Origin of the sequence: Butyricimonas synergistica DSM 23225 (assembly GCF_000379665.1) — a bacterium.
In the GTDB taxonomy this organism is placed as follows: Bacteria; Bacteroidota; Bacteroidia; order Bacteroidales; family Marinifilaceae; genus Butyricimonas; species Butyricimonas synergistica.
This window is the reverse complement of sequence record NZ_KB903372.1, coordinates 115,343-173,013: the sequence shown is the minus strand read 5'-3', so window position 1 is coordinate 173,013 and position 57,671 is coordinate 115,343. Positions and strand designations below refer to the sequence as shown.

Here is a 57,671-nt window from a genome sequence, read left to right as displayed (position 1 = left end):
GATGACAACTTCGAGTTGCAGGTCTGCTGATGTAGTGCTAGTTACAGCTCGAACGGGAATTTTGTATGTTCCTGCCTCCACGTTGGCGGGAGGGGTAATGTCTATCGTGATGTTTTGGGTTGCGTTAGGTTCCACTTGCGCGGAAGTTGCTTGCTTGTAATTAGCTTTGAAGACCGCATTCCACCCCCGGGGGGCTTGAGCCATAAGAGCGTAGAGTTGTTGGTCGGCGGTTTGGTTTTTCAACGTGGCGTTGAACGTGAAAGTCGATTTCGAGTTCCCTTGCATATTGGGTTGGTTCGTCGTGAAATCCGTTTGGTAAGTACCCTGTTTTGAAACGGTTATCGATAAGGGAAGTTCGCCCAACCCCTCTGCCGCGACGGTGAATCGGTAGGTGCCTTTGTTTACTTTCAACGGGATGTCTACCTTCAGGGAGAAGTTCTTTTTTTCTTTCGGGAGTACGGAGAGCTGGTTCACGATCCACGTTCCGGCTTTGATCTCGTACTTCCATCCCCGGGGCATTCCCTTGATGGTAATGTCGGCGTTTTTTACTTCGTCGCTGTTGTTGATGACGTCAATACTGTAATTAATAGATTCTCCCGGCGGCACGGCTATTTTCGTGTAGGGAGTGTACAGAATCACCTTTTTTTCGGGTTCTGATGCCTGCATTTTGAAGGGAAGAACTCCCGTGAGCAGGATGAGTAACAGACTTAAATAATTTGCACGCATTGTTGTAAAAATTACGTTAGATATTTAATTTATTATTCTCACTACATCGCTTACAAATTTAATTACTATGAGTATTATATAATTTTAAAAGATCGGAAAAAAGTTTATGGAAAAGCTATGGTAGCCCCGGGGTGGCAGGAAATAAAAAGAGCCTGTTATGACAGGCTCTTTATGTATGAATGAAAAAAATGAACAGAATAATCAGAGAAGTAAGATCACGCTGGCAGACAAGGTGCTGATACAAATCCATAGGACAATACCGAGCAGGATTGGTTTGAATCCGACTTGTTTGATTGTATCTTTAGAAAGTCCTGCGCCGATCAGGAACAGTGTAAACAACATTCCTACCTTGGCGAAGCTGACGATCTCCGTGTAGAGATGGTTCCATTGCGGGGTATAGGTTGCGACGATCATGGCAATGACGTACAGGAATATGAAATAAGGTATCGAAATTTTTGATTTCTTGTTTGTTCCTTTGTTGTAAAAGAATGCGGCGATAAGCGATATCGGGATAATCCATAAAGCTCGTATCAGTTTGGTCGTGGTAGCAATGACCAACGCTTCGTTGCTGTATGTTTTGGCGGCTCCAACCACGGAACTCGTGTCGTGGATGGCAATGGCACACCAGTATCCGAATTGATGGTCGTTCATTTCCAACCAACGCCCGAGGGGGGGGAATATGAATAGAGCTACGGCGTTTAACATGAAGATGGTTCCCATGGCAACCGTGATGTCTTTGTCTTTAGCCCCGATTACTGGTGCCAAAGCTGCAATAGCACTTCCGCCGCAGATGGCTGTACCCCCGGAAACGAGAAACCCCGTATCCCGTGGGACACGCAGTTTGCGTGTAAAGAAGAGTCCCAGTCCGATGGTGACCACGATGGAAACGATGGTGAACAGAATTCCGGTTTTCCCGGCTTCGATGGCTTGTCCCACGTTCATGCCGAATCCCAAGCCGACAACTGATATTTGTAGAAGAATATGGGTGACCCGGCTATTGATAGCCAAGAACGGGTGACCGATAGTCAGAGATAATATTAAACCTAATAAAAGGGCAAAGCCCGGATCAAGAAAAGGTACAAGAAACATCGCAACGATGAAGAGTACTTCTTTTTGGTTTGTGTTCAGATGAATTTTGTTCATGATCTATTTTAAATTTTGTTCGGTACAAAATTCTTCTAAATCTATGAATTTTGGAAATAAGAAATATTCAGAGGGTATTACTTAAAGATATAGGGTTAGCGTTACTTTTTTTATCCCGGTAATCGACCGGGCTTTTACCCGTGTGTCTTTTGAAATAGCGTGCCAGGTAAGACTGGTTGGGAAAATTCAGTCGGTTGGAAATTTCCTGGATAGTCATTTCCGTTGATTGTAACAACACCTTTATTTCCAGTGTGATATGTTTGTCAATAATCTCTTTTGCCGATTCGTTCGTGACTTTCCGTGTGATAACCGACAGGTAACGGGGTGAAATACATAATTCGTCGGCGTAGAAAGATACATCCTTTTGTTGTATGCAATGCTTTTGCACGAGGGAAATGAATGCGTGGAAAAGTTCCTCACTTCGATCATGTCCTTTCTTTTGTTGCCGGGTGAAGAATCTTTGTGTCTTGTCGTACATATTCAGAAAGAAGCATTGCAACAGGTTCTTGAGGATGGGGGTGCGGAACATATTTCGGGAGTCCCGGTACACGAGGGTAATCATGTTTATCAGTTCATTCACGAGTTCTATTCTCATCCTGTCGTCGTGGGTACACACGGGGTGATCTTTCAGGAAACCGAAAAAGGGGGCTTCCAGGCGAAAGGAGACTTCGTCCATTAATGCCTTAGAGAACGCGATATAGGTTACTTGAAAATCTTTTGACAAGTGGTTTATTGACAGTATTGTAGCCGGGAGAATCACAACCTCTGCATTGGGGCTAACCTTATGTTTTTTTAAATCAATCTCAATTTCTGCCGAACCGTTCCGGCAGAACAGGATCAACCCGTTGTCCAGCCTGAATGGACGGTCGAGGAACATATCCAAGTTGGATGTTCCGGTTACGAGTGGTTCTTGGGTGGTGATGTAAAATGGCTCCATGTATTCTTGTTTTTGTACAAAAATAATGGAAAAAGATCATTTATCGAATGATTGGTTCTCAAAATGGACAACGACGAGCGGATAATGGAAATAACTGGTTGGGAACATCTCGGTATCTTTGTCTTCGAAAAAAGATGGATATATTGTATAACATGAAGAAATAATTAACGATTATGGTAAAAAATAGAAATTCAAAACTTTTCTTGCTACTTTTCACGGGTTCGCTGACAGCTTTCGGACCTGTTATGACGGATTTGTATTTGCCGGCATTCCCGCAGATACAGGAATATTTCGGGACATCGGTTTCGCTGGTGCAGTTGAGCCTGACATTTGGGATGCTGGGACTTGCCCTTGGGCAATTGTTCCTGGGTCCGATCAGTGATAAGTACGGGCGGGTTCGTCCGTTGGCATTCTCGCTGGGGGTGTTTTCGTTGGCGACTGTAGCTTGTATTTTTTCTCCCACGATTTATTTTTTTCTGTTCTTTCGCCTCGTGCAGGGTATATTCGGTGCGGGGTGCGTGGTGATCGCCCGCTCCGTTATCGTGGATTTGTACACGGGACGGGAGTTGTCCACGTTCTTTTCCCTGCTTGCAGGGATACAAGGCATTGCGCCTATCGCTGCGCCGATTCTGGGGGGAGTACTCATGAGCGTGACGGATTGGAGAGGTATTTTTGCCGTGTTGTTTGCCTTCGGTATGATTTTGTTTTTCACGACTTTTGCTTTTCGGGAATCACATACCAGGGAGAAACGTGTTCAGGGTAGCACGTTTTCTGCTTTGAAAGGTTTTGTTCCAATTTTAAAGAATCAGCGTTTTATGCGCTACGTGCTTACGCAATCTTTGGCTTTCGGGGTGTTCTTTGCTTATATCGCTGCTTCGCCTTTTATCTTTCAAACACATTATCAACTGTCCCCTGCGCTTTATAGTTTATGTTTCGGGGCAAATGCATTCTGTATTGTGATCGGGAGCGTGCTGGTTTCTTTCTTGAAAAATGAGCAGAAGGTTTTGTCACGGATGACTAAATTATTCTTGTTACTTAGCGTCTTCACCGCGGGAGCGTTGATAATGGAGATGGCTTTTTTCGTGGTGGAGGGAATGTTTGTTTTGCTCGCTTTCTGTTTCGGGACGATTATGCCGCCAACGACTTCTCTCGCATTGGATTTGGAAAGGACTAATTCGGGCTGTGCCTCGGCAATACTTGGTTTCTTCCAGTTTCTGTTCGGGAGTATTGTTTCCCCGTTGGTCGGAATCGGTAATATGTTCGTGACCACGGGTATTATTATATTCGTGTGTAGTTTGTTCGCCTTTCTTTTTTGCCCGAGGGCGGAAAAGAAAGAACAATATGTCTGATTTACTTTTGAATCATTTTCTTGCGAGCCTCGCAGAATCTTAACAGTAATTCGGCATAAGAGTCTATCTGTCCTTGTTTGTGGATGGCGTAAAGGGTTCGGGTGATCTCAAGGTCGTCCATGTCGACGATTTTGAGTATTCCACAAGCCAATTGATCCCGGATGGAGAAGATGGAAACCAGAGCGTAGCAATCCGAGTATTTCAAGTATTGTTTGATGCCTTCCGTACTCCCGATCACCATTTGTTGGTTTAGTTCGTTGACAGAAATCCCGGCGTTGGAGAGATGGCGTTGGATGATGTTGTAGGTTCCTGAACCTTTCTCCCGAACCACGAATTTTAATTCTTTTAGTTGTTCTTTGGTAATTGAGTCATGTGTCGTGTTTTTAGACGAGGTGACCAGTACAATCTCGTCTTTCAGGAAGGGGATGTAATGGATGTCCGATTGTGAAGGAGTACCCTCGATGAATGCGAGTTGAATGTTGCGGTTCAGGAGTTCCTGCTCTATCTGGGCTGTATTACCGCTAATCAAGTTGATCTTTATCTGGGGATAACGTTCCCGGAATTGTGCTAAAAGTTCGGGTAGAATGTATTGTGAGAGTGTGGTACTCGCCCCGATGTGGAGGGTACCGGAAAACTCTTCTTTCATGTGTTGCAGGTTGAACGTAATTGCACGCTCCCGCTCGATAAGGTCTTCGCTTTGTTCCAGCAGGTATTTTCCGGCAGGGGAGAGTGCCAGTCTTCCTTTTTCCCGCTCGAAGAGGGTTAGCCCCATTTCCCGTTCCAGTTCTTTGATGCTCTTGGACACGGCGGGTTGGGAAATCCGTAATATTTCCGCCGCTTTCGTGGTATTTAGGTTCTTTGCGGCGTGGTAGAATATGGTAAGTTTGTGGTCTAGCATCTTTATACTTGTTGAAATTCTTGTCAAAGGTAGTAATAATTTGTTGGGTTGAACGAGTATTTATTCCGGGTATTGTTTTATCGGGAGGTGGTGATATAGAATAATCCGACCCCGAAGGTGTAATCGGTCCGGTTTGGGTGGCATGGTGCAAACATCGATGAGATAAGCGTCGACGAGGGGAATAATGAAAAGTTAAACAAGGGAAGAGCCGCATCTAAATGGTGCGGCTTTTCGTTATACTAAATTCCTTACGTGTACTTTTTGCAGACCGTTGGAATATGAGAAAATATTTGTTTTTGTGAAGGTTTTTTAATATCTTGACGCCGTTTTTCTGGAACACTGGCACATTTATTGAATTCTAATTATCTGGATGAAAGAAGAATAAATTAATATATATAATACGTTTTTTTACTATGGAGAATAAATTAGATATTTTGACCAAGAAGCTTTATGATGAGGGGGTTGATAAAGCTCGCCAAGAGGCAGAGAATATCATCAACCAAGCGAAGCAAGAGGCCGAAAAGATCGTTGCCGAGGCGAAGGCGAAGGCTGATCAGATGAATGCCGATGCGGAGGCAGATGTCGCTAACCTGAAGAAGAAGGCCGAGTCCGAGATGACGTTGAGTGCCCGCCAGGCAATCACGGCATTGAAGCAAGCGATCGCCAATCTCGTTGCCGGGAATGTTGCCGGAGAGATTGCCAAGGTCGGATTCGAGGAGAAGGCTTTCATCCAGGAACTGTTGATGACGATCGTCAAGAAATGGGATGTTGCCGGGGGAAACCTGGATATGGAAATACTTCTTTCTGCTGACGAGAAAAATAAGTTCGAATCATTCGTGACGGCAAAATACAAAGATTTGCTGGATAAAGGACTCGCGGTGAACGTGGGTAATCTGGAAGAAGGATTCGTGATTCAACCGAAAGACGGAGGGTTCCAGATAGCATTTTCGGAGAAATTGTTCGAGGCTTTCTTTAACCAGTACATCAAGGGCTTTACAAAGAAACTATTATTTAATGATTGAGTGATTGAATGATTTCGGATTAGGCGATTGTTATATATCACAGAATCATGGAATCGTTGAATCATAAAATCACAGAATGAATAATATGGTATTTAAGAATAACTATTACTGTTTGATTGCGGGTTTACCGGAGGTCTTTCTGGACGATCGGAAATTATCGTTGTCCGTGAACGGATTCCGGGAGTTGGCGCAAGGGGCTTTGAAGAAGGAGGACATGAAGCTGATGAATCTTTTTTTCCTTCCTGCCGATAATAAGCAAGTCCTTCGATTACTGAATAAAATGGAACCCGATACCGCTCTTGAAACAGTATACCCGTTACAACAACTGGAAGACGAAATCGCCGAACCGAAAAATTCTTTATCTGCTTACCTGAATCAATTTATCGCGGATTTCAAAGGAGAACACCTCAAATACGAGGTTTCGCCCGAGAACGTGTTGAGTTGGATGTATTACGATTACCTGATGAGTTGTGGAAACAAGTTTGTCAGGAAATATGCGGAATTCTCGATGAATATCAAGAATCTGACGAATGCATTGACTTGTCGGAAGTATGGTAAGGAAATAGCCCCGGAGATTATTGGCGATAACGCTTTTTCTAAGGCTTTGCGGACTTCAAACTCGAAAGATTTCGGTTTGGGGATGGAGTACCCTTATGCGGAGAAAGTGTTTTCGTTGATGAATAACCCGAATCTAGTGGAACGGGAACGGGGAATGGATTTGTTCCTTTGGGATTACATCGAGGAGGCTGTCGTTTACGAGTATTTTTCCATGGAAAAGGTGTTGAGTTTTATGCTTGAGCTGATGATCGTCGAGAGGTGGAGTAAGATGAACTCCGAATCGGGACGAAAAGTATTCATGGAAGTCGTCGATAAGTTTAGGCGGAGTTTCGAGTTTGCGGAAGAATTTAAATAAATTGGGAGATTAAGGGATTTTCGATTAAGAGATTTAAGAATCAGAATAATTTACAAATTGAAATATGAGTAAAACACAAGGAAAAGTTCATAGTATTATTTCCAACCTTGTACTTGTGCGTATCGAGGGACCGGTATCTCAGAACGAGATCTGTTTTATCCAGCTCGGTGCCGAACGATTGATGGCGGAGGTCATCAAGGTGGTTGGGGACATTGCTTATGTGCAGGTTTTTGAAAGTACCCGGGGATTGAAGCCCGGTTCTTTGGTGGAGTTCGAGGATCATATGTTGGAGGTAACGTTGGGTCCGGGCTTGTTGTCAAAGAATTTTGATGGTCTTCAGAACGATTTGGATAAGATGACCGGGGTGTTCCTAAAACGTGGAGAGTACACGAACCCGCTGGAAAATGATAAAAAATGGAGTTTTACTCCGTTGGCAAAGGTCGGCGACAAGGTGAAGGCTGCCGATTGGTTGGGTAACGTGAAGGAAAACTGGTTGGACCACAAAATAATGGTGCCTTTTAAATTAAAAGGCGAGTATACCGTGGCTTCTATCGTGGGAGCCGGGGAATACACGATTATGGACACGATTGCTGTATTGAAAGATGAGGCAGGGAAGGACGTGCCCGTGACTATGACGCAGAAGTGGCCGGTGAAAGTGGCTATCCGTAATTACGTGGATAAACCGCGTCCGTCTCGTCAGATGGAAACAGGAGTGCGTGTTATTGACACGATGAACCCGATCCTCGAGGGGGGTACCGGATTTATCCCGGGACCGTTCGGAACGGGAAAGACGGTGTTGCAGCACGCTTTGTCGCGTTTTGCCGATGCCGATATTATTATTATGGCTGCCTGTGGTGAGCGTGCGAACGAGGTGGTGGAAATCTTTACCGAGTTCCCCGAGTTGGAAGACCCTCGTTCCGGTCGCAAGCTGTACGAGAGAACGACAATCATCGCTAATACCTCGAATATGCCTGTTGCCGCCCGTGAGGCTTCTGTTTACACTGCAATGACGATCGGGGAATACTATCGTTCCATGGGTATGAAGGTATTGTTGCTTGCCGACTCTACTTCCCGTTGGGCTCAGGCGTTGCGCGAGATGTCGAACCGTATGGAGGAGTTGCCGGGGCAGGATGCTTTCCCGATGGACTTGTCTGCAATTATTTCTAACTTCTACGCTCGTGCCGGGATGGTGTACCTGAATAACGGTAAGACGGGTTCCGTGACCTTTATCGGAACGGTATCGCCTGCCGGAGGTAACTTGAAGGAACCGGTGACGGAGTCCACGAAAAAGGTAGCTCGTTGTTTTTACGCTTTGTCACAGGCTCGTGCCGATGCGAAACGCTATCCGGCTATCGACACGTTGGAGTCTTATTCCAAGTATCTGGAATACCCGGAATTCGTGGAGTTTGCCAAGAAGAATATTTCCGACACGTGGATTGACGGTGTGAACGAGGCTCGTAATATATTGGTACGAGGACGGGAAACTGCCGAGCAGATCGATATTTTAGGAGATGACGGTGTTCCATTGGAATATCACGTGGTATACTGGAAGTCGGAGTTGATCGACTTCGTGATCTTGCAACAGGATGCTTTTGACAATATTGATGGTTCTACCTCGATGGAGCGCCAGAAGTATATGTTGGAAATGGTGTTGGGTGTAGTTCGTTCCGAATTCAATTTTGACACGTTCGAGGAAGTAAATCCTTACTTTAAACGGATCATCAATGGATTCAAGCAGATGAACTATTCCGAATTCCAATCTGATGCTTTCAAGAAATACGAAGCAGAGGTGAACGAGATTATTAACGAGAGAAAAAAGTAATAAATTTATGATTTATGATTTACGATTTATGATTCGTTGCTTTGACAAGAATATTAAATCAAAAATCTGAAATCAAAAATCTAAAATAGGTATGACGACTGCTTTTCAAAAAGTTTATACAAAGATTACCCAGATCACGAAGGCAACGTGTACGTTGAATGCTCAGGGCGTCGGGAATGACGAGCTGGCGATTGTTGACGGACGGTTGGCACAGGTCGTGAAGATTTGGGGTAATGATATAACCCTTCAGGTGTTTTCCGGAACAGAGGGTATCCCGACGAATGCAGAAGTGACATTCTTGGGTAAGGCTCCGACCTTGAGGGTGGGTGATGATTTGTGCGGGCGTTTCTTTAACGCTTTCGGTGAGCCGATAGACGGGGGACCGGCAGTTGACGGTGAAGAAAGAGAGATTGGTGGTCCTTCTGTGAATCCGGTTCGACGTAAACAACCGTCTGAATTGATCGCAACGGGTATTGCCGGTATCGACTTGAACAACACGTTGGTGTCCGGGCAAAAGATTCCGTTCTTTGCCGATCCCGACCAACCATATAACCAGGTTATGGCGAACGTGGCGTTGAGAGCGCAAACGGATCGTATTATTTTGGGAGGTATGGGTTTGACGAACGACGACTACCTGTATTTCAAGAATCTGTTCGATAATGCCGGGGTGCTCGACCGTATTGTCAGCTTCGTGAACACGACGGAGGCTCCTCCCGTGGAACGTTTGTTGGTTCCGGATATGGCGTTGACGGCAGCCGAGTATTTTGCGGTGGAGAAGAACGAGAAGGTACTGGTGTTGCTGACAGATATGACGTTGTATGCCGATGCTTTGAGTATAGTGTCCAACCGTATGGACCAGATCCCGTCGAAGGATTCCATGCCGGGTTCTTTGTACTCGGATTTGGCGAAGATTTACGAGAAAGCGGTGCAATTCCCTGCCGGAGGTTCTATCACGATTATCGCTGTGACCACGTTGTCCGGAGGTGATATTACTCACGCAATCCCGGATAACACGGGGTATATTACCGAAGGACAGTTGTTCTTGCGTAAAGATACGGAAATTGGTAAGGTTATCGTAGACCCGTTCCGAAGCCTGTCTCGTTTGAAGCAGCTCGTGATCGGTAAGAAAACCCGGAAGGATCACCCGCAAGTGATGAATGCCGCTATCCGTCTGTACGCCGATGCAGCTAATGCCCGCACGAAGATGGAAAACGGTTTCGACTTGACGGATTACGATCGCCGTACCCTGGATTTTGCGAAAGAGTATTCCAACAGCTTGCTTGCTATCGACGTAAACATCAGTGTCGAACAAATGTTGGATACTGCGTGGGAGCTGTTCCGCAAATACTTTAATAAAGCGGAATTGGGTATCAAGCAGGAAATCGTGGAAGAGTTTGGAAAATTTAGTGATTAAGTGATTGCCGATTAAGTGATTATTTGATTAGTAGAATGTAATGTTATGAACCAGATAGAGTTTAAACGTAGAACAAAACAATTTGGACTGGCGGTTATTCGGATGACAGAGAAGTTTCCGGAAACACGGTTGGCTTGGGTTGTGAAAGATCAGATTTTGCGTTCAGCTTTGTCTGTCGGTGCTAATTATAGAGCTGTTTGTCGTGCTAAATCGGACAAGGATTTTATCAATAAAATGAGAATAGTGGAAGAGGAAGCAGATGAAACGGCTTACTGGCTTGAGATTATCGAGGAATCTGAATTGTTGAAGGCAGATGAGTTGAGTGTGCTCAAGAAAGAGATAAATGAATTAGTGGCTATGATTGTTGCTTCAATTAGGACTAAAAGTATAAGTCTTAACAAAGAGCGTGAATCACAGAATCACTAAATCGCAAATCACAGAATAAATTAAAAATTGGTAAGGTGATAAGGTTTCAATATAATAAAACTTCGCTTCAGGGGCTGGATAAGCAATTGAAGATGCGAGTACGGGCATTGCCTACCATCAAAAACAAGGAGTCGGCTTTGCGGTCGGAGGTGAAGAAAGCGAAACAGGTGGCGGATGAGTTTAGTGTGAAGTTGGAGGAAACGCTGAATTCGCTGAACGATATGCTGCAACTTTACGACGAGTACAAGGAAGATATACTTGTCGTGAAGGATGTGAGGATGTCGGTGAAGAAGATCGCCGGGGTGAAGACGCCCGTTCTGGATGGGGTGGACTACGAGGTGAAGGATTTCAGCTTGTTCAACCAACCGGGATGGCTCCTTGACGGAGTGGAGTACATCAAGAAAGTGGTGAGTATCGCTTTGGAGAGAGAGTTTTTCGCTAGAAAAATGGAGTTGCTCGATAAAGCGAGAAAAAAGACCACGCAGAAGGTGAACTTGTACGAGAAGGTGCAGATACCGGGTTACCAGGAGGCTATTCGTAAGATTAAGCGTTTCCTGGAGGACGAGGAAAATCTGTCCAAGTCGTCGCAGAAGATCGTGAAAAACCGTAAATTGATGGAGGAATAGCCAATGATAGTACCAATGATGAAATTATCCCTGTTGATATTTTACAAGGAATATCAAACGTTTCTCGGAGAACTCCGGGAAAAGGGAATGGTTCATATTCATGAGAATACGGAACGATCGGCAGAGGATACGGATCTGCAGGCTAAGTTGATGTTAATCAAACGTGCCGGGGAGATGATCACGCATATGCAGAGTCGGAATGACGTGGAGCGGATAGAAAAAGTGAAAGCGGACGACGAGCATTTGCTGGATTACCTGGAAAGTTTATATAGCAGACAAGAACAGATCGAGCAACAATTGGTCGGTTTGGAGAAAGATTATGCCGCTTATCGCCCGTGGGGTCAGTTCTCCCGGGAAACAATCCAAAAGCTGGAAGCCGCGGGATGGGAATTCCATTTCTTTTCGGTGCCGGAACAAAAGTACCAGGAGGAATGGGAGGCAATGTATGATGCCATTATTATTAGTGAAATGATGGGGCAGAAGTATTTTGTCACGGTTACTCCCGCGGGAATGAAGCTGGAATTAGAGGCTGATCCTTATGTATTTCCCCTGGCTACACTGGACGAGTTGAAAAAACAAATCAAGGGTTTGCGGGAGGAATTAGTGAAAATCGGCGAAGAGTTGGATGCGATTTCTCAAGATGCGATAGATCGGTTGAAGACTTATCGTTTGCGTATTACGGAGGTGGCGGATAAACTGAAAGTGGAAGATGCCGTACAGGCATTCGTGGACGAAAAGGTTATTGCGCTCGAGGGATGGATTCCCATGGAACGGGAAGCTGAGATGAGAAGCTTCCTCGAAACGAGGGATGTGTACTTCGAGTTTACGAGACCGACACCTGAGGATGATGTGCCCGTGCAATTGAAGAATAACGCTTATTCGAGGTTGTTTGAGCCGGTGACGAAGATGTTTGCCTTGCCGCAGTACAAGGAGTTGGATTTGACGCCTTTCCTAGCACCCTTCTTTATGTTGTTCTTCGGAATGTGTATGGGTGACGGCGGGTATGGATTGATTATCTGGCTGGTTTGTTTTATTCTCGAGCGGAAGGCTTCTCCCTCGATAAAAGGATATCTCGTGCTGGGGCAATACTTGGGTATCATGACCGTGGTAGTCGGGTTGCTGACAGGTTCATTCTTCGGTATCGCTTTGGATAGCGTGGAATGGTCTTGGTTGGCAGGCGTGAAGTCATTGTTCCTGACGGAAGCGAATTATGGAAAATACTTGGGTGGTTATAATCCGATGATGATTATTGCCGTAGCCGTGGGTATTATTCAAATCCTTTACGGTATGTGCTTGAGTGCGGCGAGGATCACGAAACAGTTCGGTTTTAAATATGCGGTTTCGACTCTAGGTTGGGTCGGTGCGATTATTTTGTTGGGAGTATTGATCGGTTTGCCGATGTTGCAGGTGGCGATCCCGGAGGTCTTGAAATACGTGCTTTACGTGCTTCTTGGACTCTGTGCGCTCACGATCTACTTCTACAATTCTCCGGGAAAAGGAATTTTCACGAATTTCGGTTCCGGGTTGTGGGGTACTTACAACATGGCTACCGGATTGCTGGGGGATACGCTTTCATATATCCGTTTGTTCGCTATCGGGTTGACGGGTAGTATTTTGGGAGGAGTATTCAATACGCTGGCTTTCCAACTCACGGACGGGTTGCCTTTCGTGGTGAAGTTTATCGCTGTGTTCTTGATCTTGATTATCGGTCATTCGATTAACTTCGGTTTGTGTATGATCAGTTCGTTCGTACACCCGATGCGTTTGACTTTCGTGGAATTCTACAAGAATGCCGGATTTGAAGGGGGCGGTAAGCAATACGAGCCGTTCAGGAAAAAAGTAAATGATTAAAAAATAAAGACAATAAAAATAACAAATTAAATAGATTAGAATTATGGAACCAATTTTATTAGCTTATTTAGGTGTTGCGTTTATGGTTGCGTTATCAGGTATTGGTAGTGCTTATGGAGTTACTATTTGCGGTAATGCTGCCGTGGGTGCATTGAAGAAAAATCCGACTGCTTCTGGTCAATATATCGGTTTGTCTGCGTTGCCTTCTTCACAGGGGTTGTACGGTTTCGTGGGATACTTCCTGTTGAGTAGCTTCTTGACGAATGTGGATATGGGTTGGGGACCCGCTTCTGCTATCTTCGGGGCAGGGTTAGGTCTTGGTTTGGTAGCGTTTTTCTCTGCAATTCGTCAGGCTCAGGTATGTGCTAACGGTATCGTGGCTATCGGTAGCGGTTACAACGTGTTCGGAACGACCATGGTATTAGCCGTGTTCCCAGAGTTGTACGCTATCTTGGGATTGTTGGTATTGATTTTGATCACTGGATTGATTCCGGCATAAGTTAGGATATTTAGTTAATATGATATGCGCCGCCTTCTCCTGTTTAAGGAGAAGGCGGCATTTGTTTTGTCATTAAAAATTGTAGGTGAAACTGAGTCTGGCATACTTGGAACCAATAGAGGGAGTCATGACATACTTGGACTTATTTTTATTCAAATCAATCCCGAATACACTGTGAAAAACGGGTAAAAGCATATAGCCAACTTCTGCACTTAGTATACCCATGCCGGCACCCGTGACCACATCGCTTACCCAATGTTTCTTGTTGATAACACGCATGATGCCCGTTGTGGCTGCGGCGGTATAGCCTGCTATGCCGATCCAGATAGATTCATCTTTATATTCCCGGAATAATATATGGGCTCCGGTAAATGCGGTTGCCGTATGCCCGGAAGGAAAAGAGGAATAGGAGCCTCCATCTGGTCTTAAACGTTTTGTGGCTTTTTTCATTTTGCTTACGCTAATATCCATGAACGCATAAGACACGAACATGACAAACGCTCTGTCTCGAAAATTGTGCTTGGATTTTACGCCACATATATTCAGACTATACACTGCAGCCGCGGGGGTGAATTGTAAGTAATCATCGATCGAAAAAGTTCTGTTCGTATGTTCTTTAATTTCATTCGTTGTGCTATGATCCAATTTCAATAATGCTTTATTCTCACGGGCAATGAATCCGTAAGAGATAAGTGCAGCCGGAATGAATAACCGTTTGTAGGGGAATTTGAATTGCTTGGGGGATGATGTCTGAAAAGAAGGGTAGTTGAATGTATCGAAAGTCGGTTTCCCTTTCAGATAATTTTTATTCGTTATCGGGAAACTATCGAATGATTTCAATTCTTTCGTTCGCTTCTTTTCCTGTTTGGAAACTGGGTTTGAATTCTTTTCCATGTGAATGGAGTCTTCTTGTGCTTTCATTTCGGTGAAAGACAAAATAAGGATAAAGAGGAAAAAGTATGTCTTCATGATCGTGGGATTAATAGTGAACCTAAGATGATCGGTAGCCAGATTTTCCAATTTGTCTTGTAAACTAACATGAAAAGGGAAAAGACAATCAAAGGTAGCCACACGGGCATACCGGAATATAGCCACATGATAGCGTTGGAATAAGTGTTATGTGTTCCATTTATGAGAAAAAAGAGATCTTTTTCAACAGGTAATAATCGTTCAAGCATTTTTTTCAGGAAAACTACAGGCAGATTTTGCAGAAATTTTGAATATGGATAAAATATCTTGTTTTGGCGGGAATTCAAATTTTATACAGAATCATTTGTGATATTTGTTTATATATTTGAGATATAATCCTGAAGAGTACAGGTGTTTAAAAACAAGTTTTCTAAATTCAGAATCATGTGGAAATATTACGCTTTATTATCCGCTCTTTTTGCCGCTCTGACCGCAATATTCGCGAAAATCGGGGTGAAAAATATAAATTCCGATTTGGCTACAGCCATACGTACATGTGTTATATTGTTGATTACATGGGGAATCGTTTTTGCCGGTAACCAGATAAATGGCATAAAGGAACTGACCCGGGGAAATTGGTTGTTTCTTGTGTTATCGGGAGTTGCGACAGGTTTGTCATGGTTGTTTTATTTTAAGGCATTGCAGTTGGGAGAAGCCTCGAAAGTGGTTCCTATCGATAAATTGAGCGTGGTATTTACCGTTATTCTTTCTTTTATTATTTTGAAAGAACCTTTTAGCTGGAAAGTTTTGCTTGGAGTGGGACTTATTGCGAGTGGTTCAATTGTTTTATTGATTGGTAAATGATATTATACGCGGGTAATGAAAATACTAGTTATCGAGGATGAACGTGAATTGTCCGGAAATATAAAGAAATACTTGGAAGCGGATAACTATCTCTGCGAACAGGTATTTAATTATAATGACGCGACAGAAAAGCTCATGTTATACCAGTATGATTGCATATTGCTTGACTTGAATCTTCCGGATGGAGATGGCATGAAGCTTTTGGATGAAATAAAGCGAAAAGATATTAGGAGTGGAGTCATTATTATTTCTGCACGTGATTCTCTGGATGATAAAATAAAAGGGCTGAAAGAGGGGGCGGATGATTATCTCGCGAAACCTTTTTCTCTGTCAGAACTTAGTATCCGTGTTTACGCCTTGTTGCGAAGACAGAGTTTTTCCAGCAACAATATATTGAAATCAAATGAGGTGGAGATCGATCTTTTGTCAAAAGCGGTAAAGGTGAGAGATACAATCATTGTTCTCACCAAATCCGAATATGATCTTCTTTTATTTTTAATTGGCAACTGCAATCGGGTAGTATCCAAGAATGCCATTGCCGAACATTTGTCTGGGGATATGGCGGATATGTTCGATAATCACAATTTTGTTTATGCGCATATTAAAAACCTGAAGTCTAAATTGGGTGATGCAGGTTGCTTGAATTGTATACGTACAATGTATGGAACAGGGTATCAATGGGTAGAATGAAAAAACTTTTAAACAAAAGCTTGGTACAGTTTTTTGTTTACGCTACGATCGTATTGGGATGCTCGGCTCCTTTGTTTTATTATGTCATGGAGTTTTTTTACATGAAAGATCTGGATGAATTGATCTTGTTCAGGAGTGATGAGTTTATTGAGGACAGATTATTGTCTTTTTTTCCGGATGGAATCGAGTTGTGGAATCAGTATAATGAAGACTTGCAAATTATTCTTTATTCGGCAAACTGCCCCTTGGATAAGTGTGTGCAAGTTCCTTTTTACAACAAGGCGGAAGGGCATGATGTGGATTATCGTGTATTGTACCGGAAAATAGAACTGGAAGGAGAGCCCTACCTGCTTGTATCCCGTATCCCGATGATTGAACCGAAGGATTTGACAAGGACTCTTGTCTCGATATATAGTCTATTCTTTTTCTTGTTGTTAATTTCCTTCACAATCTTTCAGAAGTTTGTTTCTAAAAGGTTGTGGCGTCCGTTTTACGATTCACTTCAAAAAATAGAATCATTTCATTTGGATGAAGGGAATGTTCCCGTGTTCAAAAAGAATGATATAGCCGAGTTCACGAGACTGAATCGGCTACTTGCCAATTTGATCGCTAACAACGTGCAAGTGTACACGCGGCAAAAGCAGTTTATAGAAAATGCCTCGCACGAGCTACAAACCCCGTTGGCTGTTTTTCAATCCCAGTTGGATATGCTTTTACAACAACCGGATATAACAGAGAACCAGATGAATATTATTCAATCATTGTATTCGGTTTCTTTCCGGCTGACCCGGTTAAATAAGAATCTTTTATTGCTGGCTAAAATTGATAATTCGCAATTCCGGGAAATGGAAGAAATTGATTTTACCGGGATGTTGAAAGCTTTGATCGATGGTGTCGGATTTTTAGCGGAAAGCAATAAGATAACGATCTCGCTTACCCTTGAGGCGGGGATGTTATTCATCGCAAATAAAACATTACTGGAAAGTTTAGTCACCAACCTGCTGGTGAATGCTATCCGCCATAATTATCGAGATGGCGATGTATGGATAACGGGCACGAAAGATTATCTTTTAATCCGGAATACGGGCAAGAAGATGGAACTTGACAGGCAGAAAATATTCCAACGATTTAACCGGAACACGGAAGAGAGAAAAGGAAATGGGTTGGGATTATCTATCGTGTACCAGATATGCAAATTCCATGGTTGGAAGATAGAATATGACTATGTAGAGGAAATGCATCAGTTTACCTGCTTTTTTCACGTTTCGGGTTCATAATAGGGTTAGCCGCTCGTAAAACAAAACGTATTTTTTGACGTATTATCATTTGAATGTTAATGTTGAAAGAATATGACTTGGATGATACGTTACGGTTTGGTTCTACTTTTTACGTGGTTGGGGGTAGAAGGGAATGCCGAGGGGATAAAGAAGAAGTTGTTGTATGACCAACATACCTTGGCGGATACGTACAAGTACGGGAAACAGAAACGACGTTTCCAATGGGATAAGATTACGGTATTTTTGGATTCCCTTGAGGCTTTTCAAGAACGAAATGACGGGTACGGGGTGTTGATGAATTATAAAAACAGGAATGGGGAGGCTCCCTTGACGGAAAAGTATGTAACCGATAAATATGGGCAGATCCGAGATACTTTCGGGGTGAACCGTTATCAAGGAATACCCTTGTATCGCTTGGATGACGTGAAGATGCCGTTCCGTTACGGGCAGGATGGGGCATACGTTTCCGTGATCAGTGATAGCGCCGATTATTTCCAGATTATCCCGGCTACTTTCGGGGGCGTGTGGCACGTGCCTAAAAAATACATGAAGCTGATAGGACCTCTTTCAATTAAAAAAGTTATATTTGTTGACCGAACGAACCAGAATATTGCAACTTTGGAACAAGATGGAGACACGTGGTTGGTGAGAAGTATGAACCCAATTACAACGGGAGCTAACAGACCGCCTTATCAGCAACCGACACCTCCGGGGATTTATTTCATTCAACGGAAATTGACGGAAATGTTATTCTTGAAGGACGGATCGGATGAAAAAGGTGGATTTGCACCATACGCTATCCGTTTTACTGGAGGAGCTTATTTACATGGTGTTCCGGTGAACTATCCGCACCACGAGCTGGTGGAGTTCAGTTGGACGCTCGGGACAACGCCTCGGTCACATATGTGCGTGAGAAATGCCACGTCGCATGCCAAGTTCATGTATGATTGGGCGGAGGTGGAAAATACTTTGGTAATCGTGTTTGATTGATGTAAATGATGTTTTTTATGCGTGCATTGTTCATGCTTCTTGTTATCGGTTTTATTTGTGGGGGGACACTGTCCGGTGTTGCGTCAGAGAAGCACGTGCCTATGAATAGCCGGACTCTTTATCATGAAATTGGGTTGGAGGGGATCGTGGATTACGTCGTTTTTGAACGGGCTGTTGCCGGATTCAATCAAACGGATTCTTTGGCAAAAGATATTCTTACGCTGATAGATTTCTCGAAACCTTCAACCGAAAAACGTTTGTACGTGATTAATTTGACACTGAAGAAGCTGATGTATGTGTCTTACGTATCGCACGGGCGTAATAGCGGGGGCAAGTACGCTACTTCATTTTCCAACCGAGAGGGTTCTTACAAGAGCTCGCTTGGGTTTTACCGGACGGAGAACACGTATTACGGAAAGAACGGGTACTCGCTGGTGCTTGACGGGTTGGAGAAAGGCATAAATGATAAGGCAAAGGAAAGAGCGATCGTGATGCATGGGGCTGCTTATGCCGACCCTTCCACGATCCGGTCATGCGGGCGTTTGGGGCGTAGCTTGGGATGTCCGGCATTGCCTCTGGCAGTGAGCAAACAAATTATAGATACGATAAAGGGAGGAACACTTTTATATATTCACGGGGACGATAAGACGTATGCCGACCGGACTGTTTTTGCAGGAGAATCGGATCGTAAAAGTGATCTCGTGAATAGGATGTGATTTAATTTTAAATATTGGATATGATAACTTATGCTATACTTATAGCCACGGTGGTGGTATCGATAGCTTGTTTTAACAACGGTTCGTTGTTTAACAAGTTGTCTTATTCGCCTTATCGGATGGTACACGCTAACGAGTGGTACCGTATTATTTCTCACGGTTTTGTGCATGCGGATTGGGTGCATTTGTTCGTGAATATGTTCACGTTTCTTTCTTTCGGGCAATACGTGGAAAAGGCTTTCTCGTACATGGGATTTAGCGGGGGCAGTTTTATACTTCTCTATTTCGGGGGAATGATAGCGGCTTCGCTCTATGACTTGTGGAAATACCGGGATAATCGTTATTACACTTCTATCGGGGCTTCGGGAGCCGTGTCCGCCGTGTTGTTTACCGCTATATTTTTGAATCCTTGGGATAAAATTTATTTATTTGCGGCAATTCCTATTCCTGGCATCGTGTTCGGTTTCGTTTATTTATGGTATTGCCAGTATATGGCGAAACGAGGAGGGGATAACATCAATCATAACGCTCACTTTTACGGGGCTGTATACGGGTTTGTTTTCCCGATATTATTGGAACCCGGATTGTTACAAGTATTTATTCAGCAACTTTTGCGACATTAGGCGACGATAGAGAGTAAAAATCCTCTATATTTGTAATTCCAAGTGCAAGAAATAGATATGCGAGCGATAGACCAAGAGATTTGCGCATTGTTGAAGGTGCGGAAGATAGGCGGGATGGAACTTCTCTTCAAGGAATACTACAAGCCGTTGGTGGTTTGGGGGGCTACTTTTTTACATGATACGCAGCGTGCGGAGGATGTGGTGCAAGATTTTTTCGTGAAGTTGTGGGAGAAGTCGCTTGCGGATAATTTGTTGCCTGATACTTTGAAATCTTACTTGTTTACTTCCGTACGGAATTTGTCCTTGAATCAGTTGGATAAAATTGATCCATTGGCACGAGCTTGTGACGTGGCTCGTTACGAGAGTCCGTGGGAAGAATATGATAGTTTTGAGGATGAGGTATTTAGGCGGATAGAGGCAGAGATCGAGAAATTACCTCCCCGCACGCAGGAAATTATTCGGTGCGTGTATTTAAAAGGCATGAAATACAAGGAAGTTGCCGAAGAATTGGGTATTTCGGTCGCCACTGTTAATTCTCTTCTGGTAAAAGCGTTAAAAACATTGCGGCAACAAGCTGAAAATAAGGATGAAATTGCCGTGTATTTATTTTTTCTTGAAAAAAGTTTACTTTCGAGTCAATGATTTTTGCTTTTGAACTGTATTATAGTTGTAAGAAAATTCAAGACTATGATGGGTCAAAACGAAATCGATAATAAATTACTCTTGTACCTTCTTGACGAAGCGGATGACACTGGACGCAAGGAGGTCGAGGTGTGGTTAGAAGAGAATGAGCACAATAGAGCGTATTTCCGGGAGTTCCAACGAGTGCATTTGGAATTGCGATGGGGGGTATATGCCCGGGAGGTACAACCGGATTTCAATTCTTTCCGGCGGAAGTTGAAGAAGCGTTTGGGTATGCGGATTTGGTACAGCGTGGCGGCTGTGCTGGTATTGGCACTGAGTGTGGGTGGAGCTCTTTTGTGGCACACGGGAGAGCAGCCGGTGCAAGTGGCACTGGAGCAAACCATCCAACCGGGAAAGCCTCAGGCGGTTTTGGTGTTGTCTTCAGGGGAGAAGGTCGAGATGGGAGAGATAGCCCGGCAGTTGGAAGAACAAGACGGAACTTCGGTACGAGTGAGCGAGGCTGGTAGTGTTTCTTACCAGTCTACACAAGAGAAAGAGGGTACGGAAAAAGATTTGGGGAAGATGATGAACCGTTTGTTGGTTCCGAGAGGGGGAGAATTTAATTTGACCTTGTCCGATGGTACACGGGTATGGTTGAATGCCGAGACAGAACTTCTTTATCCGGTGCGGTTTAATGGAAAACAACGAGTGGTTTATTTGAAAGGCGAGGCTTATTTCGATGTGGCAAAGAATGAGGAGATTCCTTTTATTGTACAAGTAGAAGATGTGTCCGTCAAGGTGTATGGAACGGAGTTCAACGTGAATACTTACGAGGGAGTTGAAACGGTACTCGTGACAGGGGCAGTGGGAATGAAACAAGGAGGGAAAGAAGTGTTGTTAAAACCGAATCAAAAAGGTATATTTGATAAGTCAAAGGATGGGATAAGGGTAGAAGACGTGGATGTATTGCCGTATGTGGCATGGAAAGACGGAGATTTTATTTTCCGGAACGAATCTTTAGGTTCGATCATGGATAAATTGAGTAGATGGTATGGTTTGGAAGTGTTTTATCAAAACGGAGAATTGTGTGATGTGCATTTATCCGGTAATTTGAAACGATATAAGGATGTACAAGAGTTGTTCCGTTCTTTCGAGAAGATATCGGACGCTCGCTTTAATGTGAAAGGAAATACTGTATTTATAAGTAAGTTGTAATAAAAAAAGATGAAGATGTTCCCCCATCTTCACCTTTTGAAAGATAAATGAATAGGTCCATTGGCAAGCGGATCCCTATTCACTATGTGTAATCTTTAACTACAAATTTATGAAATCTAATTGGAAATACGCTGTTTTTAGCGTGAAAAAATCAAAGACTTTGAAAATTATGCGACTGTTGATGATTTTTTGTTTCTTTTTTGCTTCCGGGGTAATGGCAAACAGTTACTCGCAGGAGCAGGTCGTTTCCCTTGACTTGCATAAGTGTGATGTGAACACGTTATGTCAGGAAATTTGGAAACAGACAGGGTTGCGTTTCATTTACAATGAAGAGCATGTTAAGAACTTGAAGGCTTTCGACGTGAAAGCAAGTGGAAAAACAGTTCGGGAGGTATTGGATGAGGTATTCAAGAATACTTCATTGCGTTATTTTTTCGAACAGGACATCATCTATATCACGAATAAAGATGATGATAAGAAAAAGGAGAGTAAATCCGTGTCTGGGACGGTAAAAGACAAGAAGGGCGAACCGCTTCCGGGGGTGACCGTGTTGATCAAGGGAACAAGTGTCGGAGTCGTGTCTGACATCGAGGGTAAGTTTAAGATTGCCATCCCGAAAGATACGGTGACTTTCGTGTTCTCTTTCGTGGGAATGAAAAGACAGGAGGTGAAATATACCCCGGGCAAGAAGTTGAATGTCGTGATGGAAGAGGATGTGGAAGAAATGGAAGAGGTGGTTATCACGGGTTACCAAAGAATAGACAAACGTCATCTGACGAGTGCCGTGACGACGATAAAAGCTGATGATATCAATGTTGCCGGTATTTCAACCATTGATAAGATGCTGGAAGGGCATGTGCCGGGAATGATCTTCATGCAGAATTCCGGTCAGGTCGGTGCAGCTCCGAAATTGCGTATCCGGGGTTCTTCCACCGTGTTGGGTTCCCGTGAACCGCTTTGGGTGTTGGACGGGATTATTTTGCAAGATCCGGTGAATGTTGATCCCTCGCAAATTAATGACTTGGATTTCGTGAATTTATTGGGTAATGCTATTTCTGGTTTGAATCCGGATGATATCGAGCAGATAGACGTGTTGAAGGATGCTTCTGCCACGGCGTTGTACGGTACGCGTGCCGCTAACGGTGTGATCGTGATTACCACGAAGAAAGGTAAAGTGGGACCACCTTCGGTTTCTTATTCATTCACGGGGTCTCTTTCTCTTCGCCCCCGTTATACGGATCGGGAAGTAAACGTGATGAATTCAAAAGAACGTATGGCTTTTTCACGGGAGTTAGTCGAGAAAGGAATTAAATATTTGACATTGGATTCTTGGGTTGGATATGAAGCCGCTATCTATGATTACTGGCGTGGGACAAAATCTTATGATGAATTTCAGCGAGAAGTGGATCGTTATGAAACGGTAAATACCAATTGGTTTGATTTGTTGACACATGATGCATTTTCCCATACACATACATTGAGTCTTTCCGGAGGATCCGATAATGTGAGATATTATGCTTCCATTGGTTACAATGACGAGCATGGGGTGACAAATGGGGAGAAAAATAAACGTTATTCAACAAACTTGAATATCACGGCTAATTACAATCGTTTCTCTGCCCGTTTTGGTTTGCAGGCTAACGTGGGTGAGCGGAAATACACACCCTCGGAAGTGAACGTGTTGGGTTATGCTTTTAATACGGCTCGTACTATTCCGGCATATAACGAGGATGGCTCTTTGTTTTATTACAAGAGGATCGCGACAACAGAAGAAGGCAGTGCTAACCGGCATGATTTTAATATTTTGAACGAGATAAAAAACAGTTCGGATGACATCAGGTCAAACGGATTCACTTTAAATACTTCTGTTGATTATAAATTTACGGATTATTTGAAAACCGGTTTGACTTTATCTTATTCTGCCAGCAACACCAATGAAGAGATGTATCGCGGGGAAAACTCTTTTTACGGTACCAGTTTGAGGGAAGCGGGGAGAACTGAATCCGGCAAGGTGGCTAATTATATGCCCTATGGAGGAGAATTGCAATTGTTGGATTCCCGTAATAATTCTTACACGGTGCGTTTGCAGGTAGATTTTAGTAAATTTCTAGATGAAGATCGTGTTCATATGTTATCTGCCTCGGTAGGAGGAGAGCTATCATCTTCCCGTTACCGGGGATTCCGGCAGACTCGTCGTTGCTATTTGCCGGAACGAGGAGAATCGTACGCACCGGTTGATATTAGTGCTTATCCAATATATGCCGAGTGGTTAGCTAATAATGCAGATGCGCTAGGAAAGCGTACGAACTCTTTAACGAACATGATTTCCGGTTATTTTACCACATCATATAGCTACAAAGATCGTTATGTGCTTACCTTCAACATGAGAGCGGATGCTTCTAATAAGTTCGGAAATAAAAGTAATGATAAATTCCTGCCTATTTGGGCTATTGCCGGGCGTTGGAATATAAAGGATGATATGTTTGCGGCACGTAACTGGGTGGATCTGTTAGCCATGAGAGTTTCTTTCGGTTATCAAGGGAATATGTTGGATACACAGACTCCGGAATTGATTATAAGGAAAGGGACAATGAACACTCAATTCGGTAAATACGAATCGTTTGTGAACTCGTTCCCGAATCCGTTCTTGAAATGGGAGAAAACCTCTTCTTTGAATGTCGGCATCGACTTCTCTTTTTTGAATAACACGATAAAGGGTACGGTATCTTATTATTACAAGAAAACCAAAGATGCCTTCTTGAACAAAACAGTTTCGGAGATCAATGGAGTAACAAATTATATGGTGAACAAGGGTACTATCGAGAATCAAGGTTGGGAATTGGGGTTGAACTTTGTACCATTTAATCCGGGTGGTGGAACCGAGAGTTTCCGTTGGAGTATCGATCCGCAGATCGGGCAAGTGCTGAATAAGTTAATCGACAAAGCGATTAATAATCGGGACAAAGTGGTTCGTGACGAGGTGAAGTACACGGATTATTTAACCGGTAACGTGGAGATTCCGGGGCGTCCCTTGGATGGTTTCTATTCCTATAAATTCAATGGATTGGATCCGAATGACGGTCGCCCGATGTTCCATGATATTGATCTGGAAAATAAAGCTGAATTTGAACAAATGGACAAGGAAGAGGTATTCAAGCGGGTAATGAAATATTCCGGTTGTAGGGTTCCTTTCCTGCAAGGGGGGATTTCGAATAAGCTTTCTTACAAACGTTTCGTGTTGGCGTTCAATTTCACGTATAGTTTGGGCTCTAAAATTCGTTTAATGAAATTGTACCCGAACGTGGATAAGTCTTATGGAACGATTGCTCCGCAACCCCACGAGAACGTGCGTCGTGAATTTTTGAAACGTTGGCAGAAACCGGGTGACGAGAATCATACCAATATCCCGGGCATCGTATCCGGCATGGCGTATCAAGGTACGGTGGTTCCGTGGTGGCAAGGTAACTCTTATGCCTTCGCGGCTAATATTTGGCAGATGTACGATGACTCAAACGTTCGTGTCGTGAGCGGGGATTACTTGAAATTGTCATCCTTGAGTTTCCGCTACCTGTTTGCAGAGAATTTACTGAAGAAATTCAGGTTAAAGTCGGCTTACCTGGAAATAACGGGTACAAACTTATTCACGATAAGTAGCAAGAAGTTGAATGGACAAGATCCTGCTACTCAATCCGGGACTTCCAATACCATTAACATGAGTCTTCGACCTACTTATTCATGTCGTTTAAATATTACATTCTAAGTTAGATAGTTATGAGAAATAGAATATTATACTGGATTGTGTGTTTCGGGTTATGTACTTCTTGTGGTGACTTTCTAGAAGATTATTCACAAGATTTGACTTATGCCTCTTCCTGCACGGATTTGGAAGAATTGCTGATAGGCGATGGGTATATTAAAGAAAATAAATCCAATGTTTTTAATATTTCCGGGAATGATGGTTATTACTGTCCTTGGATTCATATCATGGATGATGATGCCGTAGAGCCGGATAGGAAACAACAGAATACGGGTGCGATTAATATGATCGAGGAATTCCATCATTGGGCTCAGAATCCTTTTCAGCAAGATGGTGTCGCTTTTGATGATCCCGTGTGGAAGGACTTGTACAAACGCATTGCTGTAACGAACGTGGTGATCCCGAAGGTAGATGATCTGACAGAGGATCGGGAAGAGGATCGTAATAGAGTGAAAGGGGAGGCTTTGTTCCTGCGGGCAAGTTTTTATTATTTGTTGACTAATTTCTACGGGTTGCCTTATGCTAAAGCTACGGCAGATAAAGATTTGGCCGTTCCTTTGAAATTGACTGAATATATTGAAGATAAATATTGGGCACGTAACACGGTTGCCGAGGTGTATGAGGCGATCGTGAATGACTTGAAACAAGCAACCGTTTTGTTGAAAGGAGCGGAACAAACCACCGTCTATCAGGCGAATGAGGCTGCTGCCCGCCTGTTGTTGAGTCGGGTCTATCTTTACATGGAACGTTGGGACGATGCCGTGGCACAATGTGATAGTATTATCAGTTTGGACAAATATTCATATTTGGATTTGAGACAGCGGGATTCAACCAAGAGTAGTACGTTTGCCGGTTCCCCCGAAACAATATTTTCCCAGGGGACATATTGTATGGATTTTATTATGAGTGAAACATATAGTTCTAATCCTGACTATAATTACCATTATGGTTACGTGGTGTCGGAGGATTTATTGAATACGTATGATCCGAAAGACTTGCGGGCTGATATATATATCACGGAAACCCGTTTATTTGATGGAACATACCGGTGTATCAAGTTGAAAGATAAAAAGACGGAAGGTTATGTTTCCGATATGTTCTTGTTGCGCTACCCGGAGGTCATCTTGAATAAAGCAGAGGCACTTGCCATGGCGGGGCATGAAAGTGAGTCCAAAGAGTGTTTACAGGAGTTGCGAGAATATCGGTTTAAAGCTTCCGATTTGACAACGATCTCAGAAACGGGGGATGATTATATTCAGTTCGTTCGGGATGAACGCCGTCGGGAACTATGTTTCGAGGGACACCGTTGGTTTGATTTGCGTCGTTATGCTGTTTCTTCCGTGCATCCTTATTCCAAAGAGATCGTGCATCCGCACTATGACCGTTGGAGAGGCGAAGGTTTTGGAAATGCTGCCAATCAGTATCAGTTCGCGGGAAATTATAGGCTAAAGAAATATAGTGAAGAGACGGCTTATGTGTTACCGATTCCGGAATATGCAATGACTTATAACAATGGAGTGTTAGTACAGAACGAGAGAAAAAAACGTGAAATAAATAATTAAAAGCTATGAGAAAACTATTATATTACATTATAGGGATTATTGTACCTGCATTTTTTGTGGCTTGTAGCGATGATGATGGAAATCTGAGACCAAGTTCTCAAGATGAAAACTGGTGGGTGAATTACGACAACCCGGATGATCCGTTGGATCATCTGATTTACGAGGTATACAGCCAGTACGGAGTGGCTATTTTTTATAATGACACGGTCGGGTTGCAAGACCGGGATGTAGATGCTTTCGGTAATCCGAATGTTTACTATGAAGTGATTAAATTGAATTATGGTATTTTAGGTGGAGCCACGGATGCAGAAGCTGCGACCTATGCGTTGTCTTATAATAAAGACGAAATAACGGATGGTGTCGAGTTATTGCGGGATTACGTGTTACCGAATTTGCCGGATTTTGTACCCGCCCCCAAGAGTTATTTATTAGTGGACACCTTGCGTTTAGGTATTCTCAATCCGGCACTCCAGATTCCTTATGCCGGTTCCGCTTATGCCGGGATGACAACTGTTGCCGTGGGTAAATTAGGAATGATTAAGACCATGACAGAAGAAGAGAAAAAAATGTTCGGCGGAGAGATTCTAGCGGCTCCCGTGGCATCAACGGTCTATGATGATTACACGACGACGTTGACCCCAGGTTTTTACAAGGAGGTACAAAAATTAGGACCGGGTTACTGGGGATACGGTAATAAAGTTGATATCAATAACACGAGTTCATTTTACCCGAAATATGCGCACTGGTATGAATATGGCTTCTTGAAGCCGGCATTGGACAAAGAATTCCGGGAGGATGCTCTGTATTATTTCCCGAACAAGGAACAAGACGTGGCGGATTTCGTGGCATTGTGCCTGGGATTCACCGAAGCAGAAGTGTTGACAACGTATGGGATGTACGAGCATATCATTAACAAGTATTACTTTATGATGGAGATTTTTGATTTATTGAAAAAAGATAATTCAAAGAAGTAAACTAAATATAAATATCACAGTATGAAAATTGTATGTAGATTAATAGCATTGACCATATGCTATTTAGGGATGTGTGTGCCTGTACTTTCTGCCCAGGAGAAAGAAAAAGTAGAGGCGGATTCGACGAAACAGAAGGGGTTGCCCGCTATTTCGGAGTTTATCAAGTCCGAGGCGGAAGTGCATGAAGGGATGTTCAACGTGTACGTGCAGGATGATAAGTATTACATGGAAATTCCCGATGATATGATGGAGCGGGAATTTGTATCCATGATTTCCATTATCAAGGGGTCGGAAAATCCGAAGCCGACCCCTACTCAAATGTACGGTTACCCGGGGGATGCCTTGACTCACACGATCATTAGTTTCGAACGGGGACCCAAGGACAAGGTGTTCGTGAAGAAGCCGACTTACGGTTATGCCGTGACGGACACGACGATGGGAATATACAATACGGTAAAGAATGCCAGTTTGATTCCCGTGTTATACGTGTTCGACGTGAAGGCGAAGAGTGACAATTCCCTGTTGTTGGATGTGACAGCAGCTGTGACCGGGGATAATGACTTGTTCTCCTTAAAGGCGTCAGCCAAGAAAATGGGATTGGGATCCTTTCAGGCAGACCGTTCTTATATGACAAAGATCAGTACTTTCAAGAATAATATCATCTTCCGTTCCGTGAAGAGTTACTCGGCGGGTTCGAGAGCGTTGCCGCCCAGTCCGGCATACCCCAAGGGCGGAAGCGAGCCGACGCCTCCCACGCGTTGGGAGATAGGGGTTTCCATTGCCCTGTTGCCGGAAGTGCCCATGCGTCCCCGTTTCGAGGATAGCCGGGTAGGATACTTCGCGTATGGTAAAGTGGATTTCGGGGCGAATCCGTACAAATCGGAGCGTATCAGCATGGTCAGCCGCTGGCGCTTGGAGCCGAAACCCGAGGATATGGAGAAATACAAGCGGGGAGAATTGGTAGAGCCTGTAAAGCCGATCGTGTTCTACATTGACCGGAATACCCCGAAGTTTTTACAGCCTTATTTCGTGGAGGCGGTGAACTTGTGGCAACCCGTGTTCGAGAAAATCGGGTTCAAGAACGCCATTATCGGTAAAATGGCTCCGACACCGGAAGAAGATCCCGACTTTTCTATCGAGGATATCCGTTATTCCGTGATTTCCTACAAGGCGTCATTGGTGGCGAACGCTTATGGTCCGCACATGGCAGATCCCCGTTCGGGAGAGATACTTTGCTCGCATATCGGAATCTTCCACAATGTGATGGCGATGGTACAGCAGTGGTATTTCTGCCAGGCTGCCGCTTCTGATCCCCGGGTGCGCCAGTACCCGATGCCGGAAGAGGCGATCGGCGACGTGATGCGTTTCGTCGTAGCCCACGAGGTGGGACACACCCTCGGGTTGCGCCATAATTTCGGGGCAAGCAGCACGTATCCCGTGGAGAAATTGAGAGATCGGGAATTCGTGAAGAAACACGGGCACACCGCTTCCATCATGGACTACGCGCGTATGAACTATATCGCCCAGCCGGAAGACAAGATCGACACGAAAGATCTGATTCCCGGTATCGGAATGTATGATGAATTTGCCATCGAGTGGGGATATCGTTATTTCCCCGGGATGAAACTGAACGAGGAAACCGCTTATTTGAGAAAATGGGTGAGTGAAAAATACAAGGAAGACCCGAAATACTGGTTCGGAACGGAATTGGATATGTCCGATCCCCGCTGGCAATCCGAGGACTTGGGTGACAATAGCATGAAAGCAAGCGAATACGGTATCAAGAACCTGAAGCTAATCATGAATAATTTGGAAGCGTGGACGAAAGGCGATGACGACGAGGCAACCTACCTGAAAATGATATACAACGGGGTATTGAACCAGTATATGTACTTCGTTACACACGTGCTGAAAAACGTGGCAGGTCGTTACAGTGAAACTCCCTTGCGTTCGGAACCCGGAACGGGCTCCAGCATGGTGGAACTCGAACGCCAGAAAGAGGCGATGGACTTCCTCGCGAAACACGTGTTTAATAAGCCTGACTGGTTATTTGACAAACGTATCACGGGATTGGCAGAAGTCGACGGGTTGAAAACCTGGAGCAGTATCCAGCGTTTCGTGATTCAAAACTTGTTGCCGAAATCTGCATTCCTTACCACTTGCATGGAATTGTACGGGCGTGAAGGGAATTACACTCCCGAGGAATTCTTCCGGGATATGGAAAACGGTATATTCTCCGAGTTGCAAAATGGGGATGGGATTCCTTCTTCCCGCCGTGACCTTCAGATGGAATACATCCGCCAGGTAATGGCGATCACGAATTACTCGGAAGTAAGAAAAACGACCAATCTGTTGACGTTGTTTACCTTGCAAATGGAGCGAGTGGCAAAGGCGGCAGAAGCCTATGCGGCGAAGACACAAGACGAGTCTGCCCGGATGCATGCTAACGCGATCGTGAAAACGATAGGGGCTTGGTTGAAGGGCGAGAAGAATGCTATATATTAAAAGGAAGATTATGATGAGAAGTTATATATTGTTCATTGTATTGTGCCTGCTGGTGTCCTTGCCGGGTATCGGGCAGGAGAAGAAAGCCCCGGAAGAGAAGAAATCTGCCGCGGAAACAAAGAAAGGTCCCGTGCCGTTTGAGAAATTCTTCAAGGAGGGAATGAAGCGGGTGGATGCTATTTTCCCCGTGTACGAGGCGGACGACAAGTATTACATGGAGATTGCCGATGAATATCTGGGAAGGGATATTTTTATCTCCGGTCAGATGTTGAAAGGCATCGGGGTGAGAGCTTCCGGTCAGGAATCTGCCGGGGTGGTATGCTTCAAGAAGGGACCGAAAGATAAACTGTACATGTACAGCGAGTACAATGGCATGGTGGCGTCGGAGAAACAACCCGAATTGGAGCGCATACTGGCGGAGGAAACCCTCTTGCCCGTGGAAGCGGTTTACCCGATCGTGGCTTGGGGAAAGGACTCCGCCGGGGTAATTATAGAGATCACGAACCAGATCAAGGGTGTTGCCGATTGGTACAAACTCTCGGACGAGGGCACGAGTGCCGCACTCAAGGGAAACAAGCAATCCGGCGGGGGCGAGATGATTTTCGTGAACGAGGTATTGAAAAAGCGGAACGGGGTGAAATTCACCTTGACATGGATCGTTGACCAAAACGTGGCGGGAATCGAATGTCACGTGGACTTGTTGCCCGAAAGGCGTATGCGGGTACGCTACGCTGACGAAAGGGTGGGGTACGAAACCTTGAATTACTACGATTTCGGGACGAATCCTTACGGGGTGAAGAAAAGAACCATCGTGACCAAATGGAACCTGGAACCGAAGGACATGAACAGTTACGCCAAAGGCATTCTGACCGAACCGAAGGAACCGATCGTGTTCTATCTGGACGCCTACTTCCCGAAAGAACTGGTCAAATACGCCAAAGAAGGGGTTTTGCAATGGCAGTCCGCTTTCGAGAAAGCGGGATTCAAAAACGCCATTCAGGTAAAAGAGGCGAAGGACGAGGACGAGATGACTTCCGCTCGTGCCGTGATCTCGTACAGTATCAATGCCGGTAGCAACTCCACCTCTTTCGACCGGGATATCCGTACCGGGGAGATACTGGCTTGTAACGTGAACTTGAACCATGTCACGCTGGGTGGCTACTTGGAAACCTATTTCGCCCGCTGTGCCGGCGTGGATCCCCGCGTGGAAAAGAATTACTTCGATCCCCGTGTGGCGGGAGCTATCGTCCGTATGTTCGTGGCAAAACAAGTGGGGATAGCCTTGGGATTGCTTCCCAATTATGCGGGTAGTTATGCGTACACTCCGGCCCAGATCCGTGATCGCGCTTTCGTGAGGAAGAACGGTTTCTCGGCTTCCGTGCTGGATGATTGTTCCTACAACTTTGCGGCACAGCCCGAGGACAAGATGACCACGGATGAGTTAATCGGTAGTAAAGTCGGAGTTTATGACCGTTGGGCTATCGAGTGGGGCTACCGGTGGTTCCCGAACAGTAAAGATGCCAATGCCGACAGAAAGATATTGAAAGATCTGACAGACCGCCGGTTGAAAGACAAGGCACTTCTTTACATGAAGAACACGAGTTATGACCTTCGTGCCCTGCCTTCGGATTTATCTTCGGACAAGATAGAGGCGGCACGCTTGGGAATCTGCAATATGGAGCGTTTTATTAAAAACCTGAACAAGCTCTCCGCCTCTGCCGACAGGAAGAAAGACAATTGGATGGTGTATGCGCAAGGCGGGGCGACGGCTTTAGGGTCGTTGTACCAAAACCTGATATACAAAGTAATGGAAAACATCGGTTGCCGCATGGCTTTGGAAAAAGGGGAAACATTCTCTTCTAAAGAATTGCAACAAAAGACGCTGGCGTTCCTTGCCGAAAACGTATTTGCCGCCCCGCAATCCTGGATGTACGATGAGGTACTTGCCCGGGAATTCGGCGTGGGACCGGAAGCTATTCGTTATGGCTTGCAAGAGATTGTGTTCACGTACTTGTTAAACCCGAAAGTGGTCGGGAATATCGAGTTGGCATCCCGTGTCGAGGGCGAGAAAGCGTATAATCTGATTGAATACTGGCAGGATATACGTCGGCTGCTATTCAAGGATTTTGACAAGAATACAGTTCTTTCCGCTTTCGAGTGCCACACGGAAAATATATTTATCATGTGCTTCATGGACTTGCTGGTGAAGAATGCCGTTCTAACCAACAGCAACAAGTTGTCGACTTACGGGACGAACCTGATCGCTTGGGTGAATGACATTCACGATCAGGCAAAAACATTGTCCGAGCAACACGCCGACAAAACGATGCGGGATCATTACCGTGCCATGATGTACCGCATCGAGCAGGATATGAAACTGATAGCTTCCGTAACGAAATGAGAATTATTGAATGAGGGGGCTTGCCCCGAATGTTTGTGGGCAGGGAGGCGTGTACCCGGGTACACGCCTCCCTTTTTGAGTGCCTTTAATATATGGAAAAAAGTATAAAAGTTGAGTGATTACCGCTAGAAAGCCGATTATTTTCATACCTTTGAGAAACTTGTGGCAGGAAACAAGTCAAAATGCGTGTGAAACTTATTCGTTTTGAATGAAATTATTAGTTACTTTTTGTTCTTACGTGGGGTATGGGATGTTGTGGGGAGTTAGTTTTTTTCCGTTGCGGGTAATGTATTTGGTTACTGACGTACTATTTCTGATACTGTATTATGGCATCCGTTATCGCCGCCGTGTGGTGGACACGAACCTGCGGAATGCCTTCCCCGAGAAAAGCAAAGAAGAACGCCGACGGATCGCCCGGCATTATTACAGGCACTTGTGCGACACCTTTGCCGAGTTCTATAAATTGTGGCATATATCGGAAGCCGAAATCAAGCGGCGTTGCGTGATGGTAAATTTGGACGTCCCGCGCCATTATTTCGAACAGGGACGCAGCGTGATCGCTTTCTCCGGGCATTACGGGAACTGGGAAATGATGTATTCTTATAAACTGTGGGAAAAGGGTATCGAGTTAATCCCGATCTATAAACCGATACACAACAAAATATTCGACCGGATGACGTGCAACATCCGGAGCCGCTTCGGTGCCACCCCTCTGGCGAAGGCGGACACGCTGCGTGTCATGCTGCGAAACCAGAAAGAGGGAAAGATATGTATGACCGGGTTTATCGGCGACCAGACCCCAAACAGGCATTCGCTTAACTTCTGGACTACTTTTCTGAATCAAGACACCCCCGTGATGGAGGGGACGGAACGGATTGCCCGGAAACTGAACCAGCCGGTAGTGTATCTCAACATGAGAAAAGTGAAACGCGGTTATTACCATGCCGAGTTCTACGATTTGTGTGCAAATCCTGGGGATTTGGAACCGGGAGAACTGACCCGTATGCACACCCGTATGCTGGAGAAGTTTATCCGTGAAAATCCCGAGTACTGGCTTTGGTCGCATCGGCGTTGGAAACACAAACGTCCCGCGGAACAATAACGTTATTCCGGTAATCCCATCCGTGCTTGCCCCTTCATGGAAAACGGGCGGAACGTGAACACCCGCAGGGATATCGGGCAAGAGAACCGCATGGTTCTCAATATTTTCGTGAATGTGAACGTGGGGTGAATGGATGTGTCCCCGCTTCTCTTTACTCGTGTTTTACCTCCGTGTATGCCGATCGGGAAGCCCGGGTGTTAAAAGCCGATACCGCGAAGACATAAGCGATGATGCCTTCCGGTTGGAAATCCTCGTGAAGAGGGAAATCTGCTTTGCCGGGATTCCCCCGTTTACCCAGCGGGAAGACTAGGTCGCTTCCTGCCTTTGGGGCGAAAATGGCAAGAAATAAATCGTCCTCGTCTTTTGCCACCGGGGAAAGTGGTTGCCGGAACCATTCGGCATGTATACGCCTTCCCCTGTCGTTGCAGGTTACTGCCACCGTGGGCGGGAGCAGGTTGCCTGTCGAGCAAGTGATGCGCTCGAGGTGAACCGTCACGGCAAGCGTTTCTTCGTCGACTTCCACGGCATTTTGGTTTGTCCCGATAAATAGGGCACGAGCTTTTGCCCACGACACTCCCCGGTACCCTTTCTTCAACGCGTTGTAAAAACCGAGTGACAGGTCGGAAAGCGTGGCAAACCGTATTTGTTGTACCCGTTGCGCGGGCGATTGTTTTTTACTTTTGATGAAAATCTTGGCTCTAGCCACGTTTTTCCCATCGTAATGGCACATGGTCACGTTTCCCACGGAACCCGATGCCTTGTCGAATAAATGTGAATGAAATATTGCCATATTGAATAGAGTTATAAAGTTTATCAAGTTTGTAAGGTTCATAAAGTGGCAATAACAACCCGGTCAACAAAGCAAGTATCACAAGCTTTGTTGACGGTTGCCACTTCACTCCGCACACGGGTTTACTTTAACTGTACGTTGAAGTAAATACTGTTCGTGAATTTGTCTTTCTCTTGGTTCATGAAGAACGCGTAAACGTGTGCTTCCCGCGCGGACGGGTTTTCTAGCGGGATCAAAGTGCGGCCATCTGCACGGGTTGTTCCGGTGTGATCGATTATCTCGACCCGGAAAGGTTCGTTGTCATAGATGACTGCCAATGCCAATTCGTCCTTGTTCCTGCGGTCGCTGCTCCACGGGGTGGTTTCCCAGATCAAGGAAATCATACCTGCCGGGGCTTCCTGTTGCCACATTTGGAAAGGGATTTGTAATGTCCCCAGCGTGAGATGGAGCAGGCGAAAATCACCGGTGGAGTAGTTCGCGTTGTAAGCCTGAAGATTTGTTTGTATGAAAAGATTGTATCCCGATATGATCTCTTTCCGGGTGGCTTCCATGCGCCACGTGTCGTACAGGTACGTTTTCTTTATCGATTGATAAAGCGTGACAACTGCCGCCATACGGGCATTTTGGGCAGCCCGGGTCGCGGAACCGGCGTTACCGTCATACGAGGGCAATGCCCTGCCGAATGTTTTCTTTCCTTTTTGGAATATGACCATTCCCTTGTACTGCCCTTTGGCATCTTTTAGTACTCCTGATTTGATTTCAACCATAACTTTACCTTTAAATATTACCTAATACTCCTCGATCCATCCATTTTGCCTTTTGGAAGGCTTTCTAAAGGTACTGCCGGAAGGAGGCTTTGTCAAGTTAAATTTGCTTTTATTTCGTTAAAACGTGGGCGAAGAGTGGGCGAACTGTAGGCAACGAGTGGGTGATGTCGCCTAAAACCCGCCCAAAACCCGGGCAAAACCCACTCGTGAAGGGAGAATTGGTCGCGGTCAGCGGTATTTCGCCCTCAGTAAAGGATAAAATGGAAAATCGTCAAAAAAATATTATATTTGTGATATAAACAAAGATTGCCATGGGTATAGATTACTTGAAAGAGCGTTACGTGAATCCTTACACCGATTTCGGGTTCAAGCGGTTGTTCGGGGATGAGATTAGTAAAGATTTATTAATCAGTTTTCTCAACGCTTTATTGCACGAGGAACAACACATCGTGGATATTACTTATTTACGAAATGAACATCTGGGATTTCTGGAGAAAGACAGGAAAGCCGTGTTCGATGTTTACTGCGAGAATGACAAAGGGGAGAAGTTTATTGTCGAGATGCAGAAAGCCGAACAACAATTTTTCAAGGATAGAAGCGTGTTCTATTCTACTTTCCCTATACGGGAACAGGCTTTACGGGGAGAATGGGATTATAGTCTGAAGGCTGTTTATACTATAGGTATACTGAATTTTGTTTTTGACGAGGATCGGGAGGACGAGAATTATTATCATCACGAGATTAAATTAATGGATATTAATAAAAAGGAAGTGTTCTATGATAAACTCTCGTTTATTTACCTCGAGATGCCGAAATTCATGAAAACGGAAACGGAACTTGTAACTTTGTTCGACAAGGATGTATGTACTCAAGAATCTCCCCCGGTTAATGGAACGCCCGATTGCTTTGCAAGAACGGATTTTCGAGCGGGTGTTCAGGATTGCGGAGATCGCCAAATTCAATAAAAACGAGCTGGTGGAATACGAGGAGAGTTTGAAAGTTTTCCGGGATATGAACAATGTGATTAACACTGCCGAGTTGAAGGGAGAAATCCGAGGAAGGGCAGAAGGAAGGGCGGAAGGCGAGAGAATGAAAGCTCTTGATATCGCCCGCAATTTGAAAAGCAACGGTTTGTCGATAGAAGATATCGCGAAGTTTACCGGGTTGAATCCGGAAGAAATTTTGAAACTTTAGTACTGGTGCGGGGGGGGGAAAGAAGTCAGGTAATGTTTGATTTACCTGACTCCCGAATGAAAAATTTGTTGAAAACGAGTTTTTTATTTCATCGCTTCCTCGATGGCAACGGCAACGGCAACCGTCGCGCCCACCATCGGGTTGTTACCCATCCCGAGGAATCCCATCATCTCCACGTGGGCGGGGACGGATGAGGAACCGGCGAATTGCGCGTCACCGTGCATGCGGCCGAGCGTGTCGGTGAAGCCGTAGCTGGCGGGACCTGCTGCCATGTTATCCGGGTGAAGGGTACGTCCGGTACCACCCCCGGAAGCCACGGAGAAGTATTCCTTCCCGGTTTCCATGCACTCTTTCTTGTAAGTTCCGGCAACGGGATGCTGGAAACGGGTCGGGTTCGTGGAGTTTCCCGTGATGGAGACGTCCACTCCCTCGTGGCGCATGATGGCAACACCTTCCCGAACATCGTCGGCGCCATAGCATCTCACTTGCGCGCGTTCCCCCTTGGAATAGGCTTTCTCCCGCACGATTTTCAATTCCCCGGTGTAATAGTCAAATTCGGTCTGCACGTAAGTGAAGCCGTTGATACGGGAGATGATCATGGCGGCGTCTTTTCCCAGGCCGTTGAGGATCACTTGCAGCGGTTGCTTGCGTACTTTGTTGGCGGATTTAGCGATGCCGATGGCTCCTTCTGCCGCGGCGAAAGACTCGTGCCCGGCGAGGAACGCGAAGCATTTCGTGTCTTCGCGGAGCAACATGGCGGCAAGATTACCGTGTCCCAGTCCTACCTTGCGGTCGGCGGCAACGGATCCCGGTATGCAGAAGGATTGCAGCCCCTCGCCGATAGCTTCGGCAGCCTCTGCCGCTTTCGTGCATCCTTTCTTGATCGCGATAGCCGCACCTACAACGTAAGCCCATGCCGCATTCTCGAAAGCGATAGGCTGAATCTCTTTACACATCTTGTACGGGTCGATCCCTTTCGCGTCGCAAATCGCCTTTGCCTCGTCGATGTCCTTGATCCCGTAGCTATTTAATACCGCGTTGATTTGATTTATCCGGCGGTCATAACTTTCAAATAAAGCCATAATAATTTTGAATTTAATGATTACAAAGTCGTTTGCGACTTTTTCACTGAATTGATTTATTCTTGCCGCGGGTCAATGTATTTAACGGCTTCCGCGAAACGACCGTAAGAACCTTTCGCTTTGTCCACGGCTTCTTTCGGGTCGATGCCTTTTTTCAGCATGTCGGTGAATTTGCCCAAGTGAATGAACTCGTAGCCGATAACCTCGCCGTCCTCGTCCAGACCCATGCGGGTAACGTAACCTTCTGCCATTTCAAGATAGCGGGTTCCCTTGGCACGAGTGCCGAACATTGTACCTACTTGGCTGCGCATCCCTTTGCCCAAGTCTTCAAGGCTGGCACCGACGGGAAGACCACCCTCGGAGAAGGCGCTTTGGCTGCGTCCGTACACGATCTGCAAAAATAACTCGCGCATGGCGGTATTGATAGCGTCGCAAACCAAGTCCGTGTTCAAGGCTTCCAGTAACGTCTTGCCGGGAAGAATCTCGGATGCCATGGCGGCAGAGTGAGTCATCCCGGAGCAACCGATGGTTTCCACGAGTGCTTCCTCGATGATCCCGTCCTTGATATTCAAGGTCAATTTACACGCTCCTTGTTGCGGCGCGCACCAGCCGATCCCGTGGGTTAATCCTGAAATGTCCTTGATTTCTTTGGAACGAACCCATTTCCCTTCTTCCGGGATAGGAGCCGGACCGTGATTCGGTCCTTTCTTCACAACACACATGTGTTGTACTTCATGTGAGTAAATCATTGTCTTTGTTTTTGATTGATATATTGTTAAATACCTCGTCTAAATGCTAATCGCGGGCAAAATTAACACATTTGTTCCGGATAAAAAATATCTTATAAAACATATAATTGCGCATACGTTTGCATTATAACATATTGGTATATAATATATTATTAAAAGTGCCCGGAAGATTTGGCATTTTGCCCGTTTATGCCTAATTTTGATAAATTAAATAACGAGTGATGAAAAGAGTTTTATTTGTTGGATTGATGTTAGCGTGTTTCCTTGTATTGGCGGGATGCAAGGACGATACCGTGAAAATAAAGTACGTTTTTTATTTCATTGGTGACGGCATGGGGGTGAACCAAGTGAACGGAACGGAAATGTTTCTTGCCGAACTGGATAGCGTGATCGGGGTAAAGGCTTTGAATTTTGCGGGCTTCCCCGTGCGTAATTACGCCACTACTTATTCCGCGTTCAACGGGGTCACGTGCTCGGCTGCCGCGGGAACAGCATTAGCCACGGGCGAGAAAACGAAAAATTACACGATAGGAATGGACCGGGAACGGAAGCAGCCAGTGTACAGTGTCGCTCGAAAAGCCAAAGATGCCGGGCGCAGGGTTGGGATTATTACCAGCGTGGGGATGAATCATGCCACGCCTGCCGCCTTTTATGCCCACCAGCCGAGCCGGACGATGTACTTCGAGATCGGAAAGGATGCCGCTGTCGCCGGGTTTGACTTGTACGGGGGAGGGGGAATCATACGGGCGGTTTCCCCGAATGATTCGTTGAATCTTTACCGGGTACTGGAAGGGGCGGGTTACGTGATTACCCGTGGAGATAAGATGTTCCGGGAGAAAGCGGGAGAGGCGGCGAAGGTTGTCATGTTACAAGAGGGAGAGAAGTCGACGCTTCCTTATGCCATTGATCGAGGCAAAGAAGATTTGACATTGGCACAGATGACTGCCGGGGCGATCGGTTATTTGAACCGGGGTGACGAGGGATTCTTTCTGATGGTAGAGGGCGGTCTGATCGATTACGCTTGCCACGTGAATGATGCCGCGACAGCGTTCCGGGAAACGGTGGATTTTGCCGATGCAATCCGGGAGGCGATTCAGTTTTACACGAAACATCCGGACGAAACTTTGATTGTTGTTACCGCCGATCACGAAACGGGAGGGATTGTTCTTGGTGACGGGTCATATGAATTGAATCTAAAAATACTGGGGAACCAAAAAATATCGTTGGAACGGTTGACGGGAAAAATAAAAGAGATGCGTAAAACAAAAAATAATAAAGTGAGTTGGGAAGAAGTAAAAGCCGTTTTGTCCGAGAATCTCGGTTTCTGGAAGGAAGTTGTTTTGTCGGAAGAAAATGAGCGGCGGTTGAAAGAGTGTTATGTAAAAACGTTTTCCGGGCAAGAGGTGGAAATGGTAAAAAATCTTTATTCCGAGGATGAACCGATAGCTATATTGGGGGTGCGTGTTTTGAACGATATGGCTAGGGTGAAGTGGGCGAGTGGCGGACATTCGGCAGGCGTGGTACCCGTGTATGCCACTGGTAGCGGGGCAGAGTGCTTTCAAGGACGTTTGGATAACACGGATATTCCTAAGGTTATCATTGAATTAGCAGGATATTAAAACGGTATTGATGTTTTTTCTTTTTTGTTACGATTAATTAATTAGGCTTTTCTCGCTGGAATTGATTTCTTTACTGAGTTTTAGTAGCATGGAAAAATGTAAGTAAGATGGCAAGAAGTGACGTGCGAACAACAAGTGATAAAGTGAATGATGTGGAACTAGTATTTAAAGAATATTACGGTTCTTTGTGTTATTTTGCTTCCAAGTATTTGCAAGACGAGGAGGTGATCGAGGATATCGTGCAAGATATATTTATTACTTTGCTGGAGAGAAAGACTCAATTCCAATCTGAAACTCATTTAAAGAATTTTTTATACCTTTCCGTCCGTAATGGTTGTTTGAACCATATGCGTAACTTGCGGTCGCGGGATAGATATATCGCTTCGTTAGCCCGTGAAGAACAGGAGGAGTCTTTTGAGGAGAATATCATCTTGGCGGAAGTCCATCGTGAATTGGCTACCGCTGTGGGCAAATTGCCGGAAGAATGCCGCAAAGTGTTTGAACTCTGCTATTTTCAAGGGCTTGATAACGAGAGTGCCGCCAAAGAGCTAGGGGTGAGTATTAATACTGTTAAGGCACAAAAAGCCCGCGGGAAAAAGATACTGAAAGAGAGCCTGAAAGACCTTATGCCGCTTTTTTTCTACTTTTTTATGGGATGAGCAAAAAAAAGAGGCTGTCCTCCAGCCCCTTTTTTGTTTTAAAAACAGATTAGGTCTATTCTATGATAACAACGCGGTTTAATTCAACCTCTCCTTTGTAAAGATTTGCAACACCGCCTTTACCGATAACTTCCAATTGTTTTGCATCTACCCCGTATGTCTTGATTAAAGCGTCAGCCACGTTTTGTGCGCGTTTTTCGCTTAATTTCTGGTTGAACTCGGCGCTACCGGTAGCTTTGTCTGCGTAACCGATAACCTTGTAAACTTGTCCCGGGTTACTCTTGATGAGGTTAGCGTAGTATTCCAAGTTAATCAACTCTTTTTTCGTGAGGTTGGCTTTGTTTATCTTGAAGAAAATAGCCAAAGGCGCGTTCTTGATAGTTTTTGCTTTGTTTTTCTCTGCTTCCAGATCTTTGCGAGCTTGGTTTAACTCGTCTTGCAAGCGGTCTGCACGACGGATTTGTTCTGCCAATTTAGCTTCTGCCGCACTCAACATTTCTGGGGAAACACCGGTGTAAATTGTTTCAGCTTTTTTCTCTCTTCTAAAATTGCGTTGTTTGAATTTGTAGGTAACACCCACAGAAACTCCCAGAATGCCTTCTCCCTTGCATCCGCCTACTTCTCCGTCAAATGCTTGCGGTACGAGGCTACCTTTGATTTCCACGTTAACATCGAAGGCGTCCGTTAAACGCATTTTATTGATTAATCCTGCTGTAAACATGAATTTCGTGTTGTCCACGGAAGAACAACCATGGATCATTCCGAAACCGGCAAAGGGTACTGCCTCGTAAAAACGGTCGCTACGGTATCCTCCAATCCAGTTTGACAAGTTGAGCAACCCGTCCACGTGCAGATTGAATTGTTGCCATTTTTGTTTGTAGTAGCCATTTTTAAGGACACCTTTAGCGTAAATGTTTTCAGCGTTTGCCGTTGCACCTTTTAACGTGAATCCACCTACTTGAACTCGAGCTCCGATTGTTGGTAATACCCATTTTCCAACTGATAGGTCAAAAGCCGGAGTCAAACGTTTCCCGAAACTAGCTTTACTATCACTCTCCCCGAAGTAAATTTGTCCCCCGAAGTTAAAGGATGTGAACCAATTGTCCCAAAAACCGTTGGTGACGAAACCACTCCAAGCCTTGCCTTTTTCTGTTCCCAAGTTGTTACTTTCATTTTGGGCACTAGCCCAAAGAGGCAATGCAGCGATGCATAACAAAATAAATACTCTTTTCATACAATATTGGTTAATTTGTGAATGGGATAATCATTTAGAATGAATAAAATCATACCCCTTTTAATTCAAAAATAATAGTTTTTTCGTGGTGCAAATATACAGTATTTTCATTTATAATACATTTATATTTTATATTTTTCGAATTGCGTCATTTACATGGGCTTGCTTGCGCTTTTCGTTGATATCCAATATGAAAGAAATAGATATTTTGAATTAAATTATATGCAAAGTGTTAAAATTGCCACTATATAGTATTGTAATTGGATATATTTTTTGTTGTAAATATTCATGTCGGATTGATTTTTTCCCGGAAAAATTAATTTTGTGGTAAAATAATGAAGTTTAAATATGGTACTAGAAACAAAAAGATTGGTTTTGAGAGAACTTGTTCAAGAAGATTTTGATGACGTGTGTAAATTATTGCAGGATCCTGTAGTGATGTATGCTTACGAGGGGGCTTTTAACGAGCGGGAAGTGCAAGAGTGGTTGGATAAGCAATTCCGGAGATATGCCAATGATGGTTTCGGGTTGTGGGGAGTAGTGGAGAAGAGTTCCGGGGTGCTGATCGGGCAATGTGGTGTTACTTTGCAGGAATTTGACGGGAAACAGGTTCCGGAAGTCGGTTACCTGTTTAGAAAAGAGTTTTGGCACAGGGGATACGCCACGGAGGCGGCTGCTGCTTGCAAAGAATATGCCTTTGAAAAACTTGGTTTTGATAAGGTTTATTCAATTATACGGGATACTAATATTGCCTCTCAAAATGTAGCTTTACGGAACGGGATGAAAAAAGAGGCGGTTTTCGTGAAGCATTACCGGAATGTTGATATGCCGCATTTCGTCTATTGCGTACTTAAAAATGAATGAGTTTATTTTGTTTGTCTATTCATTTTAAGGTATGCGGGAATTAGGAATCGGGCAAAATGCTTGTTACCGTGGGGGTGGGGGCAAGAATGATTTTTTTTAGAAAAAAAATGCGATTCCGTTTAATCCTTTTTGTGAGGGGTCGTGTATTAATAGTGTATGAAAAATAAAGAAGAAATATATCAGTATGAAATTGCCGCTTTAATACTGGCGTATTTGCGGAATGAAATTGATGATGAGGGACGGAAAAAACTCGATTCATGGTTGAGCGAGTCCGCTTCTCACGAGGTTCTTCTTGCTCGGGTACGGGACGAGGAGTTACAAATGGAGGCCATCCGTAAGATATTATCTTATGATGCCAACAAGGCATGGATGGAAGTGACTCGGAAAGTAGCTCGTCGCCGCAGAAGGAGAGTAGGAATAATATACAGGATTGCAGCTTCTGTTGTGGTAGTGTTAGGTGTTTCTCTTGCGCTGTGGATGAACCGGAATGAAAAAGTGAACACGAATAAAGTCGTGGAGGTCGCACAAGTTGCCGAGATCGTCCCGGGACGCCCGATGGCGACGTTGACCGTGGCTTCCGGTGCGGTTTACCAGTTAGATACGTTGAATAACGTGGCGTTATCTTCTGCGCTGGCAGCAAACAATGGCAAGGAAGTGATTTTCACGGATCTTCAAGGGCGTGATTCTTTGGTGGAAGTACAATATAACAAGATTGAAATTCCCCGGGGAGGAGAATATAAAATCACCTTGAGTGATGGAACGCATGTATATTTGAATTCACAGACAGTGCTCCGTTTCCCGGAAAGCTTCGCGAATAGCGAACAACGTGTGGTGTATCTTTCCGGAGAGGCTTATTTCGAGGTGGCAAAAAACGCAACCAAACCTTTTATCGTGTGTTGTAAGAATTATAACGTGAAGGTGTTGGGAACCTCGTTTAACGTGAATGACTACGAGGATGAGAGTGATTCCAAAACCACGTTGGCATCCGGGAAAGTGGAGATCAGCATGAACGGTCGTCAGACGGTCTTGAAGCCGGGGCAACAAGCTGTGATTAAAGCTGGGTGGGTGGATGTGAAGGAAGTCGACGTGGAAGTGTACACAACTTGGATGCACGAGAATTTCCGTTTCCAAAGCGAGACAGTGGAAGAGATAATGAAAAAGTTAGCCAGATGGTATAATATAGATGTGGTTTACTTGGGTGAGTCCGTGAAAGGTTATCACTTTACGGGTTATTTGCCTCGGTATGCTGATATTTCAAAGGTGTTGGATTTATTGAGTTTAACGACAAAAATTAAATTTGAATTGAAAGGTAAAACAATTATGGTGATGGAAAGATAGTGTAAAATAAAGCCGAAGCTGCAACTCCGGCTTTATAAATGTGTACTAAAAATAAACCCAAAAGGGATTTGACAAATATACACGATTTTTTTTCTAAAACCAAGCTGAAATGTATTTTATGTGGTGAATTTTCACTGCAAGTGCGTGTAGTATTTTTTAATAAACATCAATTACTTGAACATGGGGGGTAATTCTCAGAGTTTTACCCACTTGTTTCAAGTGAAAGAGTACTAAAAATGACCTAAATAAATTTATCAATGAAAAGTAGAGTTAAAAATTGCGTGTTCGGTTGCGGAAAGCGGTCGTTAGCCTGCAAGCTAATGATGGTGATGCTGCTACTTACACATTTTGCGTTTTCGAGCGGAAATGCGTTTAGCCAACAGAACATTACTGTTCAGTTTGAGCAACAGCCTTTAAGTGAAGTCTTGCGTGTTTTAAAACAAAAGACGAATTACGAATTCTTGTATAACGACGAGGAAATCAAAGGGATCACGGGAATTACCCGTTCATTCACGAATGCCTCGGTGCAAGAGGTTTTGACGGCTTGTCTGGCAGGAACTAAGTATAGCTTTAAGATTGTCGACAATCTGATCGTGATTACTCCCGATGACGAAAAGAAAGAGGAGGTGAAGAAGATAACCGTGAAAGGAAAAGTCGTTGACGAGAAAGGAGAGATGCTTCCCGGGGTGACAGTTCTTTTGAAAGGTACAACTGTCGGAGTCGTTACCGATATTGACGGGAAATTCAAAATTGAATTACCGAAACGGGATACGATGATACTGGTTTTCACTTTTGTGGGAATGAAGTCGCATGAGTTGAACGTGGGTAAGGTGAAAGATTTGAGTAAAGAGATTTCTATTAAGATGCTGCCTGATACAGAAGCTTTGGATGAAGTGGTGGTGACTGGTTATGCGAATGTGAGAAAAGAGAGTTTTACCGGTAGTTCAGTTACCGTGAAAAGAGACCAATTGCTGAAAGCTTCTGCAACTAATGTAATTCAGGCACTGCAATCGTTTGATCCTTCTTTTCGTATTCAGAGAAGCAACCAGTGGGGATCGGATCCTAATATGGTTCCCGAGATATATATTCGTGGACGTTCAGGTATAGGAGTCAAAGCGTTGGAACAAGATGCATTGTCAAAATCCGCATTGGAGAATAATCCTAATCTTCCGACTTTTATCATGGATGGTTTTGAGGTTAGTGTACAGAAAGTGTACGATATGGATCCGAATAGAGTAGAAACCATTACTTTGTTGAAGGATGCTGCTGCAACTGCTATGTATGGTTCTCGTGCGGCTAATGGTGTAGTTGTAATCACGACGAGGGCTCCGAAACCGGGAGAGGTAACGATTTCGTATAATTTAACGGGGACGTTGTCTATGCCTGATTTGTCTGATTATAATTTGTCTAATGCCAGAGAAAAGTTGGATATAGAAAAAAGAGCCGGTATTTATACCACAGACTATTTCAATAGTATTTATGATGCGGAGATCGCGTACAATAAGAGATTAGCTCGGGTAGAGGAAGGCGTGAATACCGATTGGATGTCTATTCCTTTGCGTAATGCTGTAAACCATAAACACAGTCTCTCTATTGAGGGTGGTAATTCGGATTTGCGTTACAATTTAGAGTTAGGTTACACGGGGAACAACGGAGTTATGAAAGGATCTTATCGTGAAAATGTGGATCTTGGCTTTACCGTGGATTGGCGATTGAAAGATAAATTGCAGGTATTGAATAAAGTTACTTACACCTATACGGATGCGACGGAATCCCCTTACGGTAGTTTTTCCGATTATGCACATTTGCAACCGTATGACCGTCCTTATGATAAAAATGGCGTTTTGGTGAAAGAGCTTGAGTTCTCTCAAGCTAAAGGATCCAGTAGCTTCTTGAATAACCCTTTGTACGAGGCAAAGTTGAATAATTACAACTTTGACAAAACGGATGAGTTTATCGATCAGTTTATGTTTCAATGGTTCTTTTCCGATGCATTCACGTTTAAAGGACAATTAGCTGTAACGAAATCTATTGGTAATGGCGAGCGTTTTATTGACCCGAAATCATCTAACGCTACGGCTTTGACGAATTCCAGCAATTCCACCAATACGACGTTGTTAGGTGATCTTTATGTGGATCGGAGTGATATGACAAAATGGGATACGCAGTTTGCTGTTTATTTTGCCAAAGCATTCGGATTGCATAATTTAAATGCTTCTGCAACGATCAATGCAATGTCAACCAAGACGGAGTCAACTTCTTCACATTATAGAGGGTTCCCGTCTGGGGAGTTCCATTCTCCTAATTATGCTGCCGAGATTTACCGTAAACCGACCAAAACAGAGAGTGTTCGCCGTTTGCTGGGATTCCTGTTGAGCGCTAACTACACGTGGAATGATATTTATTTAGCAGACCTGTCTATCCGTTTTGATGGTTCTTCCGAGTTCGGTTCCGATCAAAAATGGGCTCCTTTCTGGTCCGGAGGTGTGGGTATTAATATTCACAATTACGGATTTTTGAAAGATAACGCTTGGATTGATCAGTTGAAAATACGTGTTTCATACGGTCAAACGGGTAAGGTTAATTTCCCTTCCTATGCAGCCAAGACTGTTTTCCAGACTTATGACCGTTGGTATGTGACCGGATTTGGTGTAAACTTAAAAGCTTTAGGAAATACGGATCTGAAATGGGAAACTACTAATAAATTGAATATTGGTACGGATTTGCAGTTCTGGAATGAAAGAATTTCGTTGAATTTTGATTATTACCATAACAAGACAGTAGATTTGATCACGGATGTCACTTTGCCTTCTTCTTCCGGTTTTACTTCTTATAAAGACAATTTGGGTGAAACTTTGAACGAGGGATTTGATATCCAAGTGCGTTTTGACGTGTATAAGACAAAAGATTGGAACGTGTCTTTGTGGGGTAATTTGAACCATAACACGAATAAGATCTTGAAAGTATCCGATGCTTTGCGGGCTTATAACGAGCAAGTAAATGATTACTACGAGGAAGCAGAAGATCGTCAGGATGGAAATAATCCTATATGGAATGCGGAATACTCCAAGCCGATTATGAAATATGAAGAGGGTGCTTCTTTGACTTCTATTTTTGCCGTTCGTTCTTTAGGTATCGATCCTGTGACCGGAAAAGAGTTGTTCTTGAATAGAGATGGCTCTATTTCCAATACATGGGCGGCTTTGCAGGAGGTGCGCGTAGGAGATACCGAACCTAAGGCAAGTGGATCTTTCGGAGTGAATCTCGTTTACAAGAATTTGTCTTTGTTTGCTTCATTCAGTTATGACTGGGGAAAACAGACTTATAATGAAACTTTGGTTAATGAGGTCGAAAATGCCGATATTCAGTATAGCAATGTTGACCGTCGCGTATTGACAGATCGTTGGCAAAACCCGGGGGATATTGCCCCGTTGAAGGATATCAAAGATATCAAATCGGTAACGATGCCGACCTCTCGTTTTGTGCAGGATGACAATGAATTGTCTTTGAGTGCTCTTACGTTAAGTTATGATTTTAACACGGAATTTGTCAAGAAACTTCGTTTGCAGAGATTGCGTTTTGAACTAAGTTCAAATGATCTTTTCCGGATTTCTACAGTAAGACAAGAACGCGGTACGAGTTATCCGTTTGCGCGGAGTGTGAATTTTTCGTTACGGGCAACGTTTTAAAAATTAGATGCGATGAGAAAATATAAATTATTGTTTTTATTATTGATATCACTGTCCACAATTTCTTGTGACGGGTGGTTGGATGTAAAACCGCAAGATGAAATAGACGAAAAGGATCTGTTTGCGAACGGGGATGGATATCGTCATTTGTTGAACGGAATTTATTATGGTTTGTCAAACTCGAGTTTGTATGGTCGGGAATTGACGTGGGGAATTGTTGATGCTTTGGGGCAATGTTTTGATTTTGATAACACTACTTCTGAGACTGCTGGGTGGTTGGGCAGGTATGGTGCTACCGATTATCAATGGGAGCATTATCAATTGAAACCTGCTATCGAAACGATGTGGGAAAATTCTTATAAAATGGTAGCCAATTGTAATAATTTAGTTCAGAATATTGCGAATGAAGATCCAGAGAAATTTTATTACAAGGAAAGAGAAAAGAGTGAGATTTGGGGTGAAGCATTGGCTCTTCGTGCAGCAATACAATTAGATATGGTACGTCTTTTTGCCGCCTCTCCTGCAATGGGAGCAGAGAAGAATAATGTATATATTCCTTATGTTTCAGAGTATCCCTCGTATGTTTCCAAACGTTTGACCGCGGATAGTTGTTTGAGCCTTATTATCAAAGACTTGGAAGATGCTCGGGCTTTACTTTGGAAGGCAGATTCGGGTAGAACTTTCGATGTTCGTTTGCGTTTTGAGAACAATACCTTGGGAGAAACTCTCTTTGTTGATTATAAAAGAGGTTATCGATTAAATTATTATGCCGCTACGGCTATTTTGGCAAGAGCTTGTCTATATGCCCAGAAGCCTGAAAAGGCGTACACGTATGCGAAAGAGATTATCACTTACCAAGATAAGACAAATGCTTTCAGGTTTTATGACCAAACGAGATACGGGGATAAGAAATTTTATTCCGATATCCTTTGGGGATTAGAGTCTTTGGATTTGATAGAGTATGTTAATGCTATAAATGATTTGACAAATCCGGATTCATACTACCATCGCTATATAATGGTGGCAAATGTTAAAGATAACTATTTCCAAGGCGATATAACATCATCCGGATGTAATGATCTGCGTTACAAGCATTGGATGTATGATTACGGAATCGGGACGGAGTACCGTTTTACGAAGTATGAGAAATATGACAATGAAGATCGGACTCAGGCTAAAATTAATAATTACTTGGTCCCGATGGTACGTATGAGTGAGGTGTATTATATTGCGGCAGAGGCTATTTACAAGAGTAATTTGGAAGAAGCTAAGGGGTATCTTCGTAAAGTGAAATCAGGTCGCGGCTTACGAGCTTCAGATGCTTCCATGTTAAATTTAGATAATGCCGATGAGAGCAATTTCATATCCGTACTGATGAATGACGCCCGGAGAGAATGGTTGGGAGAGGGACAAATCTTTTTCATGTACAAGCGTTTAAAAGAAAGTATTCCTGCTGTAAGATCTGGAAATGTCATTCCTATAGATGCTGAACATGCAATTTTGCCGGTACCTGATTCTGAAACTAATTTGAACTAAAAGAATATTGAAATGAAAAAAGTATATGTATTATCAATTATATTGGTTCTATTCGTTTTTGGAGCTTGTTCCGAAAAGGGGATAGCAACGTTCTCGGGGGATCTCGTTTACATTTCGTTCACGAAAGATGCTTCGGCAGACAGTATGATTTATAGTTTTAAAACTTATCCGAGTGGAGAAATTGTGGCAAAAATTCCGGTTCGGGTTCGTGGACATTGGCTGACCGAGTCTCGTGAGTTTACCGTTTCGGCACATCCTGATTCTACCACATTGCCGGAGAGCGCTTATGAATTGCCGACGAAATGTGAATTTGCCCCCGGACAGGAAATAGACACAATTGAAATTAAATTTTTCAATAATTTCGAGGATTTGAAAAATAAGAGTTATCGTTTGTTCTTACGAATTGATGAAACCGATCGCGTAAAGCAAGGGGAATACGCTTACCGGATAGCGAAATTCTATGTTTCAGATCGGTTGGAGATACCGGAATGGTGGAGTCGTAATGATAATACGGAGTATAATCCTTATAATATTGTAGAAGAGGTGTACTTGGGAAAATATTCAGAGAAAAAGTATCAATTGTTCTTGGATCGTTTAGCAGAAGATAATGCTTCATTGGAGGGTGATGATATGGTGATGATCAAAAAATATGCTTTACGATTGAAATATTGGCTAGAAGATTTTAATAACGATCCGGCGAATATTGCTTCCGGAGCAGCTCCGATGTGGGATGAAGATAACAATCAACTGATGCAAGTTCCTGTTGCCGGTTAATAAAAATAGAAAGAATATGAAACGTATTTTATTTTTGATATTGGTTTTGTTTGCGGCGGGAGCCTGCTTGGATGACAAAACAAACACGGATTATCGTGATATAAATAACTTTGATGATAATAACTGGAAAATTACCGGAATTGAGAGTCGGTATAGTTTGTTCCCTGGGGAGTCGGTAACTATAACCCCGAAAGTTCGCTTGTCGATAGATACCTTGAATCCGGATGTGGAATGTCGTTGGATGTTGGGTGATACCGAGGTGGCAACGGGACCTTCTTATACTTTCGAGGCAAAGGAGTATGGGGAGTATACATTGACTTTTTTGGCAACAGATAAAAAAACGGGGGTATCATTCCCTGCAGAAACAGACTTACTGGTTGCTCCCCAGTATAAATTAGGGTGGTTGTTTCTTAGCCGTACCGCTTCGGGAAATTCTCGTTTATCATTGTTGGCAGGGAAAAGAATATATGTTCCTTATATGGATGGTAATTATCAAAGGCAAAGAGATTCTTTGGTGTATGTGGGTTTTTATACTAACTTGGGCGAGTCGTTGGGTTCTGGTCCAATTAAACTTGTAGAGGAGTTTACTTATCAGGAGAATTATAACGTCCCGTTAACTTCTGAAATTATGGTTTTGCAAGAAAGCGGACCGATTGAATTGGGTGGTTATGAATTGGATTTCACGGGGAATCCATTAGATGAATTCTCGGGAGAGGCTCCTAGGCAAAAGATAAAAGATGCCGCTTTAAGTTGGAGTTGCAAGTGGTTGCAGACGGAGGACAATCTTTTGTATTATTCCGTTGCAAAAGTGACGAGTGATTTACATTCAGGGCGTTATTCTGATGACCCGGCTTTCAATGGAGCGAAATACAAAACATTGGTCGAGGTGATGAAATCTGGAGGATATTATGCCCCGAAATTTTTTCTCGCTATCGATGAAACCAACACCATGTGGGCATTGATAGATAATGGATCGGAAAAGTATAATAGTGGTGGGCTCGTTGATCCCCTGAATAGTATCGGTTCGAGAGCGCGTTTGGTCAACAATTCGTCGGGAAACTTTGATATGTCGTTGTTTAATAATTTTACAGGAAGGTATATCAAACATGTTTTAGTAAACACGGATGAATACTTTTTGTCACTTATCGAGCGTGATGGCAAATATCTATGGCACAAATATGCCTTGGACTTTCCTTATCGTTATACCACAGGAGATGACGTGAAAGTAGAGAGTTCTGAAACGGGAGAGTTGGCGGCAGAAATGTTTACTAATTTCAAGGATGCTGCTTTTGTGTACGGGTATTACGGTGATTGGGAATGGTTGTTTGTCGCTTCTGGAAATAAATTGTACGGAACAGCGATGGACTGGAGTGAGCCTCGGCAGGATAGTAGAGAGATTTTTACAGCCTCTGCAGATATAGTATCTGTAAAAGCTCGTTACTTTGGTAATTCGATGTCTAACGAAGAGGATATAATGTATTGTCATCTAGGAGTACTGTTGAAAGATGGAACATTCCTAGTGTTGGAGATTAATTATGAATCGGACACATTTACTGTTAAAAAGATTTATGAAGAAAATTTGAAACAATTAGATTCTGAAATTGTAGATGTTGTAGATATGATCCATAAATATGGCAGTGGTGGAAATTTCGACGGATATTTGAATTAAACTTTATTGTATTTGAGATAATAATCGGCGGGAGTATTTCTCCCGTCGATGTATTAATATTGTTTCGTGTAAATTATTGTTATGAAAAAAACATTCGTAATGTTATGCCTGCTTCTTGCTTACTTGGGAGGAAATGCTCAACAAAAGGCAAATTACAAGTTGGCAGAAAGATTTACCCAAATGGGTTTATCTGGGATTGCTGCCCGGAATAGTATGCGGGTGGTACCGCATTATATTCATGGTGGCGAGAAGTTTTGGTTTGAGTTTAGGACGGACGAGGGGACGATGTATTATTTGGTAGATCCGGAGAAAGCGGAAAAGCGATTGCTCTTCGAGAATACGGATATAGCGCAAGGGGTGAGTAGTATTACCCGGAAGGCATATAACGAGAAAGATCTGCAACTTTCAAATGTAGATTTCTCAAAGGATATGTCAAAGATGACTTTTTCGTTGGGAGGAGGGAATTTCGAGTATAATATGAAAACGAAGAAGGTAAAGGAGTTGCCGAAAGAGGAGAAGAAGGAGGACATGGTAATGTACACGTGGATGTCTTTATCTCCGGACAGCAACTATATTGTATACGCGAAGAATCATAACCTCTACATGAGAGGGAATAAATATAAAGGGCAGGATACGACAGAGATTCAGTTGACTACGAACGGGGAGCGTTATTTCTCCTATGCCCGGAACGGACAAGATACAATATCTGAAGAAACCGATATGGCTGGTCGTTGGTTCAAGAAGGTGAATAAGATTTATATTCTGCGCCAAGATAACCGGAATTCCGACGAGATGGCGGTAATAAATGTACTGGCGAAGCCAAAGCCTATATTGGAACGCTACAAATATGACATGGCTGGCGATAAGAATTTGTCGAAGTGGGTGTTGTCAGTGGTGGATATAGATAAACGGAAGGTGACGGATTTTGATATTGAGCGTTGGCAGGATCAGGACGCCGAGGTAAGATACGTGACGGACAAGGGGGATAAGATATTCTTTGAACGTTATAAGCGCGTTCGGGATGAAGTGGAATTGTGCGTGGGGAACACAGAAACGGGAGAAGTGAAAGTGCTGATTCATGAGGTTGATAAACCCTATATCGATTATCATATGCGTAATATCGTTTTCTTGAACGAGGGGAATGATATTCTCTACCGTTCGGAACGTACCGGATGGGCTCATTATTATCATTATGATGGTAATGGAAATTTGAAGAATACGATTACTTCCGGTGATTGGGTGGCAGGACAGATTGCAGCTATCGATACGGTAGGTAGGACAATTTATTTGTACGCGCACGGGTATGATAAAAAGATGAATCCTTACTATTACCAAGTGGTGAAGGCTCATATTGATCGTGAAGGAGTGAAATTGTTGAGCCCGGAAGACGGGCAACACAAGGCGGAGTTCTCTAAATCCCGGAAATATTTTGTGGATAGCTATTCCCGGGTGGATATGGAACCAAGATTCACGTTGAAAGATAATAACGGGCGAGTGATTATTAAGGATTTGGCAAAGGTAGATATCCGGAGGGCTTACGAGATGGGATGGCGTGCACCGGAACGTTTCGTGGTGAAGGCTGCCGATGGATTGACAGACCTGCATGGGATCATGTGGAAACCGGCAGACTTTGACCCGAACAAGAAATACCCGATTATTTCATCTGTATATCCGGGACCTTTCTTTGAATACGTGAGTACGTCTTTTAGTTTGGATGACAGCTATAACATGAAGTTGGCTCAACTCGGCTTTATCGTGGTGTCCATGGGACACCGGGGAGGAAGCCCTATGCGGGGTAAGTTTTATCATCGTTACGGGTATGGAAATTTGAGGGATTATCCTTTGGCGGATGATAAATATGCTATCGAGCAATTGGCGGATCGTTATTCTTATATTGACGGGACGAAAGTAGGTATTTTCGGGCATTCCGGCGGAGGTTTCATGTCAACGGCAGCATTGTGTACTTATCCTGATTTTTACACTGCCGCGGTGTCTTCTTCCGGTAATCATGACAATAACATTTATAATAATGGTTGGGTAGAGATTCATCATGGTGTGAGAGAAACGAAGGAAACGGTGAAAGATAGCGTGAACGGAGATCACGAGGTTTCAAAGTTCAGCGTGAAGGTGCCCACGAATATGGAGTTGGCTAAAAATTTGAAAGGACATTTGTTGATCGTGACCGGGGATATGGATAAGAACGTGCATCCCGCTCATACTTTGCGGATGGTGGATGCCTTGATTGAAGCCGGAAAGAATTTCGATATGCTGGTATTGCCGGGCAAGACTCATGGTTACGGGAGTGCGGATAGGTTCTTTGAACGGAAGTTGTGGTATCATTTTGCTAAATATCTGTTAGGTGATACCACTGCCGATCATTACGGTAACATCGAGGAATACAAGGGAATTGAAAATTGAAAATGGAGGATTGAAAATGAGGACAAAATATATCATCATGCTTTTGTTGGTGGTGGCAGGAAGTTCTGTATGCGCGCAACAAAAGGCTAATTTTAAACTTGCAGATCGTTTCTCTAGCCGAAACTTCCGGTCGGCAGATAGAAACAGTATGAGTATATATCCCATGTATATCAATGATGGGGAGTGCTTTTGGTACTCTTTCACGACGGAGGAAGGGAAACGTTATTACTACGTGAATCCGGAGAAGAGGGAGAAGCGTTTGCTGTTTAACACGGAGAAGTTATTCGGGTTTCTGAATAAAGAAACACACGAGGTGTGTGACGCAAAAAATTTTATGTTTCAAGGATTAGAGTTTGATAAAAAAGGTACTTCTTTCACATTCGATTACGAAAAGCATAAGTATCGTTATGATATGAAAACGGAGGAAGTAACGAAATTAGATACGGTTATTCATAAGGGATTCGGGGAATCATGGAAAAAATATTCACCGGATAGCACTTATATTTTGTTTGCCCAACGTCATAACCTATATGTCATGGGAAATAAGGATAAAGGGAAAGATACCACGATCGTGCAATTGACGACAGATGGCGAGAAATATTTCTCTTATTTCAAGGAAGAAGAAGAGGTTGGTACGGATACATTCCCGGCAGCTCCCGTTGCCGTGTGGATGAAAGATTCCAAGAAAGTGTATGCCTTGCGTGAGGATACCCGGCACGTGGATGAATTGTTTCTGGTGGACGTGATGGAAACTCCCCGTCCTAAAGTGAAAACGTACAAGTATTCCATGGCAGGCGATCAGAAATTGGAAAAATACAAGTTGACGGTTATCGACGTGGAAACAAAAGAGGTGAAAACGATCGATATTGATCATTGGCAAGACCAGTATGTAGATGTGCTTTATACCTCCAAGGACGGTAATAAGATCTATTTCGGACGGAAGACCCGGGCTTTTGACGAACAGGAGGTTTGCGTTGCCGATCTTACTACGGGAGAGGTGAAAGTGTTAATCCACGAGATAGACAAACCTTTTATGGATTACAAGATGGCAAATATTATGTTCTTGAATGACGGGAAGGATATTATCTATCGTTCAGAACGTACAGGCTGGGGACATTATTATCTCTATGATAACGAAGGGAATTTTAAACATGCTATTACTTCTGGGGAATGGGTTGCCGGTCCTTGTTCGGATATTGATACCGTGGGACGTACGCTTTATTTCTACGCTTTGGGGAAAGACGAAAATATCGACCCGTATTATTATACCCCGTGTAAGGTGAATATTGACAAACCGGAAAGTCTGACACAATTGACTTTTGATAACACGAATCATCAGGTACATTTCTCGAAATCTTTTAAATATTTCGTGGATACCTACGAGCGAGTGGATATGGTTCCCCGTATCGTGTTGAGAAACCGAAAAGGAAAAGAAATCATGGAATTGGAGAAACCTGATATTCGCCGGGCTCTAGAGATGGGATGGAAGGCTCCGGAACGGTTTAAAGTAAAGGCAGCCGACGGAACGACAGACCTATACGGGGTGATGTGGAAGCCATTTGATTTTGATTCGACGAAGGTTTACCCGATTATTTCTTCCGTGTATCCCGGTCCATTTTATGAATACGTGCCGACACAATTCCGGTTGATTCATGATGACAATACCCGTTTGGCTCAATTGGGCTTTATCGTGATTGCCGTGGGGCACCGCGGGGGAACGCCTATGCGGGGAAAATTCTATCATACTTACAGTCACGGAAGATTGCGGGATTATCCGTTAGCGGATGACAAATACGCGATAGAGCAATTGGCTGACCGTTATCCTTTTATCGATGCGACGAAAGTTGGTATCTACGGTCATTCCGGGGGAGGATTTATGTCTACTGCTGCTATCTGTACTTACCCGGATTTCTACAAGGCAGCTGTTTCTTCCGCGGGAAATCATGACAATACAATTTATAATCACTGGTGGGGAGAAACTCACAACGGGGTGAAAGAAGAAAAGAAGGTGATCAAGGATAGCGTGAATGGCGACCGGACGGAATCGACCTTTAAATTCAAGGTGGGTACGAATATGGAACTGGCGAAACGATATAAAGGCGGTCTGTTGTTGATTCACGGTTGGATGGATGATAACGTGCATCCGGCTCATTCGTTGCGTATGGTCGATGCGTTGATTAAAGCAGACAAAAATTTTGATATGATCATTTTACCGAGATCGAATCATGGTTTCAGTGGGGCGGAGAATACATTTTACGAGCATAAGATGTGGTTCCATTTTGCCCGTATCCTGCTTGGGGATGATACCGGGGATTATTATTATGAGATTGAACAATACAAGAAAGCTGATAGATGATAAAGAATTTTTTATTCGGTCTATTTTTACTTGTTACCGTTGGAGCGTTCGGGCAGCAAAAAGCGAATTATGAGCTTGCCGAGCGCTTCCGGCGCATAACACAAGTGCCTTTGACGAAGAATAGCCTGGAAGTAAGTCCACGTTATATTAATAACACGGATCGTTTTTGGTATTCATTTCGCACGAGTGAAGGAAAAAACTATTATTTGGTCGATCCGGCTAAAAAAGAGAAACGTCTGCTTTTCGATAACGCGGAATTGTTGATGAAGATTAGCGAGATCACGAGGAAGGGATATAATCATAAGGATCTGGACCTGGATTTTACTTTCGATGCGGATGGTGAAACAATTCGTTTTTGGTTTGACCGGAAGGATTTCACCTATAATATCAACACGAAAGAGTTGAAGTTGGCGGAAAAACAAAAGGGACAAACCAATTATAATCCTTACTGGATGTATTATTGTCAGGATAGTTCCTATATGCTGTTTGCTAAACGCAATAATCTTTATATCGTGGGGAACCCGAATAAAGGGAAGGACACGATTGAAGTGCAATTGACTGCCGACGGGGAGCGTTATTTCACGTTCAATCGGGAAGACGAAGGCGAATTGGACGAACGCATGGGATGTTCTGCCAAATGGTTTAAGACGGGGCACAAGTTTTACGCTATCCGGGAGGATTCCCGCGAAGTAAGTGATTTATGGTTGATTGATGCGCTGGCGAACCCCCGTCCTCGCTTGAAGACGTATAAGGCAGAGTTGGCGGGAGATAAGAACGTGATTCAGTTCGAGTTGTTGATCGGTGATGCCGATACCCGTGAGGTGAAAAAGATTAATATAGATCGATGGAAAGATCAATATATAGACATCTTGTATGCCAGTAAAGATGCAAAACGGCTTTATTTCCAACGTTATAAGCGGACATGGGATGAGTGCGAGATTTGCGTGGTAGATACGGAAACAGGAGAGGTGAAAGTGTTGATTCATGAGATTGACAAGCCCTATCTGGATTATCAAATGCGTGCCATTCATTTTTTGAATGACGGGAACGAGATTCTTTTCCGTTCCGAACGTAATGGGTGGGGGCATTATTACTTGT

44 protein-coding genes and 1 pseudogene (2 of these 45 running past the window's edge) are annotated in these 57,671 nt (G+C 43.9%); 35 read left to right on the top strand and 10 right to left on the bottom strand.

Going from position 1 to position 57,671, the window contains the following annotated elements; genetic code table 11:
* The 3 genes from A3CY_RS0118485 to A3CY_RS21630 all read right to left on the bottom strand — a co-directional run.
* On the bottom strand, positions 1–726 hold the 5' portion of the coding sequence (locus tag A3CY_RS0118485) for a COG1470 family protein (RefSeq protein ID WP_018339439.1). It extends 420 nt beyond the left edge of the window; 726 of the gene's 1,146 nt are visible here — the first part of the coding sequence; its start codon is at positions 724–726; its stop codon lies beyond the left edge, outside the window.
* Positions 727–927: 201 nt separating this feature from the next.
* Positions 928–1,869 (bottom strand): YeiH family protein, encoded by a 942-nt coding sequence (locus tag A3CY_RS0118480; protein WP_018339438.1) that lies wholly within the window; start codon positions 1,867–1,869, stop codon positions 928–930.
* Positions 1,870–1,936: 67 nt separating this feature from the next.
* Positions 1,937–2,806, bottom strand: a complete 870-nt coding sequence (locus tag A3CY_RS21630) for a helix-turn-helix domain-containing protein (protein WP_018339437.1) — start codon at positions 2,804–2,806, stop codon at positions 1,937–1,939.
* Positions 2,807–2,979: 173 nt separating this feature from the next.
* On the opposite strand from A3CY_RS21630, the gene A3CY_RS0118470 reads away from it, so the two are divergent.
* Positions 2,980–4,155, top strand: coding sequence for a multidrug effflux MFS transporter (locus A3CY_RS0118470; RefSeq protein WP_018339436.1), 1,176 nt, complete (start codon positions 2,980–2,982; stop codon positions 4,153–4,155).
* A gap of 1 nt (position 4,156) precedes the next feature.
* Here A3CY_RS0118470 and A3CY_RS0118465 read toward each other — a convergent pair whose 3' ends face one another.
* Positions 4,157–5,053: a LysR substrate-binding domain-containing protein gene (locus A3CY_RS0118465; protein ID WP_018339435.1), complete on the bottom strand. Its 897-nt coding sequence runs from the start codon at positions 5,051–5,053 to the stop codon at positions 4,157–4,159.
* Between the two features lie 413 nt (positions 5,054–5,466).
* On the opposite strand from A3CY_RS0118465, the gene A3CY_RS0118460 reads away from it, so the two are divergent.
* From A3CY_RS0118460 to A3CY_RS0118425, 8 genes are all read left to right on the top strand, one after another.
* Complete coding sequence (locus A3CY_RS0118460) at positions 5,467–6,075, top strand: V-type ATP synthase subunit E (RefSeq protein WP_018339434.1); 609 nt, start codon at positions 5,467–5,469, stop codon at positions 6,073–6,075.
* A 76-nt stretch (positions 6,076–6,151) separates the two neighbouring features.
* Positions 6,152–6,988: a DUF2764 family protein gene (locus A3CY_RS0118455; RefSeq protein ID WP_018339433.1), complete on the top strand. Its 837-nt coding sequence runs from the start codon at positions 6,152–6,154 to the stop codon at positions 6,986–6,988.
* Between the two features lie 64 nt (positions 6,989–7,052).
* Positions 7,053–8,810 carry a V-type ATP synthase subunit A gene (locus A3CY_RS0118450; protein ID WP_018339432.1) on the top strand — a complete coding sequence of 586 codons (1,758 nt, stop codon included), beginning with the start codon at positions 7,053–7,055 and terminating at the stop codon, positions 8,808–8,810.
* Positions 8,811–8,901: 91 nt separating this feature from the next.
* A complete protein-coding gene (locus A3CY_RS0118445; RefSeq protein ID WP_018339431.1) occupies positions 8,902–10,224 on the top strand; it encodes a V-type ATP synthase subunit B in 1,323 nt (440 codons plus the stop codon).
* A 45-nt stretch (positions 10,225–10,269) separates the two neighbouring features.
* Complete coding sequence (locus A3CY_RS0118440; RefSeq protein WP_018339430.1) at positions 10,270–10,650, top strand: four helix bundle protein; 381 nt, start codon at positions 10,270–10,272, stop codon at positions 10,648–10,650.
* A 35-nt stretch (positions 10,651–10,685) separates the two neighbouring features.
* Positions 10,686–11,276 (top strand): V-type ATP synthase subunit D, encoded by a 591-nt coding sequence (locus A3CY_RS0118435; protein WP_026207866.1) that lies wholly within the window; start codon positions 10,686–10,688, stop codon positions 11,274–11,276.
* A gap of 15 nt (positions 11,277–11,291) precedes the next feature.
* Positions 11,292–13,127: a V-type ATP synthase subunit I gene (locus A3CY_RS0118430; RefSeq protein ID WP_051082762.1), complete on the top strand. Its 1,836-nt coding sequence runs from the start codon at positions 11,292–11,294 to the stop codon at positions 13,125–13,127.
* Positions 13,128–13,170: 43 nt separating this feature from the next.
* Positions 13,171–13,626 carry a hypothetical protein gene (locus tag A3CY_RS0118425; protein WP_018339427.1) on the top strand — a complete coding sequence of 152 codons (456 nt, stop codon included), beginning with the start codon at positions 13,171–13,173 and terminating at the stop codon, positions 13,624–13,626.
* Between the two features lie 72 nt (positions 13,627–13,698).
* Here A3CY_RS0118425 and A3CY_RS21625 read toward each other — a convergent pair whose 3' ends face one another.
* On the bottom strand, positions 13,699–14,595 hold the full coding sequence (locus A3CY_RS21625) for a phosphatase PAP2 family protein (protein WP_018339426.1): 897 nt from the start codon (positions 14,593–14,595) through the stop codon (positions 13,699–13,701).
* Between the two features lie 384 nt (positions 14,596–14,979).
* On the opposite strand from A3CY_RS21625, the gene A3CY_RS0118415 reads away from it, so the two are divergent.
* The 14 genes from A3CY_RS0118415 (at position 14,980) to A3CY_RS0118350 (ending at position 33,835) form a co-directional block, all read left to right on the top strand.
* Positions 14,980–15,399: an EamA family transporter gene (locus tag A3CY_RS0118415; RefSeq protein ID WP_018339424.1), complete on the top strand. Its 420-nt coding sequence runs from the start codon at positions 14,980–14,982 to the stop codon at positions 15,397–15,399.
* A gap of 15 nt (positions 15,400–15,414) precedes the next feature.
* Positions 15,415–16,089, top strand: coding sequence for a response regulator transcription factor (locus tag A3CY_RS0118410; RefSeq protein ID WP_018339423.1), 675 nt, complete (start codon positions 15,415–15,417; stop codon positions 16,087–16,089).
* Complete coding sequence (locus A3CY_RS0118405) at positions 16,086–17,366, top strand: sensor histidine kinase (RefSeq protein ID WP_018339422.1); 1,281 nt, start codon at positions 16,086–16,088, stop codon at positions 17,364–17,366. Before A3CY_RS0118410 ends, A3CY_RS0118405 begins: the two co-directional genes overlap by 4 nt.
* A gap of 72 nt (positions 17,367–17,438) precedes the next feature.
* Positions 17,439–18,356 carry a L,D-transpeptidase gene (locus A3CY_RS0118400; protein ID WP_018339421.1) on the top strand — a complete coding sequence of 306 codons (918 nt, stop codon included), beginning with the start codon at positions 17,439–17,441 and terminating at the stop codon, positions 18,354–18,356.
* A 101-nt stretch (positions 18,357–18,457) separates the two neighbouring features.
* Complete coding sequence (locus A3CY_RS0118395; RefSeq protein WP_240388188.1) at positions 18,458–19,072, top strand: murein L,D-transpeptidase catalytic domain family protein; 615 nt, start codon at positions 18,458–18,460, stop codon at positions 19,070–19,072.
* A gap of 20 nt (positions 19,073–19,092) precedes the next feature.
* Positions 19,093–19,695 (top strand): rhomboid family intramembrane serine protease, encoded by a 603-nt coding sequence (locus tag A3CY_RS0118390; RefSeq protein WP_018339419.1) that lies wholly within the window; start codon positions 19,093–19,095, stop codon positions 19,693–19,695.
* A gap of 42 nt (positions 19,696–19,737) precedes the next feature.
* Positions 19,738–20,337 (top strand): sigma-70 family RNA polymerase sigma factor, encoded by a 600-nt coding sequence (locus A3CY_RS0118385; RefSeq protein WP_155828472.1) that lies wholly within the window; start codon positions 19,738–19,740, stop codon positions 20,335–20,337.
* A gap of 45 nt (positions 20,338–20,382) precedes the next feature.
* Entirely contained in the window at positions 20,383–21,534 is a 1,152-nt protein-coding gene (locus tag A3CY_RS21615) for a FecR family protein (protein WP_018339417.1), read from the top strand.
* Between the two features lie 109 nt (positions 21,535–21,643).
* On the top strand, positions 21,644–25,294 hold the full coding sequence (locus A3CY_RS0118375; RefSeq protein ID WP_026207865.1) for a SusC/RagA family TonB-linked outer membrane protein: 3,651 nt from the start codon (positions 21,644–21,646) through the stop codon (positions 25,292–25,294).
* 11 nt (positions 25,295–25,305) lie between these two features.
* A complete protein-coding gene (locus tag A3CY_RS0118370; protein ID WP_018339415.1) occupies positions 25,306–26,853 on the top strand; it encodes a RagB/SusD family nutrient uptake outer membrane protein in 1,548 nt (515 codons plus the stop codon).
* A 5-nt stretch (positions 26,854–26,858) separates the two neighbouring features.
* Positions 26,859–27,827: a hypothetical protein gene (locus tag A3CY_RS0118365; RefSeq protein WP_018339414.1), complete on the top strand. Its 969-nt coding sequence runs from the start codon at positions 26,859–26,861 to the stop codon at positions 27,825–27,827.
* 21 nt (positions 27,828–27,848) lie between these two features.
* The gene (locus tag A3CY_RS21610; RefSeq protein WP_051082761.1) at positions 27,849–30,332 is read left to right on the top strand and encodes a zinc-dependent metalloprotease; all 2,484 of its coding nucleotides are present in this window, start codon (positions 27,849–27,851) and stop codon (positions 30,330–30,332) included.
* A 10-nt stretch (positions 30,333–30,342) separates the two neighbouring features.
* On the top strand, positions 30,343–32,733 hold the full coding sequence (locus A3CY_RS0118355) for a zinc-dependent metalloprotease (protein ID WP_169503701.1): 2,391 nt from the start codon (positions 30,343–30,345) through the stop codon (positions 32,731–32,733).
* A gap of 208 nt (positions 32,734–32,941) precedes the next feature.
* A complete protein-coding gene (locus tag A3CY_RS0118350; protein ID WP_018339411.1) occupies positions 32,942–33,835 on the top strand; it encodes a lysophospholipid acyltransferase family protein in 894 nt (297 codons plus the stop codon).
* 151 nt (positions 33,836–33,986) lie between these two features.
* On the opposite strand, the gene A3CY_RS0118340 is transcribed toward A3CY_RS0118350, so the two are convergent.
* Positions 33,987–34,625, bottom strand: coding sequence for a hypothetical protein (locus A3CY_RS0118340; RefSeq protein WP_018339409.1), 639 nt, complete (start codon positions 34,623–34,625; stop codon positions 33,987–33,989).
* Between the two features lie 122 nt (positions 34,626–34,747).
* Positions 34,748–35,392 carry a hypothetical protein gene (locus A3CY_RS0118335; RefSeq protein ID WP_018339408.1) on the bottom strand — a complete coding sequence of 215 codons (645 nt, stop codon included), beginning with the start codon at positions 35,390–35,392 and terminating at the stop codon, positions 34,748–34,750.
* 311 nt (positions 35,393–35,703) lie between these two features.
* On the opposite strand from A3CY_RS0118335, the pseudogene A3CY_RS21605 reads away from it, so the two are divergent.
* Positions 35,704–36,586, top strand: a pseudogene (locus tag A3CY_RS21605) (Rpn family recombination-promoting nuclease/putative transposase).
* An 83-nt stretch (positions 36,587–36,669) separates the two neighbouring features.
* Here A3CY_RS21605 and A3CY_RS0118325 read toward each other — a convergent pair.
* Positions 36,670–37,668 carry a GGGtGRT protein gene (locus A3CY_RS0118325; protein ID WP_018339407.1) on the bottom strand — a complete coding sequence of 333 codons (999 nt, stop codon included), beginning with the start codon at positions 37,666–37,668 and terminating at the stop codon, positions 36,670–36,672.
* Positions 37,669–37,724: 56 nt separating this feature from the next.
* Positions 37,725–38,417: an iron-sulfur cluster assembly scaffold protein gene (locus tag A3CY_RS0118320; RefSeq protein WP_018339406.1), complete on the bottom strand. Its 693-nt coding sequence runs from the start codon at positions 38,415–38,417 to the stop codon at positions 37,725–37,727.
* A 221-nt stretch (positions 38,418–38,638) separates the two neighbouring features.
* On the opposite strand from A3CY_RS0118320, the gene A3CY_RS0118315 reads away from it, so the two are divergent.
* Both A3CY_RS0118315 and A3CY_RS0118310 read left to right on the top strand, forming a co-directional pair.
* Entirely contained in the window at positions 38,639–40,036 is a 1,398-nt protein-coding gene (locus A3CY_RS0118315; RefSeq protein ID WP_026207864.1) for an alkaline phosphatase, read from the top strand.
* Between the two features lie 107 nt (positions 40,037–40,143).
* Positions 40,144–40,695 (top strand): RNA polymerase sigma-70 factor, encoded by a 552-nt coding sequence (locus A3CY_RS0118310; protein ID WP_018339404.1) that lies wholly within the window; start codon positions 40,144–40,146, stop codon positions 40,693–40,695.
* A gap of 55 nt (positions 40,696–40,750) precedes the next feature.
* Here the strand turns inward: A3CY_RS0118310 and A3CY_RS0118305 are convergent, their stop codons facing one another.
* On the bottom strand, positions 40,751–41,929 hold the full coding sequence (locus tag A3CY_RS0118305; protein WP_026207863.1) for an OmpA family protein: 1,179 nt from the start codon (positions 41,927–41,929) through the stop codon (positions 40,751–40,753).
* Positions 41,930–42,277: 348 nt separating this feature from the next.
* Here A3CY_RS0118305 and A3CY_RS0118300 point away from each other — a divergent pair, with 348 nt between their 5' ends.
* The 9 genes from A3CY_RS0118300 to A3CY_RS0118260 all read left to right on the top strand — a co-directional run.
* Entirely contained in the window at positions 42,278–42,793 is a 516-nt protein-coding gene (locus tag A3CY_RS0118300) for a GNAT family N-acetyltransferase (protein WP_018339402.1), read from the top strand.
* 156 nt (positions 42,794–42,949) lie between these two features.
* Positions 42,950–44,131 carry a FecR family protein gene (locus A3CY_RS21600; protein ID WP_018339401.1) on the top strand — a complete coding sequence of 394 codons (1,182 nt, stop codon included), beginning with the start codon at positions 42,950–42,952 and terminating at the stop codon, positions 44,129–44,131.
* 257 nt (positions 44,132–44,388) lie between these two features.
* Positions 44,389–47,820 (top strand): SusC/RagA family TonB-linked outer membrane protein, encoded by a 3,432-nt coding sequence (locus A3CY_RS0118290; RefSeq protein ID WP_018339400.1) that lies wholly within the window; start codon positions 44,389–44,391, stop codon positions 47,818–47,820.
* 12 nt (positions 47,821–47,832) lie between these two features.
* A complete protein-coding gene (locus A3CY_RS0118285) occupies positions 47,833–49,356 on the top strand; it encodes a RagB/SusD family nutrient uptake outer membrane protein (protein WP_018339399.1) in 1,524 nt (507 codons plus the stop codon).
* A gap of 12 nt (positions 49,357–49,368) precedes the next feature.
* Positions 49,369–50,130, top strand: a complete 762-nt coding sequence (locus tag A3CY_RS0118280) for a DUF4843 domain-containing protein (protein WP_018339398.1) — start codon at positions 49,369–49,371, stop codon at positions 50,128–50,130.
* Positions 50,131–50,146: 16 nt separating this feature from the next.
* Positions 50,147–51,799: a PKD-like family lipoprotein gene (locus A3CY_RS0118275; RefSeq protein WP_018339397.1), complete on the top strand. Its 1,653-nt coding sequence runs from the start codon at positions 50,147–50,149 to the stop codon at positions 51,797–51,799.
* Between the two features lie 81 nt (positions 51,800–51,880).
* Positions 51,881–54,217 carry a S9 family peptidase gene (locus A3CY_RS0118270; protein ID WP_026207861.1) on the top strand — a complete coding sequence of 779 codons (2,337 nt, stop codon included), beginning with the start codon at positions 51,881–51,883 and terminating at the stop codon, positions 54,215–54,217.
* 16 nt (positions 54,218–54,233) lie between these two features.
* Positions 54,234–56,573, top strand: coding sequence for a S9 family peptidase (locus tag A3CY_RS0118265; RefSeq protein WP_026207860.1), 2,340 nt, complete (start codon positions 54,234–54,236; stop codon positions 56,571–56,573).
* Positions 56,570–57,671, top strand: partial view of a S9 family peptidase gene (locus tag A3CY_RS0118260; RefSeq protein ID WP_018339394.1) — the beginning only. The gene runs 1,223 nt beyond the window's last position; the window shows 1,102 of its 2,325 coding nt (coding positions 1–1,102); it begins with the start codon at positions 56,570–56,572; its stop codon lies beyond the right edge, outside the window. Before A3CY_RS0118265 ends, A3CY_RS0118260 begins: the two co-directional genes overlap by 4 nt.

Excerpts from the sequence above, each read along its gene's own strand:
- A3CY_RS21615 (WP_018339417.1), top strand. The coding sequence starts at position 20,383 with ATGATGGGTCAAAACGAAATCGATAATAAATTACTCTTGTACCTTCTT.
- A3CY_RS0118390 (WP_018339419.1), top strand. The coding sequence starts at position 19,093 with ATGATAACTTATGCTATACTTATAGCCACGGTGGTGGTATCGATAGCT.
- A3CY_RS0118455 (WP_018339433.1), top strand. The coding sequence starts at position 6,152 with ATGAATAATATGGTATTTAAGAATAACTATTACTGTTTGATTGCGGGT.
- A3CY_RS0118285 (WP_018339399.1), top strand. The coding sequence starts at position 47,833 with ATGAGAAAATATAAATTATTGTTTTTATTATTGATATCACTGTCCACA.
- A3CY_RS0118480 (WP_018339438.1), bottom strand. The coding sequence starts at position 1,869 with ATGAACAAAATTCATCTGAACACAAACCAAAAAGAAGTACTCTTCATC.
- A3CY_RS0118405 (WP_018339422.1), top strand. The coding sequence starts at position 16,086 with ATGAAAAAACTTTTAAACAAAAGCTTGGTACAGTTTTTTGTTTACGCT.
- A3CY_RS0118290 (WP_018339400.1), top strand. The coding sequence starts at position 44,389 with ATGAAAAGTAGAGTTAAAAATTGCGTGTTCGGTTGCGGAAAGCGGTCG.
- A3CY_RS0118335 (WP_018339408.1), bottom strand. The coding sequence starts at position 35,392 with ATGGTTGAAATCAAATCAGGAGTACTAAAAGATGCCAAAGGGCAGTAC.
- A3CY_RS0118445 (WP_018339431.1), top strand. The coding sequence starts at position 8,902 with ATGACGACTGCTTTTCAAAAAGTTTATACAAAGATTACCCAGATCACG.
- A3CY_RS0118325 (WP_018339407.1), bottom strand. The coding sequence starts at position 37,668 with ATGGCTTTATTTGAAAGTTATGACCGCCGGATAAATCAAATCAACGCG.
- A3CY_RS21610 (WP_051082761.1), top strand. The coding sequence starts at position 27,849 with ATGAAAATTGTATGTAGATTAATAGCATTGACCATATGCTATTTAGGG.
- A3CY_RS0118465 (WP_018339435.1), bottom strand. The coding sequence starts at position 5,053 with ATGCTAGACCACAAACTTACCATATTCTACCACGCCGCAAAGAACCTA.
- A3CY_RS0118310 (WP_018339404.1), top strand. The coding sequence starts at position 40,144 with ATGGCAAGAAGTGACGTGCGAACAACAAGTGATAAAGTGAATGATGTG.
- A3CY_RS0118460 (WP_018339434.1), top strand. The coding sequence starts at position 5,467 with ATGGAGAATAAATTAGATATTTTGACCAAGAAGCTTTATGATGAGGGG.
- A3CY_RS0118320 (WP_018339406.1), bottom strand. The coding sequence starts at position 38,417 with ATGATTTACTCACATGAAGTACAACACATGTGTGTTGTGAAGAAAGGA.
- A3CY_RS21625 (WP_018339426.1), bottom strand. The coding sequence starts at position 14,595 with ATGAAGACATACTTTTTCCTCTTTATCCTTATTTTGTCTTTCACCGAA.
- A3CY_RS0118425 (WP_018339427.1), top strand. The coding sequence starts at position 13,171 with ATGGAACCAATTTTATTAGCTTATTTAGGTGTTGCGTTTATGGTTGCG.
- A3CY_RS0118365 (WP_018339414.1), top strand. The coding sequence starts at position 26,859 with ATGAGAAAACTATTATATTACATTATAGGGATTATTGTACCTGCATTT.
- A3CY_RS0118440 (WP_018339430.1), top strand. The coding sequence starts at position 10,270 with ATGAACCAGATAGAGTTTAAACGTAGAACAAAACAATTTGGACTGGCG.
- A3CY_RS21630 (WP_018339437.1), bottom strand. The coding sequence starts at position 2,806 with ATGGAGCCATTTTACATCACCACCCAAGAACCACTCGTAACCGGAACA.
- A3CY_RS21600 (WP_018339401.1), top strand. The coding sequence starts at position 42,950 with ATGAAAAATAAAGAAGAAATATATCAGTATGAAATTGCCGCTTTAATA.
- A3CY_RS0118410 (WP_018339423.1), top strand. The coding sequence starts at position 15,415 with ATGAAAATACTAGTTATCGAGGATGAACGTGAATTGTCCGGAAATATA.
- A3CY_RS0118270 (WP_026207861.1), top strand. The coding sequence starts at position 51,881 with ATGAAAAAAACATTCGTAATGTTATGCCTGCTTCTTGCTTACTTGGGA.
- A3CY_RS0118470 (WP_018339436.1), top strand. The coding sequence starts at position 2,980 with ATGGTAAAAAATAGAAATTCAAAACTTTTCTTGCTACTTTTCACGGGT.
- A3CY_RS0118355 (WP_169503701.1), top strand. The coding sequence starts at position 30,343 with ATGATGAGAAGTTATATATTGTTCATTGTATTGTGCCTGCTGGTGTCC.
- A3CY_RS0118350 (WP_018339411.1), top strand. The coding sequence starts at position 32,942 with ATGAAATTATTAGTTACTTTTTGTTCTTACGTGGGGTATGGGATGTTG.
- A3CY_RS0118280 (WP_018339398.1), top strand. The coding sequence starts at position 49,369 with ATGAAAAAAGTATATGTATTATCAATTATATTGGTTCTATTCGTTTTT.
- A3CY_RS0118275 (WP_018339397.1), top strand. The coding sequence starts at position 50,147 with ATGAAACGTATTTTATTTTTGATATTGGTTTTGTTTGCGGCGGGAGCC.
- A3CY_RS0118400 (WP_018339421.1), top strand. The coding sequence starts at position 17,439 with ATGACTTGGATGATACGTTACGGTTTGGTTCTACTTTTTACGTGGTTG.
- A3CY_RS0118415 (WP_018339424.1), top strand. The coding sequence starts at position 14,980 with ATGTGGAAATATTACGCTTTATTATCCGCTCTTTTTGCCGCTCTGACC.
- A3CY_RS0118450 (WP_018339432.1), top strand. The coding sequence starts at position 7,053 with ATGAGTAAAACACAAGGAAAAGTTCATAGTATTATTTCCAACCTTGTA.
- A3CY_RS0118305 (WP_026207863.1), bottom strand. The coding sequence starts at position 41,929 with ATGAAAAGAGTATTTATTTTGTTATGCATCGCTGCATTGCCTCTTTGG.
- A3CY_RS0118315 (WP_026207864.1), top strand. The coding sequence starts at position 38,639 with ATGAAAAGAGTTTTATTTGTTGGATTGATGTTAGCGTGTTTCCTTGTA.
- A3CY_RS0118300 (WP_018339402.1), top strand. The coding sequence starts at position 42,278 with ATGGTACTAGAAACAAAAAGATTGGTTTTGAGAGAACTTGTTCAAGAA.
- A3CY_RS0118375 (WP_026207865.1), top strand. The coding sequence starts at position 21,644 with ATGAAATCTAATTGGAAATACGCTGTTTTTAGCGTGAAAAAATCAAAG.
- A3CY_RS0118370 (WP_018339415.1), top strand. The coding sequence starts at position 25,306 with ATGAGAAATAGAATATTATACTGGATTGTGTGTTTCGGGTTATGTACT.
- A3CY_RS0118265 (WP_026207860.1), top strand. The coding sequence starts at position 54,234 with ATGAGGACAAAATATATCATCATGCTTTTGTTGGTGGTGGCAGGAAGT.
- A3CY_RS0118395 (WP_240388188.1), top strand. The coding sequence starts at position 18,458 with ATGAATAGCCGGACTCTTTATCATGAAATTGGGTTGGAGGGGATCGTG.
- A3CY_RS0118340 (WP_018339409.1), bottom strand. The coding sequence starts at position 34,625 with ATGGCAATATTTCATTCACATTTATTCGACAAGGCATCGGGTTCCGTG.
- A3CY_RS0118430 (WP_051082762.1), top strand. The coding sequence starts at position 11,292 with ATGATGAAATTATCCCTGTTGATATTTTACAAGGAATATCAAACGTTT.